Below are 46,360 nucleotides of genomic sequence, written 5' to 3'. Positions count from 1 at the left end.
CCGTACCGTTGGGCAAAGGCGCGGGAAGCGTGACGCTCCACGTTCCGTTTTCACCCGCAACGGCAGTGGCGTCGGGGATACCGTCACCGTCGGTATCGACACCGATCGTCGCGCCAGGTTCCGCCGTGCCCGAGATCGTCGTACCGTCGGTGGGATTGAGCGTCGGCGCTTCCGGCGGACTGGTGTCCACCGTAAAGGCGAAGGGCGCCGAGGCCGTGCCCTGATTGCCGGCAGCGTCCGTCGCGGTGAAAGTCAGGCTATGCGGGCCATCGGCCAGCGGCGGCGCAGGGGTAAACGTCCAGTCGCCGTTGGCAGCCACCGTCGCGGTGCCGATCTGGGTGCCGTTGTCGAACACCGCCACCACCGAGCCCGGCTCGGTCGTCCCGCTGAACGTCGGCGTCGTGTCGTTGGTCGCGCCGCCTGCGGTGATCGCACCGATGCCCGGTTCGGCATCGTCGGTCGCACCCGTCACCACGGGAGCGGCCGGGGGCGTCGTGTCGATGTTGCTGTCAACGGTGGTGCTGCCCGGAGTGGACACATTGCCCGCCGCATCCGTCGCCGTGGCACTGATCGCCGTACCGTTGGGCAAAGGCGCGGGAAGCGTGACGCTCCACGTTCCGTTTTCACCTGCAACGGCAGTGGCGTCGGGGATACCGTCACCATCGGTATCGACACCGATCGTCGCGCCCGCTTCCGCCGTGCCCGAGATCGTCGTACCGTCGGTTGGGTTGAGTGTCGGCGCCGCAGGCGCGGCAGTATCGACCGTGAAGTCGAACGGCGCACTGGCGGTGCTCTGGTTTCCTGCAGCATCGGTCGTCTGGAACGTCAGGCTATGCGGGCCATCGGCCAGCGGGGTCGGCGGCGTGAACGTCCAGTTGCCGTCGGGACCCACCGTTGCGGTGCCGATCTGCGTGGTGCCGTCGAACACGGCCACCACCGAGCCGGGTTCTGCCGTTCCGCTGAATGTTGGCGTCGAGTCGTTGGTCAAGGCGCCCGCGGTGATCGCCCCCGTTACAGGTGCCGCATCGTCGGTCGCACCGATCAAGAGGGGAGCCTCCGGAGGCACCGTATCGACCGTGAACGTGAAGGGAGCCGATGCCGCGCCTTTGTTCCCGGCAGAATCGGTCGCCTGGAACGTCACGCTATGCGGACCGTCTCCCAGCGGCGTTGTCGGCGTGAATGTCCAGCTGCCGCTGGTCCCCACCGTCACAGTGCCGATCTGTGTGCCGTTATCGAAAACAGCTACGACCGAGCCTGCCTCGGCCGTCCCGCTGAAAGTCGGCGTGGAATCGTTGGTCGAACCACCTGCCGCAATCGCACCTGTTACCGGCGCCGCATCGTCGGTCGCACCCGTCACGACCGGAGCAGGAGGAGGAGTGGTGTCGGGAGGGGTGCTGGAACCTCCGCGTCTGCCGCCACCGCCGCCGCCGCTTGCGGCCGCGGCAATTCCGCCTCCGAGACCCAGCGCGCCAAGGCCGATCAGCAACCCGTTGCTGATACCGCCGCCGGCCGCACCTGCCGCTGCGGTTCCGGCAGAGGCCGACGCGGCATCAAGCGGCGCAAAATCGTAACTGAGTGCCTCGCTCGATACATCGCCGGGCGCGACGCAGGCCGTGTCGCTCAGATTGACAAGCCATTGCGCGCCGCTCGACGGATCGTCCAGGCTCAGCTGGCCGAGATCCTCGGGTTGGCAGGCGAAGTAGCCTTCCAGACGGATGCTCGATCCGTCCGCGAACTTCAGGATCAGGTCGTCGCCTTCGCGAACCATCGATGCGACCGAACTGGGAGGCGCGTCGATCCGGATATTCGAGTCAATCGGAACCGGTATCCGGGTTTCCCCACTGCCTGCAACCGAAGCCTTGGCAGCCTTGCTTCCGCGATCCACGATCTCGACCCGCTTGTCCATCTCGTAACTCCCAACATGGACGTCGCCATAGGCGACGCATCCGTTCGTCGGCGTATCGAGGAAGACTGCGATCGGGGAAATAAAGTAGCGTCGTTATTTTACAGAACTAACAGTCAAACGCCATGCTCGACGGGAGACAAGGGATTTCTCCACCGAACATCAATGCCCCGGTAGCTTCATCGATACGTCTACACACCATCATATAAGGCGAATAACTTTTGCGTTTCCACCCAGTTACGAGGTGCAACGAGACGTCAGCGCCGATGTTTCCCGCGTGATTGGAACGGTTGGTCGCGGATATCGCCCACTTGGTCGGAGGATGGAGGTTTCTGCGCTGTGAAACATCGCGCTCAAGAGCGCAGAAAATGAAGCCACCGGCTTTCAAAAAAGTGATGATTATCGTTTAATTTCAACAGATAAATCGGTGATAAAATCGACCCGCAAAGAATTTGACGGGGATTGTCATAGGTTCATTTCGGACCCAAAATAAACCTTCAAAACGGATGCAGTTCTCGCGACTTCCACAGTCAATTTAGAGATTTAAGAACTGCCTTTTTCGATGCAATCGAATGCGGATTAACATGCATCTATCGCGCAACCACAATCGCCTCAGGCGATGTCCTGAGGGGATTCGCGATATCGTTTTATTACAGAAAGATGCGTTATCGGCACCGGGTGGCCCCACCCCCGGCATCGTGCAGAATGCCGGGGGTGGGTAAAGTTAATCGGAGACTACCAACTGACGCGTGCGCCGGTAGAGAGCATGGACGAGTACGAAGAACAGCACCGTGCCACCTACCAGCGCGGGAACGGCGAAACCGTCGCCGACCACGGCCAGCGGCGCATCGCTGCCTGATGCGGCAACAATAGCCGCGAACGTCACGCCCCAGAGGCTTTCACCGACGATCAGGCCGGTAGCAGTCAACACACCCATGCGCTCGGCGAATTCCGGATCGCGCTGCTTCGATGCCCAGCGGTCGTAGAAGAACCCGAGCACCGCGCCGATCACCGTCGGCAGGATCACGCTCATCGGCAGGTAGATGCCGATACCGATGCCGAGCGGGGGCAGGCGCAGTCGGCCCATCAGCCCCAGCACTTCGTCGAGCACGATGAAGCCGACGCCGGCAGCGGCGCCCCAGCCGATCATCGTCCAGTTGAGATTGCCGCCCAGCACGCCCTTGGCCAAGGTTGAGATCAACGCGGCCTGCGGTGCAGGAAGGGCATTCGGCCCGGCATTGGCCGCTCCGGCAAAGCCGAAGGCGGTATTCAGCAGGTCGAGCACCGGCGGGATCACCAGTGAGCCAAAGACCACGCCGATCACCAGCGCCACCTGCTGCTTCCACGGCGTCGCGCCGATGAGCTGGCCGGTCTTGAGGTCCTGAAGGTTGTCGTTGGAGATCGTTGCCACGCCGAAGACGATGCCGGTGACGATCAGGGCATAGGCGACCAGCGCATCGGTCGTTCCCGGCGGCTGGTCGCGGCCGAACAGGCCGACCAGCATGAGCGAGGCGGCAACCACGGAAAGGATGCCGATGCCCGAAACCGGGGAATTGGAGGCGCCGATCAGGCCTGCCATGTAGCCGCAGACGGCAGCGATCAGCAGGCCGATCACCAGAATGAACAGCAGCGCGCCGGAGATCAGCAGCATTTCCGATCCGGCCAGCGGGCCGCTGCCGACGACGCTCCAGAGCAGGATCGCGATCGGCACGAGCATGGCCAGGGTGCCGATGAAGACGATCGAGATCGGCAGGTCCTGCTCCTCGACGGCGAGCGTCGCGCCGGACTGCCGCGCGCGGCTTGCCGCCATGGCGGAACGCACGCCGCCGATCACCGGCCCGGCGATGCGCAGCAGGGTCCAGACCGCCGCCACGCCGATCACGCCCGCGCCGAAGAAGCGAACATTGTCGGAGAACACCGTCGTCGCCCAGACTTCCGCGCCGCCCGGCAGCGGGTTCTGCGCGGTCAGGATCGGCAGAAGCACCCACCAGCCGACGACGAGTCCGAGGAACATTGCCATGCCCACGGAAATGCCCACGAGATGACCGACGCCCATCAGTGCAAAGGACAGACCCCCGGAAATGCCGGTCGCGCCCGGCCCTGCCCGGAACCAGACAGAGGCTTCCGCCACGGCCAGCCGCGTCTGCGTGAGAATGGCGAACCCGGCCGAGGCCAGCGCGTTCCACAGGAGCACCGACAGACCCTTGGCGCTCTCCACCGCGCCTTCGCGCGATTCCGAGCCGACGCGCAGGACTTCGGCGGCAGCGTGACCCTCGGGATAGGGCAGCGGGGTGTCGAGCACGAGCGCGCGGCGCAGCGGCACGGAGAACAGTACGCCGAGGATACCGCCGGTGCCGGTAATCGCCGCCGTGGTCCAATAGGGGAAGCCTTGCCACCAGCCGATCATCACGAGGCCCGGCAGCACGAAGATGATCGCGGCCAGGGTCCCCGCCGCGCTGGCGACGGTCTGGACGATATTGTTCTCGAAGATCGTCGAGTCCTTGAACCCGCGCAGGATCGCCATCGAGATCACCGCCGCCGGGATCGAGGTCGCGAACGTCAGGCCGACCTTGAGGCCGAGATAGACGTTTGCCGCCGTGAACAGCAGCGTGATCACGCCGCCGAGCAGCACCCCGCGCAAGGTCAGTTCGAGCGGAGAGCCCGCACGCGCACTGCCATTTTCCTTCGCCATGAAACCCCGTTCAGAAATGTGCGGATGCATTCTCCTGCCCCGTACCGAGGACGGCGGCGGAAAAATCGCATCGGTTATCGCGGCTCGCTGCCATATCGAAGGCCCGCCGTCCACCGCCCGATATCGTTTCAGGAACCGTTAAGCCCGCAACTCGTTGAGAAGACCTGCTCGCAGCGGGAACCCGCTCGCTCATTCATTTCCCAACCTCATCGGAAGGTCCATCAAGATGTTCAAACGTGCAATCGGTCTCGGCGCCCTCATCGCCGTCGCTTCGGCAACCGTCACCCTGTCCGCCGAAGCGCGTCCGGGCGACCGCAACGACCGCTCGGCCCATGCCTGGCGCGACAACGACCGCAGCTGGGAACCCTCGCGCAGCTATCACAAGGGCAACTACAAGGATCGCCGCCTGAGCCGCAACGACCGCATCTATCGTGGCAAGGACGGCCGCGCCTATTGCCGCCGTTCGGACGGCACCACCGGCCTCGTGGTCGGCGCGGTGGGCGGTGCCCTGCTCGCCAAGCTTGTCGGCGGCAACACCCTCGGCACCCTGGCCGGCGGTGCGGGCGGTGCCCTGCTGGGTCGTTCGATCGACCGCGGCAACGTGAAGTGCCGCTGATCCAGCCTCTATAAAAAAGCACGCGGCGGGACCGGAGTCTCGCCGCGTGCAGTATTCAGGCAGGAACCTGCCGGCGGGCCTCAAGGGAAGGACACCGCCGGAAATCGCGATCAGAAGTGAACAACACCTTCCACGCCGAAAGTACGCGGCGGGTTGAAGTTGCCATAGGCACCCAGCGTGCTCGCATTGGCGTTCGAGAGACGATAGATATGCGTCTCGTTGAGCAGGTTGCGGCTCCACAGCGAAACAGTCAGCGTCGTGCCGGCATCCGACATCGGGATATCGGCCAGTGCGATGCGGCCATTGACGATGAAGCTGCTCTGCGCCTTCACGTTCTCGTCCTCGAAGCTGTACTGGCGGTCGGCATAGGCCGCGTCGAGGTGGAACTGCACGCTTTCGTCGCCGCTGCCCACCGGCACCGAGTAATCGATGAAGGCCGAGGCCGCATGCGGCGGCGTGTAGACGATGAAGACGTTCTGGTAGACCGGATTGGCAGCCGTGCTGAGGAACGGGTTCAGCGTCTTGGGGACGCGGGTGTAAGTATAGGCGTAAGAAGCGCCGAAGGTCAGGTTGTTCGTCGGGTGGACGTTCAGTTCCGCCTCGATGCCGCGGATCTTGGTAGTGCCCGGCGCGTTCAGCGTCTCCTGCGTGTGCAGGTTGAAGTAGGGGCTGTTCGGATCGGTGTTGACGTTGTCGAAATCGACCTGTGTCCCGTCACGATCCATGATGTAGCCGGCCAGGTTCAGGCGAACCTTGCGGTCGAGGAACATCATCTTCGCACCGACTTCGTACGACTTGACCGTTTCCGGACCGAAGGCGTCGAAGGTCTGCGAACGATCGTTGGCGCCGCCGGCGCGGTATCCGGTCGCATACTTGGCATAGAGGTTCACGTCGTCCGTGGCATCCCAGGCCAGGGTGACCATCGGGTCGAAGCGGTCCTTGCGATAGTGGAAGCCGTAGTTGACCGTAGCGCCGTTCACGATGTCCAGCACGCCGTCGCGCTTATCGTGGGTGTAACGGCCACCGGCGGTCAGGTGGACCTGGTCGAGACCGGCAGGCGTATAGGTCGCCTGGGCGAAGGCGGCGATGCTCTGCGCCTTGGCGTGGCTATCACGCTGGAGGAACAGCGAGTCGTCGGCCCAGCCCTGGTTGCCGGAGGTCACCGCGCCCGTCACGTTGGGGCTGAGTGTGGTGTAGCCGGTGCCGTCCGAGTTCCAGATATTGGAACTGGGCGTCGCGGCGTTTTCGCTGGCATGCTCGTTGTAGTAGTAGGCACCCGCCACGAAATCGAGGTGGGGCAGGCTGCCGACGAGCTGGAGTTCCTGGCTGAACTGGTGCTGGTCGAGGAACGACAGCGAGTAGCGGCTGAACTTGGTATTCGGCAGGAACACGGTGCGGTGGGCGCCGCCCGAGTTGTCGTACTGATCGGTGTCGACCTGGCGCCAGGCGGTGATCGAGCGGATCGTGAGATCCGGGCTTACGTCATAGCTGAGGTTGCCCATGATGCCCTGCGTGCGGTCCACGCTCGGCTGCTGCGGCACGCCGATGTCGGCGGTCTTCATGCGCTTGTCGCCGCTCACATGCACCAGCGGGGAAAGCGGCGCGATCGTGCCGCTCGGCAGTTTGCCGCCGTTCGCAGCGATCTGCGCGAGGGTCGCGACCGGCAGGCCCTTGGGGTTGTAGTTGATGAGCTGGCTGTACATCGGCGTATTGTCATCGCGCGACTTGTCGAACGAGATGTTCGCCGTGAAGCCTTCCACCGGCTTCCACTGGGCCTGGATGCGCCCGCCGACGCGGTCGTAATAGTTGAAGCCGGTCTGGCCCGCGAGCGGGTTCTTCGTCGTCGCGTCCTGGTGCTGGTAGACGCCGTCGACCTTGATCGAGATGTTGTGGAACTCGGGCAGGTCGATGTGGGCTTCGCCGGTGCGCTGGCCGTAGTTGCCGATGCCCGCTTCCACGCGGCCGCCGAACTGGCCGGTCGGCGCCTTGGTGACGATCGAGAGCGCGCCGCCTTCGGTGTTACGGCCGAACAGCGTGCCCTGCGGGCCGCGCAGGACTTCGATGCGCTGCACGTCGAACAGCGCGGCGTTCAGGCCCTGCTGGCGGCCGAGGTAGACGCCGTCGAGATAGACGCCGACGCCCTGGTCGCGTGCGGTCTGGTTGGCGTCGAACGGCACGATGCCGCGAATGCCGACCGTGAGGGCAGACTGGCGCGCCTCGAACGTCGCCACGCGCAGCGAGGGAACGGTGCCGCTGGCAAGGTCGATCAGGCTCTGGACGTGCTGCTTCTCGATATCCGCGCTGCCGATGACGGCGATGGCGATCGGGGTCTTCTGCAGATCGGTCTCGCGCTTGGTGGCGGTGACGATGATCGGAGCGGATTCCCCGCTGTCGGCAGTTGCTGCATTTGTTGCTGCTTCGTCAGCAAAGGCGGCAACCGGGGCCTGGCTCAATGCGACGATGCTGCAAGTGGCCGCCAGACGGATGGCGTGGCGAATCATGCGAAAACTCCCTGAAATGCTAAGCTTTCCTCCTTGCAGTCGCAGCAAGGGGATCGCCCGTCGGGGGCGACAGGGAGGCTCACTAGGCGGGGGCTGCGTCACATCCGTGTTGCTTTTTTGTAATTTTCTTGACGCAATTGTGGCAACGCGAACATGACAAATTTGACATGTGCATGGCAATGAAAGGGGTACTATGTGACCCGATCATTCGTGCCGAAATGGTGGAGACAATGATCAAATCCGGAGACATCGTGCTGACGTCGGGCGAACTCGCCCACATCAGCGCCGTTCGCGACGCCTTCCTCTCCTTCGAGGTGGAAGTGATGAATGCGACCGACCTCTGCATGCGCGCCGCGAAAGCGCCGACCTGGGTCTTCGTGGACTGGATTCTTCCCGAAATGTCGGGACTTCAGCTCTGCGGCTTGTTGCAGGATCGCATCAACGACCACCCCTTGCACGTCACGATGGTGCTGCCCGAAGCCGATCCGCGATCGCAGGCGCGTGCGCTGGACGCCGGGGCGGATGATTACCTGATCGGCCCCCTCACCCCGACCGCGCTGGTGCAGCGCCTGCGAATCTACCAGCCGACCGCCGCCGCGCGCAAGGAAGCGCCGGCGATCCAGATCGGCGAACTCACGATCCAGCCGGACTCTCACCTGACGCGCTACAAGGGGCTGGTGGTGCCGCTGCAATCGAACGAGCAGCGGCTGCTCAATCACTTCGCCCGCAATCCCAACCGCGTGTTCACGCGCGGGGAACTGATCGGCGTGCTCGGGAAGAGCGTGGAAGTCTGCGACGAACGGACCGTGGACTCCTGGGTAAGCCGCCTTCGCCGCAAGCTGCGCTCGATGCAGGTTCCCCACCTGCCCCGCACAGTGCGCTCCTTCGGCTACGTCTTCGACCACGCCGAGGCTTGAGGGCGCGTTGACATTATCATAGCTCTATTAGGCCGTTAGCTTGCGATATCCGCGAATTTCGCGTCGAGGGCCTGCCGTGCATCCTCTCCGGCCAGCCTGACCTGCAAGCCGCGCTGGCCGCCGTTGATGTAGATCGCATCCCAGAGGATCGCCGTTTCATCGATGACGACCGGGACCTGGCGCATCTGGCCGAAAGGGCTGATGCCGCCGATCTTGTAGCCGGTCAGTCGCTCGGCATCGGCAGGCTTCATCATCGCCGCGCTTTTGGCTCCGAGCGCAGCGGCGGCTTTCTTCATCGAGACTTCGCCGCTGCTGGGGGCAATGACGCATGCGGACCTGCCGTCGGCAAGGACCATCAGGGTCTTGAACACCTGCCCCGGATCAGCTCCGATCGCTGCTGCTGCGGCAAGCCCGATGCTCTCGGCCGAAGGGTCGTAGTCGTAGGCATGAAGGTCGAAAGTCACGCCGACTTTTTCGAGCATCTTCGTTGCGCGGGTGGATAGCGCCATTCCTGTTCTCCTGAGAAGCGCCTAGAGCATTTTCTAATCAGGTGGAAACCTGATGACTCGGAAAATGCGACAAACCAGAAGCTTAGAGCGGCTGATCCGGTGCAGCCGGATCAGCCGCTCTAGCCCATGATGCATCCGGGGCCAAGGCCCCGCCGCACTTCACGATCGCCTCATCGCCGGGGACAGGGAACGCCATACTTTGGTCTAGCTGGGTTGGACGCCGCACCGTGACTACCTGATGAAGCGTGGCGGCATCGGGTCGCCGCTATCCTCCCGGAGCCAATCGATGTCCGACCGATCCATCATCTCGCCCGCCCAGCGCCAGCTCGGCACTCCCACCGATCTCGGCGCCGACGCCACCCGCGACATTTCCGGTGGCCTCAAGGCCCTGCTCGCCGACGTCTTCGCGCTCTACCTGAAGACCAAGAACTTCCACTGGCACATGAGCGGCCCGAATTTCCGCGACTATCACCTGCTGCTCGACGAGCAGGGCGACCAGATCTTCGCGATGACCGATCCCATCGCCGAACGCGCGCGCAAGATTGGCGGCACCACGATCCGCTCGATCTCGGACATTTCCAGCCATCAGCGCCTGCTCGACAACAATGCCGATTATGTCGATCCGCAGGGCATGCTCGCCGAACTGCATGGCGACAACAAGCAGCTCGTGGCGGAAATGCGCTCTGTCCATGCGCTCTGCGACGAATATGGCGATATCGCCACCGCCAGCCTGATCGAGGTCTGGATCGACGAGACCGAGCGCCGCGCCTGGTTCCTCTACGAAAGCTGCCGCACCGGCCACATGTGATGGCACCGACCTGCCAGGGGAGACCTTCGAAAGGTATCCCCTGGCAGAATCTACAACGCTCAGTTCACCTTTTCGAAGGCAGCGGTGATACGAATCTGCACTTCGTCGCTCACCGCCGGAACATACTTGGACACGCCGAACTCAGAGCGCTTGAGCGAACCCGTGGCGCTGAAGCCCACGGTATAGGCCTTGTCCATCGGGTTCACGCCCGCGCCGCCGAAGGTCGCGTCCAGCACCAGCGGCTTGCTGACGCCGTGCATCGTCACCGTGCCGGAAATGCGCGCGGTGCGCGGGCCGGTCTGCTCCACCTTCTGCGAAACGAAGCGGATCGTCGGGTAGGTCGCGGCGTCGAACCAGTCGGCGCTGACCAGTTCGCTGTCGAGCGTCGCATTGGTAGTGAAGATACGCGCGACGGGCAGCGAGACGTCGAGGCTGGACTTGTTCAGGGCCTTCGGGTTCAGCACCAGCGAACCGGTGGCACCGGGGATCGTGCCGAAGAAATCGTTGAAGCCGAAGTGGTTGACGCCGAACTGCGCAAGCGTGTGGTTGCTCTCGACTTTGTAGGTTCCGGCCTGGACGGCCTCCGGCGCGACGGAGGCCTGAGCAACGACGAGCGAGGGAACGCCTACCAGCGTGGAGGCGGCAAGGGCGATGGCGGCAATTGAGAAGGTCTTCTTCATGGAGCGCTCCGGGACAAATGGGGTGTAATTCCAGGGCCCTATGCAGCTTGCTCCGCTTTTCGATAATCCGCCATTCAGGCGAATGTCTTTCAACCCAGAGTTGAAAATGATTCTCGATCCCAGCAGGCTGCGCTCTTGTCGGCGCCTGAAATCGCGCTCACCCGCCTTGCGCTTGAACAGGGCGGTGCTTTCCGTGACAATAGATTGCTGCCCCCTTTGGAGGATGGAACCGCTCCGGCGAATGGCCCATTATCCTTTTGAAAATGCAGCCGACGCGAACAAAATTCGCCGAGACCGTCGCCCGAGGCCTGCTCCAAAGGCGAGGCGAACCGGGGTATAGGCTTCGGCCAAAAGGTATGCTTGCCGCCCTGCAATTACATATTTAATGTCAACAAAATCGATTGAGTTTAGGCGTGAGCCATCACGATGGGAGACATGACACGATGAATGCCGGAATCCTCAATCGCCGCCTGTTCCTGTCGATGGCCGCTGCCGGCGCGCTGGCCGTCTCGCTTGCAGGATGCTCCGGCGGGAAGTCCGGCAATTCGGTCGAGATCACCAACGTTTCCTACGATCCGACGCGCGAACTCTATCAGGCCGTGAACCCGGCCTTTGCCGCCTACTGGAAGAAGAAGACCGGGCAGGACGTGACCTTCCGCATGAGCCATGGCGGCTCAGGCAAGCAGAGCCGCGCGATCATCGACGGTCTCGAAGCCGATGTCGCCACTCTCGCGCTGGCCTATGATATCGACGTGATCTCCAACAAGGCCAAGCTGCTCCCGGCCGACTGGCAGAAGGCGCTGCCCGACAACAGCTCGCCTTATACCTCGACGATCGTGTTCCTTGTCCGCAAGGGCAACCCCAAGGGCATTCATGACTGGAACGACTTGGTGAAGCCGGGCGTGCAGGTCATCACCCCGAACCCCAAGACCAGCGGCGGCGCGCGCTGGAACTTCCTCGCCGCCTGGGCCTATGGCCGCAAGGCGGGCGGGTCGGACGCAGCGGCCGAGACTTACGTGAAGCGCCTCTTCGCGCAAGTTCCCGTACTCGACAGCGGCGCGCGCGGCGCCACCACGACTTTCGTGGAACGCGGCATCGGCGACGTCCTGCTCGCCTGGGAAAACGAGGCGCTGCTGGCCGAGAAGAAGCTGGGCGCGGGCAAGTTCGAGATCGTCGTGCCTTCCATCTCGATCCTCGCCGAACCGCCGGTGGCCGTCGTCAGCGCCAACGCGAAGAAGCACGGTACCGAGGAAGTCTCGAAGGCCTACCTCGAATATCTCTATACCCCCGAAGCCCAGGTCGCGATCGCCCGCAACTTCTACCGCCCGAGCGATCCCAAGATCGCCGAGCAGTTCGCCAACCAGTTCCCCAAGCTGAATCTCACCACCATCGATGAGGATTTCGGCGGCTGGACCAAGGCGCAGAAGACCTACTTCGACGACGGCGGCGTGTTCGACCGCATCTACACCAAGAAATAAACCGCGCCCCGCGCCAAGATCGAGCAGGCCACTGCAGATGCCATCCATGACGACGCGCAAGACCACATGGCGTGCGCCCTCCGTGCTGCCGGGCTTCGGACTGACCTTCGGGTTCAGCCTGGCCTGGCTTTCCCTGATCGTGCTGATCCCGCTCTCCATGCTGTTCATCAAGTCGGCGGGAATGGGCTGGCAGGCCTTCGTCGACGTCGGCTTTTCGGAGCGCGCCCTCACCGCCTATCGCCTGAGCTTCGGCACGGCGCTGGCCGCTGCCTTCGTGAACGCGGTGTTCGGCCTGCTCGTCGCCTGGGTGCTGGTCCGCTACGAATTCCCCGGCAAGCGGGTGATTTCTGCGCTGGTGGACCTGCCCTTCGCGCTGCCCACCGCCGTTGCCGGCATCGCGCTGACGGCGCTCTACGCGCCGAGCGGCTGGGTGGGTCAGTACCTCGACCCGCTCGGCATCAAGGTCGCCTTCACCTCGCTCGGCATTACGGTGGCGCTCGTCTTCATCGGCCTGCCTTTCGTAGTGCGCTCGGTGGAGCCGGTCCTTGCCGATCTCGGCAAGGACGTGGAGGAAGCCGCCGCGACGCTCGGCGCGGGCCGCGCCCAGACTTTCGCGCGGGTGATCTTCCCGGCGATCCTGCCCGCGCTGTTCACCGGGTTCGCGCTGGCCTTCGCGCGCGGCGTGGGTGAATACGGTTCGGTGATCTTCATCTCGGGCAACATGCCCGGCAAGACCGAGATCGCGCCGCTGCTGATCGTCACCCAGCTCGAACAGTACAACTACGACGGCGCCACCGCGATCGCGATGGTCATGATGCTGGTGTCCTTCGCGGTGCTGTTCACGCTCAATGCGCTCCAGTCCATTCGTCGCAGGAGGCTCGGCGCATGACCCGGAAAACCCGCAGGATAACGCCCGGTACGGAAAGCCGGACGGCTCAGATCCTGCTCATCACTCTGGCGCTCGCCTTCCTGGCATTCTTCCTGATGCTGCCGCTGATCGCGGTGTTCAGCGAAGCCTTGAAGCAGGGGATCGGCCCGTTCCTCGATGCCGTTTCCAATCCCGATGCCTTCTCGGCGATCCGCCTGACGCTTATCATCGCGGCGATCAGCGTGCCGCTCAACATGGTCTTCGGCCTTGCCGCAAGCTGGGCGATCACCAAGTTCGCCTTCCCCGGCAAGAACCTGCTGCTGACGCTGATCGACCTGCCGTTCTCGGTTTCGCCGGTGGTCTCGGGCCTGATCTTCGTGCTGCTGTTCGGCGCGCAGGGCCTGCTGGGACCATGGCTTTCCGCGCACGGGCTGAAGATCATCTTCGCGGTGCCGGGCATCATCCTCGCCACCGTCTTCATCACTTTCCCCTTCGTCGCCCGCGAGCTGATCCCGCTGATGATGGAGCAGGGCAAGGAGGACGAGGAAGCCGCGGTATCGCTGGGTGCCAACGGCTGGCAGACGTTCTGGCACGTTACCCTGCCGAACATCCGCTGGGGCCTGCTTTACGGCGTGCTGCTCTGCAATGCGCGGGCCATGGGCGAGTTCGGCGCAGTCTCGGTCGTCTCGGGCCACATTCGCGGCGAGACCAACACGATGCCGCTGCATGTCGAGATCCTCTACAACGAATACGACTTCGTCGGCGCTTTCGCGGTGGCTTCGCTGCTGGCCGCCCTCGCTCTCGTCACCCTCGTCCTCAAGACCGTGCTCGAATGGCGCTTCGACCTTCACTCGGGAGCAAAGCATTGATCCGCGTAGAAAACATCACCAAGCGTTTCGGCAACTACCCGGCGCTCCACGGCATCGACCTGGAGATCCAGCCCGGCGAGTTCATCGCCCTGCTCGGCCCTTCCGGCTCCGGCAAGACGACGCTGCTGCGCATCATCGCCGGCCTTGAATTCCAGGACGAAGGCCACGTCTACTTCAACGGTGACGACGTTTCCGACATTCCCGTCGGCAAGCGCAACGTCGGCTTCGTTTTCCAGCAATATGCGCTGTTCCGCCACATGACCGTGGCCGACAACATCGCCTTCGGCCTCACCGTGCGCAAGGCCCGCAACCGTCCCGCCAAGGCCGAGATCAAGGCGCGCGCGCAGGAACTGCTGCGGGTGGTCCAGCTCGAAGGCCTCGGAGATCGCTACCCCGGCCAGCTCTCGGGCGGCCAGCGCCAGCGCGTCGCCCTCGCCCGCGCACTCGCCATCGAACCGAGCCTGCTCCTGCTCGACGAACCCTTCGGCGCGCTCGACGCCAAAGTTCGCAAAGACCTGCGCCGCTGGCTGCGCGACCTGCACAAGCAAATGGGCCTGACCTCGATCTTCGTCACCCACGACCAGGAAGAGGCGCTCGAACTTGCCGACCGGGTGGTGGTGATGGACCACGGCCGTATCGACCAGATCGGCACGCCCGAACAGGTCTACATGGAACCCGCCACGGCCTTCGTCTCGCACTTCGTGGGCGAGACCAACCGCCTGCCAGACGGTCGCCACATCCGCCCCCATGACATCGAGATCGTCGCAGAAGGCAGCGACCGGGTCGTCGTCGATAACGTGTTCCGCAAGGCCGGCTCCTGGCGCGTCGAAGGACGACTCCAGGAAAACGGAACGATCGTCGAGATCGACGTCGACTCCCACGATACCCCGCCAGCCATCGGCGATACGGTCGCCATTGCCGCGAAACGGGCCAGAACCTTCTCCACTGCGGGAGACCGATGATGACCGACGATACCCAGGCGCTCCGCAATCTCGAGGAAAGCCTCGCCAAAGTGCGCGAGGCGCTTCAGGAACTGCGCTATGGCCAGATTGCCCTGACCGTGCATGACGGCCGCGTCGTACAGATCGACGTAACGGAAAAGAAGCGCTTCTGATTTGCCTGCACAAAGGAAGGTCTACCGACAAATCTCCAACAAATTCAGATGTTGATCCCGGTCTCCCGTTGGTCCTAGAATTGGCTTCGACGGTGATGTCCTCTGCGCATCACGCTCGACCAACGGGGGACGTACCATGAAGACTTCGATGATTTTCGGCTCGGTCGTGGCTATGGGGCTGCTTCTTGCAATGCCCGCGTCTGCGCAAGATGCAGTGCAAGTTCCCGCAGCGGCTGCCGTAACGACCTCCGGAGAAATTCCCGAGGGCTTCACGCTCGCGCCGGACGGCACGACGCTGATCCACACGGCCAGTGGCCTGCACTTTCCCGCCGAGTTCGACGGTTTTCAGCGCCTGAGCGAAAAGACTTACGATCCGAGCGGCGAATATATCGCCATCGGCTACGATCGTCCGCTCGACTCCGGCAAGGACCACCTCGTGGTCCGCATGGCGATCGTCCATATCGACCAGATGTCGGCCCGCGATCACTACATGATCATGCGGCAGGCCGCGATGTCGCACTTCGCCGCCCCTTCGATCGCATCGGAAGGACCCGCGAAGATCCCGACCAACCGGCGCCTAGAAGCCTATCGCGGCACGTTCAGCGGCTATCGCGATAACCAGCCCTGGCTGTTCAGCCTGACCACGGTGAACTACGGTTACTGGAGCGGCCGCATGACCGCCGCTTTCCCGCAGAAGGACGCAGCGGAAGCGGAAAAGCATCTCGGCATTCTGCTGGGAGAAGTGCGCGCGCAAAAGCCCAAGGCGCCGAAACGCTGACCCTTCGCTTCCGACAATTAGTTGATAAACGTCAACAATTCCAGCATAGGCCGGCCATGATCCGAAAGATTGCCCTTATCGCCGCCGCCATGGCGTCAGGCAGCGCACCGGCCATGGCCGCCGATGCTGCCCCCGATTTCTTCGCCGCCGCGCTGTGCCAGCCGCCTTACACGACCGCCAACGCGACGGAACTTTACGAGGCCGCCGAGAAACTCGCCCAGCCGGATACCTCCACGCTCGGCGCCGCGATCTATCGCCTGCCGGAACCCATCGAGAAGGACGGGTTCACCACGCAGGACGTGGTCTTCGCGGGCATGTCGGTAGGCGTGTTGCTCGACGGCCCCGTCGCGGCCGAACTCGCCCGCCGCTATGGTCTGTCGCCGGAAAAGAGCCACTTGCTCGGCGCCTCCACCCTGGGCTTCTCGCGCGTACTTCCAGACGACCAGCAAGCCCTGAAAGACCTCGGCCTGATTTCCATCGTCGCCCGTGAAGGACCGGCCATGGAGGGCAAGACCTTGCTCGCATGCGAATTCGTCTCGGATGAGGACCGCAAGGCTTTGGAATCCTACGAAAACGCCGATCACTGATACAGCGACCTGACCGGAAAGCGTGCAGACTTTCCGGTCAGGTCCGGCCTTCGATCAGCCTCGCGAGACGCCCGGGCGCGTGACCTGCGCGGCCCAGCCTTCGATGTCGAGGCGCTTGGGAAGGTCCTTCAGCACACCGTCCAGAGCCTGACCGGGACCACCGGAACAACCGCGCTGGTGCGTAGCGGTCGTCGTGCGACCCGCCGCGTCGCTCCAGGTGATGGTGTAGGAGGACGTATCGCTGATGGCCGCGTCGCATTCGACACGGGCGGTCGTTCCGTCCGCGGGCCGAAAAGGCGCCAGAGCCTCGGCCAGTGCGCGGTAGGTTTTCTCTCCCGCCTCCCGCTCCTTGACGCCCAGCGTCGCCGTGTGGCGCTGACCTTCGAACGTCACGCTCCCGGATGGAGCCACCCGCACCTCGTAGACCGGACAGAAACCGAAACACGGCCCAACCGCGATCGCGATCGTTTCCGGCACGGCAGCAGGCGGCGGTGCGGAGACAGGTCCGGCTGACTGCGCGGAGCAGGCTGCAAGCGCGAAAACGCCCGCAACCGCCAGCAAGCTCGATGTAAATGGATTCGATTTAAGCACGTGAAAGGCTCCCGCTCGTTCCGACTGCCGCCAATAGCATCGTGAAGCTGAACACAGGACGGAGCGGATTGCCGGGAACCTCAAAAATTTTTCGCCCTTCCGGCGCATGCCCGACAGCACGTCAAATTGGATACAGTTTGGACCCATCATTCGAGAGATTCCTCTCCGCTGAAATCGCTATCTTGTAGTAAACCTGCAAAGGCGTTACGCCCTGCCGATAATACCACTATGATACCGGGGATTTGGGATGACGCGACTTAAGGGCCGATCCGGCACCTTCCTTTCGATACTGCTGGCAAGCGCCGGAATGAGCGGCGTGCTGGCCGACTGCGCATCCGCGCAAGTGCCCACCCTGCCCGCGATCTATCCGGCCCCTGCATCGATGGCCTTGGGCCGGGGCACTATCGCGCTCGGAACCTCGGTCGTGCTGGTCGCCGCCCCCGGCACCGAGCCTGAGACCGTTTCCCTGATCCGCGACATCCTGAAATCGTCAGGCGTCGACACTATCGAGACCGCGCGCAACCTGCCCGCCACGCTCCGGCAGACCTACATCGTGATCGGCACCGGCACTGCGGCGCCCGTGCGCGAGGCTCTGAAGCGCAGCAAGACCACCCTCGACACCCACGCCGAAGGCTACACCATTGCCGCGGCCGCCATGGATAGCGGCGCCCTCGTCATTCTGGCCGGTCAGGACGATGACGGCCTGTTCCACGCCGCGCAGACCTTCCGCCAGCTCGCGCGCCGCCCGCAATTCCCGGCCCTGATCATCCAGGATCACCCGGCGATGCCGATCCGGGGTACGATCGAAGGCTTCTACGGCGCGCCGTGGACGATGGCCGACCGCACCAAGCACCTGGACTTCCTCGCCACCGTAAAAGCGAATACTTACGTCTACAGCCCCAAGGACGATCCCTACGCCCGCGACCGCTGGCGCGAGGCCTACCCCGCCGCCACTCTCTCGCAGCTCGGCACGCTGGCGGCGACCGCACGGCGCAACCACGTCGATTTCGTCTACGCGGTCTCGCCCGGCCCCTCGATCTGCTTCTCCGATCCTGCCGACCGCAAGGCGCTGGAAGCCAAGCTGGATGCCGTGCGGGCGATCGGCGTCCACAGCTTCTATGTCGCGCTCGACGACATCGAATATACCAAGTGGAACTGCGAGGGTGACAAGACCGCTTTCGGCCCCTCGGGTGCGGAAGCCGCAGGTGTCGCGCAGGCCAAGTTGCTGAACGCGGTACAGGCGGACCTGCTGCGCAAGGATCCGAAGTCGCGCCCGCTCATCATGGTGCCGACCGAATATTACGACGCGAAGGAAACCCCCTACAAGGCGGCCCTGCGCGAACATCTCGACCCGCGCGTCGTCGTGCAGTGGACCGGCACCGACGTGGTGCCGCCCGCGATCTCGATCCCCGACGGCAAGCAGGCGACCAAGGCTTTCGGACGCAAGACCCTGCTCTGGGACAACTATCCGGTCAACGACTATGCCCAGACCACCGGCCGCCTGCTGCTCGCGCCTTACGCCCGCCGCGAAGCCGGACTTTCCTCGGAACTGAGCGGAATCCTGTCGAACCCGATGAACCAGGAAGCGCCGAGCCGCGTTGCCGTGACCGGCCTCGCCGCCTTCGCCTGGAACGACAAGGCCTATGACGCCGACCTGACCTGGCGCGCCGCCGCCAGCGACCTTGCGGGCGGCGACGACAAGGCGACGCAGGCGCTGCTGACCTTCTTCGACACCCAGCATATGGCCCCCACTTTCGGCAGCCAGCCCTGGCAGGAACAAGCACCGAAGCTGAAGGCCGCACTCGACCGCGTGCGCGAAGCCCTTGCCGATGGCGACAATGCTGCGCGCAAGGCAGCGATCGCCGATCTCAGCCGCCGCGCCGACGAACTGGCGAGCGCATCCGACGTGATCCGTTCGGGAACCGTCGATCCGGCCTTCGCGCAGCAGTCGCGTCCCTGGCTCGATGCCATGCAGATCTGGGGCCGCGCGCTCCAGTTGTCGGCAGCCGGACTCGATGCTGCCGATCGCGGCAACGCCGCCGCCCCGCGCTACTTCGCGGAGGCCGGAAAGCTCGCCGCGGAAGCCTCGGCAGTGCAGTCGATCCCCGGCGCGACCCGCTTCGACGGGCCGATCAAGATCGCCGACGGCGTGCTGGACCGCTTCATCGCCGACGCCCCGACGCTGATCGGCACGGTTCGCTGAACCGATATCACTTGCGGAGACGAGCGCTATGCCTAGTCTCCGCAAGTGATGGAAATCGAAAGGATTGGACTCTCTCTGGCGCGGCGGATCGCCCTCGCCGCACAGGGCTTTGGCCGTAGCAGGCCGGAAGCACCGGACATCGGCCATTTGCGCCGCACAATCGAACGGGTGCAGCTGCATCAGATCGACAGCGTCAACGTCCTCTCCCGCGCCCATTACCTCCCCGCCTTCTCGCGCCTGGGCGCCTATGACCGGGCAGACCTGGACAGTCTGTCCTGGGGTCCGAAACGTCAGCGCAAGCTGTTCGAGTACTGGGCACACGAAGCCTCATTGCTACCCTTCGCCGTCCACCCGCTGCTCCGCTGGCGCATGGCGAGCGCCGATCGCGGCGAGAGCGGCTGGGGCCGGATGCGCGTCTATGCCACCGAACGCCGCACGGAAGCCATGGCGCTGCTGGAACGCCTCCGCGAGGAAGGTCCTCTGGCCGCCTCGGACTTCGAGACCCACAAGGGCCAATCCGGCTGGTGGGAATGGAGCGACACCAAACGCGCTCTCGAATGGCTGTTCTGGGCCGGACATATAACCACGGCCTCCCGGCGGCGCGGCTTCGAGCGGGTCTACGATCTGACCGAACGCGTGCTTCCAGAAGCGGTACTCGCGGTTCCTACCCCCTCGGATGCCGATGCCCACCGCGCCCTGATCGAGCGCGCCGCCCGCGCCCACGGCATCGCGACCGACAGGGAACTGCGCGACTACTTCCGCCAGTCGCCCGAACAGGCGCGCCCCGCCATTGCCGCCCTGGCCGAGGAAGGCGTGCTGGTGCCGGTCTCCATCGAAGGCAAGCGTCACGCCTGGCTCCACCGTGAAGCACGCCGTCCCCGCCGCATCGAGGCGCGCGCCCTGCTCGCCCCGTTCGATCCGCTGATCTGGGAGCGGGATCGCACCGAGCGGCTGTTCGGCTTCCACTACCGGATCGAGATCTACGTGCCCGCAGAAAAGCGCAGGCACGGTTACTATGTCCTGCCCTTCCTGCTCGGAGACCGGCTGGCGGCGCGGGTCGATCTCAAGACCGACCGGGCGGCATCCCGGCTGATCGTCCAGTCGGTCCATCTGGAAGCCGATGCTCCACTCCACACCCGCGAAGCCCTGAGCGCGGAACTGGAAGAGATGGCGCGCTGGCTCGGGCTGGACGGCGTTCATCTTGCCGTCAGCCCCGCTCTCCGAACATGACCGTTCAAATGTGATCTCGATCATGGACGGAGCCGAAACCGTTCTCGATAGTTCATGCCCTGTCCCGGCATTCGTCCCGGAATTGATACCGCAAGGAACCGACCCATGAACCGCTTGCACACCCTTTCGTTCGTCACCGCGGCCCTGGCGCTGAGCCCCCTGCCCGCCATCGCGCAGGATGCAGCGCAGCCGAACCGGCCGGAAGCCGGAAATCCGGAGCAGCAGCGCAAGACGCTCAACGAGGAACAGGCCCGCGCGGCCCGCGCGCAAGTCGAAGACAATGTCGCCCGCGAACAGGCCCGTGAAGCGACCATCGCCACCGAAGCCGCACGCCGCCAGCGCGAGGAAACCGCCTATAACGAAGCCGTGCGCAGCCACGACGCCGCCGTGCGCGACTACGAAGCGGCCCATGCGAAATGGGAAGCCAGCAACCCCTACTGCAAGCGCAACGATCCGGTGAAATGCCCGCGCTGATCGCCACTTGTAAACCGTTGCGTAGAGAAAGAAGGGGCGTCTTGGGCGCCCCTTTTTCGCAGTTCGGCCCGCCGGACGAGGACTGCGTCGATCCCGCCGAATTCCAGCTCTGCCGCGTCAAACAAGGCCGCTTCACCGTCGGTATAGGCCCAGCGCCTGCTTTGGCGGCGTTCCGAACGATCAGGCCGCTAAATTTGTTACAAAAGAACCTGCGTAAGCCTTTCTGGCGTAACATCATCTTGAGCAGATGGCGGTTCTCACGCTAGGTGGCGCCATGAGCGACCTAGAAACCATGCCCGGGCACCTGATCCGCCGCCTGCAACAGATTTCCGTTGCCCGTTTTGCGGCGCGCAGGGCCGAGGCGGGTCTGGACCTCACATCGGTCCAATACGCGGCGCTCCTGACGCTGTTCGATCATCCTGGGCTGGACCAGCAAACCCTCGCAGGCATGATCGCCTACGATCGCGTGACCATCGGTGGGGTGATCGACAGGCTCGTACAGAAGCGCCTCGTCGACCGCGAAGTCAGCCCGACCGACCGGCGCGCCCGTGTGTTGATGCTGAGCGACTTGGGCCGGGAGGCGCTGGATAGCGCGACGCCCTTAGTGGACAAAGTTCAGGCCGACCTTATTTCGCATCTTACGGCAGAAGAAGGCGATATATTCCTGAAACTTCTCCAGAAAACCACACAGGCGGGCAACGAGCTAAGCCGCGCGCCGCTGCGCCGCACGGTGAAAGTACAAGGCTCCTGAACATTTGGAGCCTTGTACTACAGCTTATCGAACCCGCTTGAGAACCCGCTCAGCCCAAAGGCCGAAGACCAGTCCGATCGTCGCCCAGAGGACAAGCTGCGTGCCGATCGAGGCGACGCGGAAATTCCACAGCAGGACGGCGGGGAAATCGCCGGGGACTTCGTTGATCGTCGGCAGCAGGAACTGGCCGAGACCGACGATCCCCAGATAGACGAAGAAACCGAGCAGGGTCGCGTCAAACCCGCGTCCGGGACGGGCCAGAGCCCCCCGGATGCGCGCCGCGACAACCGCCGCACCGAGCGAAAGCGCGATCATCCCGAAATAGGCGGCGGTGCGCAAGGCCACCGTCTCGTGCTTGCCGACGGCGGGCGGAGTCTGCGGATACTTGATCGCGGGCACCACCACGACAAGCACGAACGTCAGCGCCGCCAGCAGCAGCGCAAAGCTGCGCGGGCCGAGGTGCCCCATGCGGCCGTAGCCATAAGCGAAGACGAGCGAGAATATCCCCCCGACCGCCGCACCGTAAAGCGCCAGCGCCGTCACCAGCCCCGCGCCCTTCTGGGTATCGCGGCTCACGAGTTCCTCTTCCTGCGGCTCCGCGTGGGCCATTCCGGCGTGTTCGGGAGCCGCATGGGCCGAGTGGCTTTCCTCATAGCCGATCGCGAGGTCGATCTGCGGTTCGGCGAAACCGCGTGCGAAAAGCGTGGCAAGCAGCGCGCCCAGGATGCCGGCAAGCATCCCGCGCCAGAGCAGGTCTTTTGTCATCGCTGGATCAGTGGCAGGGGAAGCCGAGGAGATGGCGTCCGTCGTGCACGAATTCATGCACGTACATGCCCTGGAACAGCGAGAAGGCGCCCTGCTCGGTGCTGACGAAATAGAGGAAGATCATCGCCAGCAACGTGCCGAGCACGGCCCAGGGAGCGATATCCTCGATCGGAATGGCATGGCCGCCCTCGACCGGGATGAAGGCGTCATCGAAAACTGCGGCGGAAACAGCCATTGTCATGCTCCTTGGCGGGATTGCGCGTCCCCGGAAAACCTGTTGCCGAGAAGGAAGGTCTGGCTCTCGACGGGACTGTTCCCGTGCGATTACAGTGGCGCGACCGCGCCGGATTCACACCGGCTTCTTCGATACTCGACGCCGCATCCTTAGGACCGCGCGGACCGCGGCGTCAACGACTTCACGGAATTTACGCTTGGCGACGACCCTCCTACTGATCTGCATCGCCGCCACGGCATCGAGCCGTGAGGGCCGTTTTCCAGACCCGGCGGAACCGCTCGATGCCGCCGGTGCCCGCGCCGCCGCGCAAGCGGTTCTCTCGGATCGCTTCCGCACATCCGCGTACCGCAGCCCTTCTCGCGCCGCTGCCGAGACCGCCTCGGCGATGGCGCTGTCAGCCAGCGAGGAAGCCCTGCTTTCGGACCTCTCCTATGGCGACTGGACCGGCCGCTCCTTCGCCGAGATCGCGGGCGCGCAGCCGGGAGCGTTGGACCTCTGGCTCTCGGACCCGACGCAGGGCACTCCCGGAGGCGAATCCATGGATCAGGCCCTGAAGCGCATCGGCGCATGGATGGACCGGATCGCCGCCCTCGACGCGCCGGTCTGCGCCATCACCCACCCCATGATCGTCCGCGCCGCGCTTGCCCATGCGCTGGACCTGCCGCTGCGTTCGACACTCGCCATCGACGTGGCCCCGCTCTCGCACACCGTGCTCTCGTTCAACCGCTCGTGGCGATTGCAGTCGCTGGGGCTTGCGAGCGGGCACGCGCCCGGCTAATCGCCTCGAAGTTCGGGGCGCAAATCGTGCCCCGGCAAAGATCGCGCCGGTGCCCCGCAAGGGGCTTAATATGGGAACTACGGTAGAGCCTGACTCGAAAGAGTTTGCTCGATTCCGGGGCTGTCCCTGCAACTGTAAGCGGCGAGCGCGATGCACATTCGCGGCGGGACAAGCGCTCCCGACGCAGCCACTGGGCCGGACGCTAAATCCTGCGGGGCCTGGGAAGGCCGTGCATCGCGTGATGACCCGCGAGCCAGGAAACCTGCCGGCGTCGATGTCGCTCTTGCCCGCGTCCAGGGGATGGCCGAGGCACGGTAACTCTTCCGTCTGAGCGACGTGATGCATGCGGCCGGGGCCGCAGCGGCATGCCGTGTCGGGCGCCCGTGCGCCGGTCCGACCCGGCGCGCCGCCTTCGTCGCGCCTGCGACGGGAAGCCCCGCCGTTTCAGGTCGCTGGCGCGCGGGAGACGATTTATGAGCAAAGTTCCCACCACCGTCATCACCGGCTTCCTCGGCGCAGGCAAGACGACGCTGATCCGCCACCTCCTCCAGAACGCCAAGGGCCGCCGTCTCGCGCTCGTCATCAACGAATTCGGCGATGTCGGCGTGGACGGCGAACTGGTGAAGGGCTGCAATGACGAAGCCTGCCCGGAAGACGATATCGTCGAACTGGCCAACGGCTGCATCTGCTGCACCGTCGCCGACGACTTCCTGCCGACCATGCAGAAGCTGCTCGACCGCGAGAACAAGCCCGATCACATCATCATCGAAACCAGCGGGCTTGCCCTGCCCAAGCCGCTGGTGAAGGCTTTCCAGTGGCCCGACATCCGCACCCGCGCCACGGTTGACGGCGTGGTCGCCCTGATCGACGCCGATGCCGTCGCGGCAGGCCGTTTCGCCACCGACGAAGCCGCCCTGGCCGCCGCGCGCGCCGCCGATCCGATGCTCGATCATGAAAGCCCGCTGGAGGAACTGTTCGAGGAACAGCTGGGCTGCGCGGACATGGTCGTGCTCAACAAGACCGACCTCGTCGACGCCGATGCCCTCGCTCATGTCGAGACGCTGGTGCTGGCCGAAACGCGCCCCGGCGTGAAGATCGTGCGTGCCGATCACGGCGCCGTCGATATCGCCGCGCTGCTGGGCATCACCGCCGCTGCCGAGGACGACCTCGATTCCCGTCCCTCGCACATCGACGGACTGGACGAGGATCACGATCATGACGACTTCGACAGCTTCGTGGTCTCCGGCGGCGACGTGGCCGATCTCGACGCCCTGCTCGCTCGTCTGAACGACCTGATCGCGGAACACGACATTCTGCGTGTGAAGGGCATGGTCGCCGTTGGCGGCAAGCCAAGCCGTCTGGTCGTGCAGGCCGTCGGCCCGCGCATCCAGCACTTCTACGACCGCGCCTGGCTGCCACAGGAAGCGCGGCGCACTCAGCTTGTCGTCATCGGCCAGAAGGGACTGGACCGCGCCGCCATCGAGGCGGGGCTTGCCGGAGTTCTCGGCGCTGTAGACGCCTGATGCACCTGCTGTCCGCCACGCCGGGAACGATCTCCAACGGCGAGGAGGCGATCGACCTCGACCAGTCTCCCGGCGACATGGTGATCCTCACCGTGGCGGACAGCGAACTCGCCTGCTTTGCGGGCGCAGCGGCGCGCATGCCGGAAGGCGCTCCCAGCGTTCGCCTCGCCAACCTGCTGCAACTGCGCCACCCCTATTCGATCGACCTCTATGTCGAGAAAGTGATCGCGCACGCCAAATTCGTCTGCGTGGTCCTGCTCGGCGGCAAGAGCTACTGGGGCTACGGCATCGACGAAATCGCCCGCGTCGCGCGGGAGAACGGCATTGCCTTTGCCGCCATTGCCGACGGGCGAGAGGCCGATCCCGCACTCGACCGCGCCTCCACCCTGCCCGCCGATCTGCGCGAGAAATTACGCGACTATCTGCGGCAGGGCGGCACCGCCAATGCCCTGTCGTTCCTGCGCACCGCCGCGCGAACCATCGGCCATGACGCGGGCGAGCCGGACGATCCGGTGCCCGTGGCCGATGCCGGGCTCTACCTTTCGGGCACCGAGCGCGCCGGGCTTTCCGAAGTGCAGGCGGGCTGGGTCGAAGGTCGTCCGCTTGTGCTGCTGGTGTTCTACCGCGCGCTGATGATCGCGGGAACGCTGGACGCCGTGGATGCGATGATCGCAGCGCTACGGGAACGCGGCTTCAACGTCGCCGCCGTCCATGTTCGCGCCTTGCGGGAGCCTTTCGCAGTGGATTGGCTGGGCGGGTTGCTGGGCGAGATCACGCCCGATGTGATCGTCAATGCTACCAGTTTCGCCTCCTCCTCCGCCGGTGACGATCGCAAGCCCGGCATTCTGGAAAAGGCGGACTGCCCGATCCTGCAAGTCGCTTTCGCGGGCGTCGAGGAAAGCGAGTGGCAAAGCGCCGCGCGCGGACTTGGCCCGCGCGATCTGGCGATGAACGTGGCGCTGCCCGAAGTGGACGGCCGCCTGTTCACTCGCGCCGTCGCCTTCAAGGCAGCCGAGCGCTTCGACGAGGTGACCCAGTGCGGCATCGTCGTCCCGCGCGTCGCTCCTGACCGGGTGGCGTTCGTCGCCGATCTCGCCGCCAACTGGGCAAGCCTGCGCCGCACCGCATCGCCCGAGCGCCGCGTCGCGCTGGTGCTGGCGAACTATCCCAACCGCGACGGTCGCATCGGCAACGGCGTCGGCCTCGACACCCCCGCCAGCACCGTCGCGATCATCGCCGCTCTGGCCGACGCGGGCTATGACATAGGCGAAGCGCCAAGGGACGGCGCCGCGCTGATGCGCCTGATGACCGGCGGCGTGACCAACGACCTGACATCGCTGGACCGCCCAGGTGAAGTTTCGCTACCGCTTGCAGCTTACCAAGCCGCCTTCGCAGCGGTGCCCGAAAGCGCGCGCAAGGCCATGGTCGAGCGCTGGGGCGAACCTGCGGCCGATCCCTTCGTGCGGGACGGCGCATTCCGTTTGCCGGTGCACCGCTTCGGCAATCTCGCCGTCGCCGTGCAGCCCGCGCGCGGCTACAATATCGATCCCAAAGCCAGCTATCACGACCCGGCCCTGCCGCCGCCCCACGCCTACCTCGCCTTCCACATCTGGCTGGCGCAGGACTTCGGCGCGCAGGCCGTGGTCCATGTCGGCAAGCATGGCAATCTGGAATGGCTGCCGGGCAAAGCCATCTCGCTCTCGCGCGAGTGCTTCCCGGAGATCTGCGCCGGACCGCTGCCGCAACTCTACCCCTTCATCGTCAACGACCCCGGCGAAGGCACGCAGGCCAAGCGTCGCATCGGCGCGCTGGTGATCGATCACCTCACCCCGCCGCTGACCCGCGCCGAGACCTACGGCCCGCTGAAGCAGCTCGAAGCGCTGGTGGACGAATACTACCTCGCCGCGGGCATGGACCCGCGCCGTCTCGACCGGCTGCGCCGCGATATCCTCGACCTCGCCCGCAGCCACGGTCTCGATCGCGATGCCGGGGCCAGCGGTGACGACGACGACGCGCTTTCCGCGATCGACAACTACCTCTGCGAACTGAAGGAACTGCAGATCCGCGACGGTCTGCATGTCTTCACGCAGTCGCCCGAAGGCCGCTTGCGGCGCGACCTGCTGGTCGCGCTGGCCCGCACGCCGCGTGGCTATGACCATGCCGGGCAAGCCTCGCTGCTGCGGGCGATGGCGGAGGACTTCGGCTTGGACTTCGACCCGCTCGACTGCCGGATGGGGGACCGCTGGGACGGCGCGCGGCCTAAAGCACTGGCAGCGATTTCGGATGAGCCTTGGCGCACGCACGGCGATGCCGTGGAGCGGCTCGAACTGCTGGCGGCGGAGTTGGTCGACACCCTCCTCCCTCATCGTCACCCTGAACTTGTTTCAGGGTCCATCTCGCCGATGGACCCGCCGGTCGAGGCCGAGGAATGGATGCTGAGCCGCAAGGCCAGCGCAGCTAAACAAGTTCAGCATGACGGTGGAGTAGGCGGTAAGGGCATGGGGCTGAACACCGCAGCCGTCCTCGACGCCATCGCAACCGACCTCGCTCCTCGCATCGACCTCTGCGGCCCGCGCGAGGCCGAGGCCCTGCTCGCCGGCCTCGATGGCCGCTTTGTCCTACCCGGCCCCTCCGGCGCGCCCACGCGCGGGCGGCCTGACGTTCTTCCCACAGGGCGCAACTTCTACTCGGTCGACACCCGCGCCGTGCCCACCGCCGTCGCCTGGGAACTCGGGCGCAAGTCCGCCGATCTGCTGGTGGAGGACTACCTCCAACGCGAGGGCGAGTACCCCAAGGCCATCGCGCTTTCCGCATGGGGCACCGCCAACATGCGCACCGGCGGCGACGATATCGCGCAGGCCCTTGCACTGATGGGCGCGCGCCCGCGCTGGGACTGGACTTCGGGCCGCGTGGTCGGGTTCGAGGTGATGACCGTGGCCGAACTCGGCCGCCCGCGCGTGGACGTGACCTTGCGCGTCTCCGGCTTCTTCCGCGATGCCTTCCCCGAACAGATCGACCTGATCGACAGCGCCGCGCGCGCGGTGATGGCGCTGGACGAACCGCTGGGCGACAACCCCGCCGCCGAGCGCCACCGCGCCGAAGCCGCCGCGCTGGTCGAAAGCGGCGAGGCCGAAACGCAGGCCGCCCGCCGCGCCGGTGCGCGCGTATTCGGATCGAAACCGGGTGCTTACGGGGCCGGACTTCAGGCCATGATCGACGAGAAGATCTGGCACGAACGCAGCGATCTGGCCGATGTCTACCTCGACTGGGGCAGCTACGCCTATGGCGGCGGCGTCGAAGGCGATGCCGAACGCGGTCTCTTCGCCGCCCGCCTCGCCTCGGTCGATGCCGTGGTCCAGAACCAGGACAACCGCGAGCACGACCTGCTCGACAGCGACGATTACTATCAGTTCGAAGGCGGCATCGCTGCTGCCGTCGAGCATCTGAAAGGCCGCGCGCCGATCAGCTATCACAACGACCACAGCCGCCCGGAGCGCCCGGTCGTCCGCACGCTGGAGGACGAGATCGGCCGCATCGTGCGCGGGCGCGTCACCAATCCCAAGTGGATCGCGGGCGTCATGCGGCATGGCTACAAGGGTGCGTTCGAGATCGCCGCCTCGGTCGATTACCTCTTCGCCTTTGCCGCCACGACGCACGCGGTGAAGGACCATCATTTCGACGCCGTCCATGCCGCCTTCATCGAGGACGAGGCGGTGCGAAACTTCATGACCGAGGCGAACCCGGCTGCCTTGCGCGAAACTGCCGCGCGCCTTGCCGAGGCGCTGGAGCGCGGCCTCTGGAAACCCCGATCGAACAGCGCGGGCCTGACGCTCGCGGCCCTCTCAGGAGCATGACCATGGTGCAGCGTACCGACGAACAGCACGCCGAGAAAATGAAAAAGAAGCAGGCCGCGCATGACAAGATCATGGCCGGAAAGACGGTCGAAAAGGGCCTGCTGATCGTCCACACCGGCAAGGGCAAGGGCAAGACCACCGCCGCTCTCGGCATGGTGGTACGCGCCATCGGCCACGGCAAGAAAGTGGGCGTCGTCCAGTTCGTGAAGGGCGCGATGACCACTGGCGAGAAGGTCGTCTTCGATGCCTTTCCCGATTCTGTCGAGTTCAAGCCGATGGGCGAAGGCTTCACCTGGAACACGCAGGACCGCGCCCGCGACATCGAACTCTCGCGCGAGGCGTGGGAAGAAGTGAAGCGCATGGTGGCCGATCCCGCCTACGACATGGTCTTGGCGGACGAACTCAACATCGTGCTGCGCTACGACTATCTGCCGCTCGACGAAGTGCTGGAAGTGCTCACCACGCGCGGCGAGATGAAGCATGTCCTCGTGACCGGCCGCAACGCGCCGGAAGCCCTGATGGAAGCCGCCGATCTCGTCACCGAAATGACCCTGGTGAAGCATCCGTTCCGCTCCGGCGTGAAGGCGCAGGCGGGCATCGAATTCTAACGATGACGCCGCAGTTCGGCCCCGAGTTCCAGCGTGACCTGGCCGAACTGCTGGCGTGGCGACGCGACGTGCGCCACTTCCGCAGCGATCCGCTGGAGGAAGGTGTCGTGGCGGAACTACTGGAGACGGCGCAGCTTGCTCCCTCGGTCGGCAATTCACAGCCCTGGCGTTTCGTGCGGATACGCTCGGCGCAGCAGCGCGAGGCGCTGGCCGCCCATGCCGATGCAGAAATCGCGCGCGCCGGAGCGGTCATGGCCGAGGATCGCCGCTCGGCCTATGCCGCGCTCAAACTCCACGGCATGCGTGAGGCTCCTGAACTCATCGCCGTGTTCTGCGATGATGAGACGCCGATCGGCGGCCGTCTCGGGGCGGCGACAATGCCGGAAACCCGCGGGTTTTCGGTCGTGCTGGCGATCCACACGCTCTGGCTGGCCGCTCGCGCCAGAGGGTTGGGTCTCGGCTGGGTCTCGGTCGTCGAGCCCGGCTATGTGAGCACCCTTCTTGACGTGCCGCAGGACTGGCGCCTGATCGCCCTGCTGTGCCTAGGCCATCCGCTCGAACCGGACCATGTACCCGAACTCGAACGGCGCGGCTGGCAAGCCCGGCTCGATTGGCGCGCGCAGGTCAGCGAGCGCTGATCTGCGCCGCCAGCGCCTTCGCCGCCTTGACGTAGGCCGGACCGCCGCAGACGGTCCAGGCCTGCGGGATCGCCACGCGCGGAATGTCCCGCAGGATCGGGTGATGGATCATCTCGGTGCCCTGATCGGAAACCCGCTGCGTGGCGCTGTCGATCACGATGTAATCGGGATGCGCCATCGCCATTTCCTCAAGGCTCATCTGCGAGAGCGACGGCTTGCCGAGCTTGCCCGCCAGATTGACGAGACCCACCCGTGTCATCAGATCGTCCACCAGCGTACCCGTGCCGGTAAGATAACCGCGCCGCTGGTAATAGGCGGCAACCCTGCCGCGCCCGGCGCTGTGCAGACCGGCAAGCTGCGCGTTCATGCGCGCGATCATCGCCTCCCCGCGCTCCGGATGACCGACGGCGCGGGCCACGTCGCGGATCGAGGCCAGAATCTCCTCGTAATTCTGCGCCGACTTGAGATCGAGCGAGGCATAGTGCTGGTTCTTCAGCACGGCGATCGCAGGGTTGCGCCGGGCAGGCATGCCGATCACAAGATCGGGATCGGCGGCCAGTACTTCCTCCGCCGAACCGCCGAAGACCGGCAGCCCCTTCGCGGCGGCGGCTACGTCCGACATTGCCGGGTCGGAGGCATAGCGTGTCAGCCCGGCGATCTGGTCGCGATCGGCCAGAGCGACCAGCAACTGGTCCGCACAGAGATTGAGCGAGACGATCCGATGCGGATAGACCCTGATGCCGTCGCTCCGTTCGCCGGAAGATGCCATCGGCGAGGCCCCCAACAGCACGAGGCAGGGGACAAGCCGAAGATAGCGATGGATTTTTCCGAGGCCCATGGCATGGGTCCTTACCAACACGGACCCGGGACACAAGCGTGACGGGCAGCCGATCGCATGCGAGGATATTCGTGCAGAGCCGCAGTTCATCCCGTTCGCGCCACCCGGCCCTGATCCCGCTGCTGACAATCGCGCTCGTCGTGGTGGCTCTCACTTCGCTGGCCGTGGGGCCGGTATCGCTAGGCTGGGGCCGGATCTTCGCAGCGCTCACCGATCCCGCGCACGATCGCGTCGCCCGCGCGATCCTGTTCGAACTGCGCCTGCCGCGCAGCCTGATCGGCCTGATGGTCGGCGCCATGCTGGGCCTCGCCGGGGCCGTCCTGCAAGGCTACTTGCGCAATCCGCTGGCCGAACCCTCGGTGCTGGGCGCGTCGAACGCTTCCGCACTGGGAGCGGTGATCGCGCTCTATTTCGGTCTTTCCGAATGGCATCCGGCGATGCTGCCCATGCTCGCCATCGCCACCGGACTGGTCGCCATCGCCCTGCTCTTCGCCCTTGCCGGACGTTCGGAAAGCCCGCTGAGCCTGATCCTTGCCGGGATCGCCGTCTCGACGCTGGCAGGCGCCGGGATCAGCCTGGCGCTCAACCTCTCGCCCAATCCCTTCGCGGCGATGGAGATCATGTCCTGGCTGCTCGGCTCGATCGAGAACCGGTCGATGGAGCACGTGTGGATCGCCCTGCCCTGCGTGGCCGTCGGTGCCGCACTGCTGCTCGCCAATCCCCGCGCGCTTGACGCCCTCTCGCTGGGCGAAGACGGCGCCCGTTCGCTGGGCGTCGATCTGCGCCGTACCCGCCACCGCCTGATGCTGGGCGTGGCGATCGGCGTGGGCGGAGCCGTCGCCGTATCGGGCGCGATCGGCTTCGTGGGCCTGATCGTGCCTCACCTCGTCCGCCCGCTCACCGACCGCAGCCCTTCCGCCCTGCTCATCCCCTCGATGCTGGGCGGCGCGGTGCTGCTGACCGCCGCCGACATTCTCGTGCGGCTGATCCCCACCCAGGCGGAACTCAAACTGGGCGTGGTGACCGCCTTCCTCGGGGTTCCGGTCTTCCTCTTCCACCTGCTTCGGGAGCGCCGCCTGTGGTGACCATCGCTATCGAGGGCCTGCATGTCCGCCTCGGCCGCCGCGAAGTGCTGCGCGGCCTTTCCGCCACGCTCCGCCCCGGCGCACTGGTCGGGGTGATCGGCCCCAACGGCGCGGGCAAGTCCACGCTGGTCCGCGCCATGCTCGGTCTCGTCCCCCCGGCCAGCGGCGCGATCTCGGTGGACGGCGAGCCTCTTGCGCGGCTCCAGCCCCGCGACCTCGCCCGCCGCGTCGCCTACCTCCCGCAAGGTCAGACCCTGCACTGGCCGCTCACGGTGGAGCGCCTCGTCGCACTCGGCCGCCTGCCGCATCTCGGCCCGATGTCGCGGATTTCGGCCGACGACGAACGCGCCGTGCAGGATGCCATGGCCCGCGCCGACGTCACCGATCTCGCAGGCAGGGTAGCGACCGAACTCTCCGGCGGCGAGCGCGCCCGCGCCATGCTGGCCCGCGCCCTTGCGGTCGGCGCCCCGGCGCTGGTGGTGGACGAGCCGCTCGCCTCGCTCGATCCCGGCCATCAGATCGACGTCATGGATTTGCTCGCGCGCGAGGCGCAAGGCGGCAAGCTCGTCGTGGCCGTGCTGCACGACCTGACGATGGCAGCACGCTATTGCGACCGACTGCTGCTGGTGAACGGAGGCGAACTTGTCGCCGACGGAACGCCGCAGGAGGTTCTGACGGCAGAGCGTCTACGCGCGGTCTACGGCGTGACCAGCCATGTCGACATGGCCGGGCCGCTGCCCTTCGTCGTGCCGCTCGAACGGGCACACTACTGAAAACAGGGAGAAGGCTCGCAAGCCTTCCCCCTGCTCCGTATCAGGTCACCTGGAAACCGGCCCAGAAGGGGTCGGCCTGATCGATCCAGATCGTGTTGAAGCCGGTGGCGACGGCCGAGCCTTCGATCGAAGGGATAATCGCCGGCTTGTCGCCAAGCATGACTTCCTGCTCCACCACGCCGATGAAGCGGCTGCAGATATAGCTCTCGTGCACGAACCGCTCGCCTTGCTTGAGGCGTCCGGTTGCGTGGAGATGTGCGATGCGCGCCGAGGTTCCGGTGCCGCAGGGGCTGCGGTCGATCGCCTTGTCGCCGTAGAACACGGCGTTGCGGCCGTCCGCGCCCTCATGCTTGGGCTTGTCAGCCCAGAGGACGTGGCTGACGCCGCGGATCGTGGAATCGAGTGGGTGGACCGGCTCGTACTTCGCGCGCACGGCTTCGCGGATACGGCCCGAAAGCTCGATAATGCGCGAGGCGCCGAGATCGTCGAGGCCGGTATAGTTGCCCTGCGGTTCGACGATGGCATAGTAATTGCCGCCATAGGACACGTCGATGGAGAGCGGGCCGATGCCTTCCACGTCCACTTCGATGCCGCGCTCGGCAACATAGGCGGGGACATTGGTGATGCGCACCGAAGTGACCTTCGGACCTTCGGTCTCGTAGGCGATCTCGATCACGCCTGCTGGAACCTCGACGCGCAGCTTGCCCGGCGTCGCAGGCTGGATCAGCCCGTGTTCGAGGCCGAAGGTGACCATGCCGATGGTGCCGTGTCCGCACATCGGCAGGCAGCCGGAGGTCTCGATGAACAGGATACCGATGTCGTTGGCGGCATCGGTCGGCGGATAGAGGAAGCCGCCCGACATCATGTCGTGCCCGCGCGGTTCGAAGCACAGGCCGGTGCGTATCCAGTCGAAGCGCGACAGGAAATCCTGCCGCCGTTCGGACATGGAGGCGCCCTTCAACAGCGGAGCCCCGCCCGCCACAAGGCGAACGGGGTTACCGGCTGTGTGGCCGTCGATGCAGAAGAAAGTGTGCCGCATCGACGCTCCTTCAGGCTGCTGCTGCGATCGTGAGATCGGGGCGGGTGGCGGCGGCCTTCTCGACCATCGCGATCACCTGCGCACGGCGTTCGCCCTCAAGGACGTAGCGCGGAGGCAGGACGCGCTCCGAACCGCGGCCCATGACCTGTTCGGCCAGCTTGATCGACTGGACCAGATCGTGGTCGGCATCGAGGTGGAGAAGCGGCATGAACCAGCGATAGATTTCCATGGCCTTGGCGTGATCGCCGCGCTCGAAAGCCTTGACCAGCTCGACCGATTCCTTCGGGAAGGCGTTGGTGAGACCCGAAACCCAGCCCTGGGCACCGAGGTAGAGACCTTCGAGAGCCACGTCGTCGAGGCCTGCGAACAGCGTATAGCGATCGCCGAACTCGTTCCGGAAGTCGGTGAAGCGGCGGGTATCGGGAGCCGATTCCTTGACTGCGACGATGTTCTTCACATCGACCAGAGCGGCAAGGACTTCCTTGTCGATCACGGTGCGGTAGGCGGGCGGGTTGTTGTAGAGCATGATCGGCAGGCCGGTCTGGTCGGCCACGCCCTTGAAGTGGGCTACGAGTTCATGCGGCTTGGTCACATAGACCATCGGCGGCAGCAGCATGAGGCCATCGGCGCCGGCCTTTTCAGCAGCCTGAGCATACCGCACGGCACGGCGCGTGTCGAATTCGGAAGTGCCGGTCACGACCGGAACGCGGCCGTTCACCGCCTCGACGATGGCCGAGAGAACCTGAACCTTTTCTTCGAATTCGAGCGAGTTGTTCTCACCCACGGTGCCGAGCGCGATCACGCCGGTCACGCCGTCGTTGATCAGATCGTCGACGACGCGCTGGGTGTCGGCGAGATCGATCGACAGATCCTCACGGAGCTGCGTCGTGACTGCCGGGAACACACCCTTCCAACCAATTGCCATGTAAGTTCTTCCTACTCTCTCTGAATTGAAATATCGTATACGATATTACGAAGCATACGACAATTGCAAAATTCTCACCAACATCGAAATTTTGTGCATCGTTCTGCAACCGGCAGGAATCCAAGAAAAAGAGCCGCCCCGGTTTCCCGAAGCGGCTCCCTTTTCAGATTGCATGCGATACGCGCTGCATCAGAAGCGGAAGCGAACGCTTCCCTGCACCGTCCGCGCCAGCGTGCGAACGCCGAGTGGCAAGAGTTCCTCGCTACCGTGATAGCGATAAACATCGTTTCCGAGAATGTTCGACGCTTCCAGGGAGAGGGTCATGAAGCTAACCGGAGTATAGTTTATGGCCGCATCCAACTTGTAAGTATCCGCTTGATAAGGCGAATATTCCGGATTGTTCGTCCAAATATTTATGCGATATGACGAGCGATAATTGTACGCCACGCGCGCACTGAATTTCGGGGTATCATAGAAAAGAGTGGCGTTTGCAGTCCATTTCGAAGTGTTCGGAGAGTCAAATGCACCAGGAAAATCTTCCGGATAGGGGTATTCCACCCGTGCCTTGAAGATATGGCTAGCATTCAAGCTTGCACCAAAGTTGCTCAGGATGCCCGGCAAGAAGTCGAAGAACGACTGTACCGTGCCTTCCACACCGATAAACGTACCATCTCCTGCATTACGCTGCTGCTCTACGTACCCGAAAGTCGCGCCATAGTCAGCCACATTGATACCGTAGGCCTGCATCGCTGCTGCACTGACTTGCTCGCGGCTATAGTACAGGAAACCAGTCGCCTTCTTGTAATAGCCTGCCAATGAGACCTGACCGCCGCGACCGAAATAATATTCGGCACTAACGTCATACGCATGTTCACGCTGAGCTTTCAGTTCAGGATTGCCGGCATAGACCACCGGTTGTGCACCGCCCGTATCGACCGAATAGAAGGGACGCATATCAGCGAAAGTAGGCCGTTGCACGTTAGTCGTATAAGACATCCGCAACTGCATCTTAGGCGTAAAATGAACGAGAGCTGTAAAGCTTGGCAGCAGATCGGTGTAGTTCCCACGACCTGGCGCCGTTTCGATAATCGTACCGTTCGCCCCCGGCCGGTAGCTGTAACTTTCGGAGGTACCCCAAGTGTTCGTGTAGCGTACACCGGCAATGCCGTCGATTGGAATGCTTCCGACATCGAAGCCATAGTTGATCTGGGCGTAAGCGGCAAAATTCTTTTCGTTGGAGCGGAACGTCGATCCCCGGTCACTCGGCGGATTCACGGTCGAGAAGATATCCGCGTTGGCAGGATTGGTTCGCTGAATATATTCTCGAATTGCCGCGATGTTATCCATCACGACAGAGCCGGGAATACGATACCATTCGGCTGAGGAACCACCGATATCCGGGCCGATCATAGCAGCCGCATCATAACCGGGGAAAGTGCTGAGCGATGCGCGTGTGCCGTTCACAGTGGGATAACCATCACGGTAGCCATAGTATCTGCTGGCCCGGCGCTGGTTGTAGCGAGCACCAATCTGAAGATTGCGCAGAAGACCATCTGGCATAATGTCCAGAGTCAGGTCAGCCTGAGTAGAGAATTCCTTATTCTTAGAGCCGCCTTTATTATCCTGAAAGCGATCAACTACGTACTTCGAGAGATCAGAAAGATCCACTCCGTTGAAGGAAATCGACGGGGCGCCCTTGCTGTAGATATCAGATGCGAAATCGATATCAGCAGAAGTTAAAGTGCCTGGACGCAGCACCGATTCGACAAAGTAATAGCCTTCATTCGACCAATTATACTGCGCCCCGAAATTCAGGTGCATGATTCCAGAATTATAATGACCTTCGAAATTCGTTGTATACAAATTCGAGTGCAGGCGATTGTACAAGCTATCGATGCCTGCTGCGATTCCGTTTGGATTACTGTAAGTGGCGGACTTCACCGTCCGTCCATCGGGCATAAGAACGATGTTACTCAGTTCCCCGGCAAAGGGCAGATCCTGTACATACAATCGCTCGGCTGACCGATTCTCACGCGATCCAAGATAACCGCCTTCAAGTACGAAATCGAGCTTATCATTCGCGCGCCATTGCAACACCGCGTTAATCGACGGGCGCTTCACACTTCCCTGTTCAATTCCGTAATATGCGCGATACGGAATGACGACTTGCGATCCGTCGTCGAGATCCATTTCGAAAGGCGATTCACTTTCGATGTAATTTTCGCGGTAGTTGGTCTTAGTCCATGAGGCATTGACCAGAAAACCAATTTCCCCGATTCCGGTATCGAAGCGGTTGGCAACCAAAAGACTGCCATAGGGGCTGACCTTTTCAGAAATGTCATCATAAGAGCCGCGAACGCTACCCGCAACGGTCCAGCCCTTTTTCATGTCGAAAGGGCGCCGCAGTTCGACGTTTACAGTACCAGCGATCCCCCCTTCGACCTGATCAGCGGTACGAGTCTTGTAGACATCGACCTGCTTGAGCAGTTCTGCCGGTATATCGGCAAGGTTCAGCGACCGGCCGTCGCCTAGGTTGGTGTTGTTGCCATTAACCGTGGTCTGAACTTCAGCAAGGCCGCGGATGGTCAGACTCTGCCCCTGCCCTCGCGCACGGTCGATCTGCACGCCGGTAACGCGCGCCAGGGCATCGACGACATTGTTATCCGGAAGTTTGCCGACGTCCTCTGCAACAACGGAATCGACGATCTGCTTCGAGTTCTTTTTCTTGGTTGCGGCTGCCTCCACGCTACCACGAACACCGGTCACGACAATGTCGGCCTTCGGGCTGTCATTCTGGTCAGACAATTCGGACGAAACAGCGGCCTGATCCTGCGCCCATGCAGGAGCGGCAACACCGATGACCAAGACCGAACCCAGCGCGGTAGAAAGCTTCAGGACTTTTAATGATGTCATAGCAAAACCCCCTGTTTTGATCCCCGGCGCCCTTGCTACGGCACCATTGCTTATATCGTATACGTCCTACGATATAGGGTTTCTGTCAAGCCGATTGTGACGGTTTGGAAACATTTTTGTCTGAGTAATCCTGCTTCTTGAAATATCCGAAAAGCACATGCGTTTAGGGGCGCAGGTTGATGACCTGCGCCCCTGATCGTTGTGCGAAACTGTAGTTAGGTGAGGTTACCCGCAGGCTCTCGGAGCTGGTAGATCGCCGCGATCAACCGATTGCGCGCTGGTCGGCGCCAGCACTTCCCACTCTTGCGCGGCAAGCGCTGCGTGGGTCTTGCCGTCGGTCGATGCCTCCATCACCGCGCGCAAACAGCGCGTGGTGATTTTCGGGAAGGTCACTTGCTGGAAGGCATCGGTTCCGGTGCCGTAGCCGCTCGCGCCCGGCACCGGCTTCCATCCCTTCGCGGCCCAGTATTCCAGATGCCACTTCGCCGGGGGCGCGACGCCTACGCCCGAGCCGGCGGGTTGGTCGTTCCAGAAGCGTATGCGCGAACCGTCGATCGTCACCGGCTTGTCCCAGCGGTACTCGATCCACTGGCGCGGCGGGTTGTTCGGCGACCAGCTTCCCCACATGTCGGGCGGAAGCGGAGCGTCCTTTACTACCCCGTTGTTGAGCGCCTTGATCCAGAACTGGACCGGCACCGGGTCGTTCGAGGCCGTAGCCCAGGCCGAGCGCGCGATGTTGCGGCTGGGCGGGAGCGGCGGCTGCGGGCGGCGCGTCGGCACGACCGTGCGGATGCGCGCGGGACTGACGCTGTCGTCCCACTGCATCCGGTCGACCGCGACGCTGCGGCGGAAGTGGCCGCCGCCTTTCGCGTCCGCCGTGTGATAGACCATGTACCACTGGCCCTTGAACTCGACCGCGCCCGGATGCGAGGTGGTGGACGATACAGGTTTCAGCGCCACGCCCTGGTAGGTCCACGGCCCCATCGGCGAAGGCGCGGTGCCGTAGGCGATGCAGGCATGATAGACGGCAGGCGTGCAGTCCGAGGTCGGACTTGCCTTGTTACCCGCATAGAGCATGTAATACGTGCCCTTGCGCTTCATGATCCATGGCGCTTCGAAGAATCCGGTAAGGCCGGTGATGGTCTGTTCCGGCCCTTTGGGCGTGATCATGTCGCGCGCCAGTTCCATGCCGCGCATCTGGCCGAACGTGCCCCAGTACAGGTAGACCCGGCCATCGTCGTCGATCAGGATCGTCGGGTCGATGTTCTGGATGTCGTTGGCGACCGGCACTTTCTGCGAGACGATCGGCCCCGAGGGGTGCGCGTCGCGCCACGGGCCGACCGGGCTATCCGCCACGGCGACGCCGATGGCGAAACGGTCCTTGGCGTCGCTGTTCTTCTCCATCACCGGGGCGTAGAGATAGAAACGCTTGTCCGGCCCCTGGATGATCTGTCCGGCATAGGCCCTTGCCGGTTCCGCCCAGGTGAAGACGTTCTCGGGCTTGAGGAATGCGGGATAGTGCGTCCACTTCGCCCCGTTCGAACCGGGCGTGGGATCGTCGGTCCTCAGCAGTTGCCAGTCGGGCATGATGAAGTCGTTGACGTCGGGCGCGGCCATATCGTGCCCGGTCAGGATCCAGAACTGCCCGTCGGCGACGAACGGCGCGGGGTCGGCCGAGTAATAGTCGCCGTCCGCAAGGATCGGGTTGCCCGGCACGGTGATGTCCCGTCCGGCCGGAGCAGCGGACTGCTGCGCCGAGGCGGCCGACGCCAATGCGCCGGCCACCAGGATCACTGCAAGCTTATTCCTCATCGGGGTATGGCCCCTTGCCGCCATCCTTGATGAGCTGATCGACCCGCTGGTCGAGCACTGTCAGCGGCACGCCGCCCAGTTCGAGCACCGCATCGTGGAAGGCGCGGATGTTGAACTTGGGGCCTAGCGCGGCCTCCGCCTTCTTGCGCCCATCAACGAAGGCCAGCTGGCCCATGTAGTAGGACAGCGCCTGCCCCGGCCAGGAGATGTAGCGATCGACTTCGGTCTCGATCTCGTGGTCCGAGAGCGCGGTGTTGTCGCGGAAGTACTGCTGCGCCTGTTCGCGGCTCCAGCCCATCGCGTGGATGCCGGTATCGACGACGAGGCGCGAGGCGCGCCAGGCCTGGTAGCTCAGCATCCCGAAGCGGTCGTAGGGCGTTTCGTACATGCCCATGTCCTCGCCCAGCGCCTCGCAATAGAGCGCCCAGCCTTCGCCATAGGCCGAAAGGTAGGTGTCGCGGCGGAAGGCGGGCAAGTCCTTGTTCTCCATCGCCAGCGGCATCTGCATCGCGTGGCCGGGCGCGGATTCGTGCAGGGTCAGCGCGATCTGCGAATAGAACGGACGGCTCGGCAGGTCGTAAGTGTTGACCAGATAGATGCCCGGACCGCCGCGACCGCCGGTATAGAACGGCGCGATGTCGTCCGGCACCGGCTTGATGGCGAAGCGGCTGCGCGGCATGTGACCGAAGAACTGGTCCGCCTTGCCGTCGAACTGCTTGGCGATCCAGGCCGCGCGGTAGAGCAGCTCGTTCGGGGTCTTGGGATAGAACTGCGGATCGGTGCGCAGGAAGTGCAGGAAGGCCTTGAGGTCGCCCTTGAACTCGACCTGCTGCATCACCTCGTTCATCTGCGAACGGATGCGCGCCATTTCGCTAAGGCCGATCTGGTGGATCTGCTCGGGCGTCTTGTCGAGGGTGACGAACTCGGCGATCTTCGACTGATAGTAGGCCTTGCCGTCCGGCAGGTCGTACGCCGCCAGCGTCTTGCGCGCGCCGGTTTCGTACTCGCTGCGCATGAAGGCCAGCAGCTTGACGTGCGCGGGTACGACGCCCTCGGTGATGAGCTTGCGAGCCTCGGCACGCAGCTTCTCCTGATCGGCGGCGGGGATCGTCGAGGGCAGCTTGCGGAAGGGTTCGTAGAACGGCGAAGCCTCGACCGACTTGGCCTGCGTCACCAGTTCGATACCCTTGTCGCGCCCGGTAAGCGTGACCTGCGGGCCGGTGAAGCCGCGCTTGAGGCCTGCGCGCATGTTCTCGATCTGCTGATCGTAGTAGCGCGGGATTTCGCGCAGCATTTCGAGATAGTTGTCGGCCGCCGCCTTGTCCTTGAGCGGATTGCGCGCCCAGTCGGCAAGGTCGCCCCAGAAGCTGGTATCGGCGTTGAAGGGCTTTTCGTAGTCCTTGAACCGCTGCGAAGCCAGCAGCGCATCGACCTGCCCCTTGTAGACCGCGAAGTTGATGCGGTTGGCAGGCGAAAGCTGCTTCTGGTCGAGGGCCGCAAGCTGGCCTTCCACCTTGGTCCAGCAGGCGAGACGATCGGCCTGCGCCTTGGGGCCAAGGTCGGGGAGAACGATCTTGCTGTCCTTGGGGGTATCCTCGCAGGGACCGATCTGCTTCTGGCGCCATTCGTATTCGGCGGTATAGATCGCCTCGAAAGCCTGATCCGCGGTCTGCTTCTTGGAGACCTGCGCGGCGGACGCGGCGAAAGCCGTGACCGCAGGCGTGGCGACCAGAGCGGCGCCGGCCAGCATCATGGCGCGGCCAACCGAATTCTTCACGTCATTTCCCCTTTCGAGAACCTCGAGAATGTCCTGGTGGAGCTTGGCGGGAATGCGCAGCCCCTCCTTGTCGGAGCGCGCGCGCGCGATCAGGCGGCGCGATCCCGGCAGGCGAGCGCCCTGCCCTTCGATCATGTCGAACATGGCCTCTGCACGGCGCAGGTGCTCTTCCACGCCCGCGCCGAGGAAGCCCGCCGGATCGATGGCGATGATGAACTCGCCGCCGATGGGCGAACCGCCGCGATCCTGATCGGCGGCCATCGATTCCGCGCTGGTCATGTCGCCGATCAGCGGTCCGGCCAGGAGTTCGACCATCGCCGCGAGCGCCGAGCCCTTGTGGCCGCCGAACGTGCGCATGGCACCGTCGAGCACGGCCTTGGCATCGCTCGACGGGTTTCCGTCGGCGTCATAGCCCCAGTCGAGCGGGATTTCCTTCCCCGCGCGGCGATGCAGTTCGATCTCGCCGCGCGCGACGGCGCTGGTGGCGAAGTCGAACACGAAAGGCGCCCGATCGGGTCGCGGCCAGCCGAAGGCGATCGGGTTGGTGCCGAACACCGGCTTGGTGCCGCCAGCAGGCGCCACCCAGGAATGGCTCGGCGTGAAGGCAAAGGCGACAAGACCCTGCTCCGCCAGTGCCTCGACCTCGGGCCAGAGCGCGGCGAAGTGAACCACGTTGTTAAGCGCCATCGCGGCGATGCCGAACTTGCGAGCTTTCTCTACCAACAGCGGCATGCCGCGCTCGAAGGGAAGCTGGGCGAAGCCGCCCTTGCCGTCCACGCGCACCAGCGCCTGCGCCGGTTCGCTCACTTCGGGCACGGCGTCCGGCACCACCACCCCGCGCTCGACCGAATTGGCGGCGACGAGGAGGCGGTAAAGCCCGTGCGAGGTGCAACCGTCCCGCTCGCCCGACACCATGGTGTGGGCGACGGCGGCGGCATGGTCGGGCGCGAGGCCCCAGGCTTCGAGCACCGTGCGGGCGAGTTCGTCCGCTTCGGCGATCGTCAGGGCAACGTCTTCACTCACGTTTTCAGTCACTTCTTCTCGGTAAACAGGCGCACGCCGAAGACCGGCCCCGCCGAGCTGCGGTCATGCGGCACGAAGCGCACCTTTACGCTGTTCTTGCCCTTGGTGAGAGCCTCGGGCAGCGGATAGTCCACATCGAAGAACTTGCCGGCGGCATCGTTGTCGAGCTTCTGGGTGGCGATCTTCACGTTGTCGATCAGGATATCGAACACGCGCGAACGCTCGCTGCCCCAGTAGCTGGCCTGAAGCAGCAGCGGACCCGACTTCACCTTCATCTTGAACTCGAAGTAGCCGCCCGAGCGGGCATCGCGTCCGTTGCGGCCGCGATAGGAGACCGGGTAGGAGATTTCCGAGGTCAGTTCGTGGTCGCGTTCGGGCTGCATTTCGCCGAGGTGCATGACGTCGATCGAGCGGGCGGCGATGTCCTTCTGGCGGGCCTGCTCTGCCAGGAATGCGGCCTCCTCGCTCTTCCAGCCGCTCTCGGTGAAGCGCTTGAAGTAGACGGCGCTGCGGCGGTCGTACTGGCTATAGAACGGCACGAACATGCGGTCGCCGGGGCGCACGATGCCGGTGGTCTGGAAGCGCGGGCGGTCCGAGACGATCGGCTTGAACGCGGCCAGCGGGTTGTCGCCGACCATGGCCGGTTCGACGCCGGTGAACTCCATCTCGGCCGGACCGAGGTCTGCCGCCATGACCATCGGGCCGCGCACAACGGCCACCACGTCCTGCGAACCCTGTGCGGTTTCAAGGCGCAGTTCGAGCGGCAGGTTGAGCGCGATCACGTCGCCCTTCTTCCAGCGGCGGTCGATCACGGCATAGCCGCCGACCGGCGTGGCAGGCACCGCAGCGCCGTTGACCGTGATGGTCGCCTTGCCGTTCGACCAGCCCGGAATACGCAGCGCCACGGCGAACTTGCCCTGCTTCACCGCGTCCAGCGTGATCTTCACGTCCGACTTGAAGGGATATTCGGTGGCGATGGTGAAGGCCGCGCCCTTGGCCTTCCACTGCCCGGTCGAAGGGATGTAGAGATTGACGAAGAGCGTATCGTCGCCTTCCCAGAAGATGGAATCGCCGTGCTTCGAATGGCTCTCCATGCCCGAGCCGACGCAGCACCAGAAGGCTTCCTCGCCGGGCCCCGAATAGCCGCGCGGGGCGCCGCTCATCATCGGGGTCATGTACGTGAAGCCCCCGGTTTCCGGGTTCTGCGCCGACATGACGTGGTTGAGGTGGGCACGCTCGTAATAGTCGAACAGCGCGGCGTCCGGCTGCCACGAATAAAGCTGACGGGTCAGCTTGAGCATGTTGTAGGTGTTGCAATGCTCGCAGGTGGATTCCGTGAGGTGCAGCGCCACGGTGTCCGGCTCGAAGAAGTATTCGCGGTCGGCATTGCCGCCGATCACGTAGCTGTGGTGCTGGGTCACGCGCTCCCAGAAGAAGCGGGCTGCACGGCCCGGCTCGTCCTTGCCGGTCAGCTCGTGAATGCGCGCCAGGCCGATCAGCTTGGGCACCTGGGTATTGGCGTGGAAGTTGCTGAGCTTGTCTTCCTGCGCGACCAGCGGGTCGAGCACCTTCCTGTCGTAGATGCGCTCGGCCACCTTCAGCCAGCGGAGGTCGCCGGTCTGGGCGTAGAGATCGGCATAGCTCTCGTTGAGGCCGCCATATTCGCAGCCGAGGAGTTCCTGCATCTGCTTGTCATCGAGCGCGGCGAAGACCTTCTCGAAATAGCCGCCGAGGCCGATGACGACCTGAAGCGCCTTGGCATTGCCCCAGGCGGCATTGATGTCGAGCAGGCCCTGGAAGTACTTGTGCACGGTATAGAGCGGCGACCACGAGCCGTTGAGGTCAAACCCGCCCGACTTGATCTCGCCGCGCATGACTTCGGGGAAGATCTCCTGCCCGTCGACGACCTTGCCGTCCTTGGTCTTGCGGCCGAGGGCGCCGATGTAGCCGTCGGTGCGCTGCGCCTGGCACTCTGCCAGCTGATCGACGATGTAGTCGGCGCGGCGGCGGCATTCGGGATTGCCGGTCTGCTGCCAGGCCAGCACCAGCGCGGTCATGTAGTGGCCGAGCGTATGGCCGGCGATCGTGTCGGATTCCCAGCCGCCGTAGATCGGCGCCTTGGGTTCGAGACCCGCGTACTTGCGGAAGTTATGCAGGAAGCGATCAGGACTGAGCGACATCAGGTAGTCGACATTGACTTCCACCGCGGTCGCGTAGTCCGACGGCGCAAGGCGCACGTCGGTCAGCGGCAGCGGCTTCGCCTTGATCGGCAGCTTGGGCGCAATGACGGCGGCGAAGCCCTTGAGGGGGACAGAGCAAATGGCAAGCGCCGCCACGCCAGCCATCCATTCGCGCCGATTGGCCTGCATTCCAATAACTCCTATCGAATATCGTATACGGTATTGATAGAAGTCAGGTCCCCGAAGTCAATCCCTTCTTTGTAACATTGTCTCCATAAAGCTCAGCGACGCAGCGCGACTTGGGTATCAGCATGGGCGAGTTCGATCAGCGTCACCATCGCCTTTCGCGCCTTCGCCGGGTTGCGATCCGCGATCTGCGTATAGAGCGCGTGATGTTCGGGCATCGGATCGCGCGGCGGACTGTCCTGCATGGCATGCTTGATCGCGGTGGTCGAAGCGATCGCCGTGGAGATGGAATTGGACAGCGCCAGCAACATCTCGTTGCGGGTCGCCTCCATCAGGAGTTCGTGGAAGCGGATATCGGCGGCACGCCCCTTGGGGCTGGTAAGGGTATAGCGCTCCATCGTGTCGAGCGCGTTGGCCATGTCCAGCAATTGCCCGTCATCCCGGCGCAGGGCCGCCATCTCGGCCGCCTGGGGTTCGACGACCATGCGCAGTTCGAACAAGTCGCGCAGGAACTCGTCGCTGGCTCCGCACTGGATCTGCCAGCCGAGCACATCGGGATCGAGCAGATTCCACTTGCGCCGCTCGTTCACCCGCGTCCCGGCCTTGGGCCTGCTGGAGACCAGCCCCTTGGCCGTGAGCATCCGGAACGCCTCGCGCAGGACCGAGCGAGATACTCCGAGTATTTCCGCATGCTCGACCTCGGCGGGAAAGACATGCCCCTCCAGATATTCCCCGCTCACGATCTGCGTCGCCAACCGCTGCGCCACCGCGTGGTGCAGGCGCCCACTCATCAGGGGCAGCATTTCAGAACCTTCACCCGATCCGTTTACGGCCATTGTGCTCTCTTTCGTCATCGCGTCTGGTCTGTAACAAGAATAACGCTCTGGCTAGCCCAGAAAAGCGCAGATCATATATCGTATATTCTTCTTGACGATAACGCCGGTGCGCGTCATGACAAGATTGTTCTCCCAAACAACTGATGGACCGCAGCCGTGAGCGCTTCGCATATCTCCCTGTCGAAATCCATCAGCCTGCTCGCACTCACCTGGGCCGTCACGGCAACAGCACTGCCATCCGCCGTGTTCGCGCGCGAAATCGCTCCCCGCACCGTCACCGCGCAGCCCAGCATCGACCAGCGCTATGCCGCGGCCGACAGCTATCTCGGCAGTGCACTCGGCGATCTCATCGACAATGCCGACATCGCCCCACGCTTCGTGGAAGGCGGATTGTTCTATCGCACCGGCAATCGCCTCGACCAGCGCTACCAGTTCCTCGATCTCGGCACGCAGCAGACCCGGCAGGTCACGACGACCTCGGCACTGCTTGCCGGACTGACCGCCGCCAAGGGCGCGCCGGTCATGCTCGACGATGCGCATCTTGCAGAAGTGGAATACGATCCGGCGAAGAACGAAGTCCGCTTCCACGCTTTCGACGGCGCGCTCTGGACCATGGATGCGGCGGGCAAGGCCGTGCAGGTCGAGGAAGCCGACCACCAGGAACTCGACCTCCCCTCGCCCGATGGCAAGACGAAGATCGTCGCGCGCGACTTCAATCTCTTCGCCGTAGACGTGGCGTCGGGCCGCGAAACGGCACTCACTACCGACGGCACGCGCGAGCAGCCCTATGGACGCTCCATCCCGCAGCTTTCGGATATCCTGCGCGAAGGCACCGAGGAACCGGCCATGCCGGTATCGGCGCAGTGGTCGCCGGACGGGCGCTATCTGCTGACCTGGCGCCTCGACACGCGCGAGGTGAAGAAGCTCTCGATCACCCAGCAGAACCCGCCGGGCAGCCTCTATCCGCGCAGCTTCAGCTATATCTACCCGCTGGCAGGCGCCG

Annotated in this window: 38 protein-coding genes and 1 riboswitch; of the genes, 22 read left to right on the top strand and 16 right to left on the bottom strand. The window is 64.2% G+C overall.

The genetic code is table 11. The features are described 5' to 3' along the window. Together V7066_RS23840 and V7066_RS23835 are read right to left on the bottom strand one after the other, a co-directional pair. On the bottom strand, positions 1-1,906 hold a 1,906-nt coding region (locus V7066_RS23840; RefSeq protein WP_334185455.1), incomplete at its 3' end, for an Ig-like domain-containing protein. Positions 1,907-2,627: 721 nt separating this feature from the next. After that, the gene (locus V7066_RS23835) at positions 2,628-4,595 is read right to left on the bottom strand and encodes an OPT family oligopeptide transporter (RefSeq protein ID WP_334185454.1); all 1,968 of its coding nucleotides are present in this window, start codon (positions 4,593-4,595) and stop codon (positions 2,628-2,630) included. 226 nt (positions 4,596-4,821) lie between these two features. Here V7066_RS23835 and V7066_RS23830 point away from each other — a divergent pair, with 226 nt between their 5' ends. Continuing rightward, on the top strand, positions 4,822-5,211 hold the full coding sequence (locus V7066_RS23830) for a glycine zipper 2TM domain-containing protein (RefSeq protein WP_334185453.1): 390 nt from the start codon (positions 4,822-4,824) through the stop codon (positions 5,209-5,211). A gap of 110 nt (positions 5,212-5,321) precedes the next feature. On the opposite strand, the gene V7066_RS23825 is transcribed toward V7066_RS23830, so the two are convergent. Beyond that, positions 5,322-7,712, bottom strand: a complete 2,391-nt coding sequence (locus V7066_RS23825) for a TonB-dependent receptor (protein WP_334185452.1) — start codon at positions 7,710-7,712, stop codon at positions 5,322-5,324. 230 nt (positions 7,713-7,942) lie between these two features. On the opposite strand from V7066_RS23825, the gene V7066_RS23820 reads away from it, so the two are divergent. Continuing rightward, positions 7,943-8,629, top strand: coding sequence for a response regulator transcription factor (locus V7066_RS23820; RefSeq protein ID WP_334185451.1), 687 nt, complete (start codon positions 7,943-7,945; stop codon positions 8,627-8,629). 35 nt (positions 8,630-8,664) lie between these two features. On the opposite strand, the gene ybaK is transcribed toward V7066_RS23820, so the two are convergent. Next, on the bottom strand, positions 8,665-9,138 hold the full coding sequence (gene ybaK / locus V7066_RS23815) for a Cys-tRNA(Pro) deacylase (protein WP_334185450.1): 474 nt from the start codon (positions 9,136-9,138) through the stop codon (positions 8,665-8,667). A 286-nt stretch (positions 9,139-9,424) separates the two neighbouring features. Here ybaK and V7066_RS23810 point away from each other — a divergent pair, with 286 nt between their 5' ends. Then, positions 9,425-9,946 carry a Dps family protein gene (locus V7066_RS23810; protein WP_334185449.1) on the top strand — a complete coding sequence of 174 codons (522 nt, stop codon included), beginning with the start codon at positions 9,425-9,427 and terminating at the stop codon, positions 9,944-9,946. A gap of 59 nt (positions 9,947-10,005) precedes the next feature. Here V7066_RS23810 and V7066_RS23805 read toward each other — a convergent pair whose 3' ends face one another. Continuing rightward, positions 10,006-10,626, bottom strand: coding sequence for a YceI family protein (locus V7066_RS23805; RefSeq protein ID WP_334185448.1), 621 nt, complete (start codon positions 10,624-10,626; stop codon positions 10,006-10,008). A 443-nt stretch (positions 10,627-11,069) separates the two neighbouring features. Here V7066_RS23805 and V7066_RS23800 point away from each other — a divergent pair, with 443 nt between their 5' ends. From V7066_RS23800 to V7066_RS23770, 7 genes are all read left to right on the top strand, one after another. After that, positions 11,070-12,104 carry a sulfate ABC transporter substrate-binding protein gene (locus V7066_RS23800; protein ID WP_334185447.1) on the top strand — a complete coding sequence of 345 codons (1,035 nt, stop codon included), beginning with the start codon at positions 11,070-11,072 and terminating at the stop codon, positions 12,102-12,104. A gap of 46 nt (positions 12,105-12,150) precedes the next feature. Beyond that, positions 12,151-12,993, top strand: coding sequence for a sulfate ABC transporter permease subunit CysT (cysT, locus tag V7066_RS23795; protein ID WP_442947370.1), 843 nt, complete (start codon positions 12,151-12,153; stop codon positions 12,991-12,993). Continuing rightward, positions 12,990-13,841, top strand: coding sequence for a sulfate ABC transporter permease subunit CysW (cysW, locus tag V7066_RS23790; RefSeq protein ID WP_334185445.1), 852 nt, complete (start codon positions 12,990-12,992; stop codon positions 13,839-13,841). The genes cysT and cysW overlap by 4 nt, the downstream gene beginning before the upstream one ends. Continuing rightward, on the top strand, positions 13,838-14,803 hold the full coding sequence (locus V7066_RS23785; protein ID WP_334185444.1) for a sulfate/molybdate ABC transporter ATP-binding protein: 966 nt from the start codon (positions 13,838-13,840) through the stop codon (positions 14,801-14,803). Before cysW ends, V7066_RS23785 begins: the two co-directional genes overlap by 4 nt. Further along, positions 14,803-14,955, top strand: coding sequence for a YezD family protein (locus V7066_RS23780; RefSeq protein ID WP_334185443.1), 153 nt, complete (start codon positions 14,803-14,805; stop codon positions 14,953-14,955). The genes V7066_RS23785 and V7066_RS23780 overlap by 1 nt, the downstream gene beginning before the upstream one ends. 136 nt (positions 14,956-15,091) lie before the next feature. After that, positions 15,092-15,733, top strand: a complete 642-nt coding sequence (locus V7066_RS23775; RefSeq protein WP_334185442.1) for a hypothetical protein — start codon at positions 15,092-15,094, stop codon at positions 15,731-15,733. A gap of 56 nt (positions 15,734-15,789) precedes the next feature. Then, entirely contained in the window at positions 15,790-16,320 is a 531-nt protein-coding gene (locus V7066_RS23770; protein WP_334185441.1) for a hypothetical protein, read from the top strand. 54 nt (positions 16,321-16,374) lie between these two features. Here V7066_RS23770 and V7066_RS23765 read toward each other — a convergent pair whose 3' ends face one another. Beyond that, entirely contained in the window at positions 16,375-16,911 is a 537-nt protein-coding gene (locus V7066_RS23765; RefSeq protein WP_334185440.1) for a DUF6438 domain-containing protein, read from the bottom strand. Between the two features lie 247 nt (positions 16,912-17,158). Between V7066_RS23765 and V7066_RS23760 the strand changes: the two genes are divergently transcribed. The 4 genes from V7066_RS23760 (at position 17,159) to V7066_RS23745 (ending at position 21,569) form a co-directional block, all read left to right on the top strand. Continuing rightward, positions 17,159-19,114: a beta-N-acetylhexosaminidase family protein gene (locus V7066_RS23760; RefSeq protein ID WP_334185439.1), complete on the top strand. Its 1,956-nt coding sequence runs from the start codon at positions 17,159-17,161 to the stop codon at positions 19,112-19,114. Between the two features lie 48 nt (positions 19,115-19,162). Next, positions 19,163-20,344, top strand: a complete 1,182-nt coding sequence (locus V7066_RS23755; RefSeq protein ID WP_334185438.1) for a winged helix-turn-helix domain-containing protein — start codon at positions 19,163-19,165, stop codon at positions 20,342-20,344. Positions 20,345-20,449: 105 nt separating this feature from the next. Next, entirely contained in the window at positions 20,450-20,818 is a 369-nt protein-coding gene (locus V7066_RS23750; protein ID WP_334185437.1) for a hypothetical protein, read from the top strand. A gap of 274 nt (positions 20,819-21,092) precedes the next feature. Continuing rightward, positions 21,093-21,569 carry a MarR family winged helix-turn-helix transcriptional regulator gene (locus tag V7066_RS23745; protein WP_334185436.1) on the top strand — a complete coding sequence of 159 codons (477 nt, stop codon included), beginning with the start codon at positions 21,093-21,095 and terminating at the stop codon, positions 21,567-21,569. 24 nt (positions 21,570-21,593) lie between these two features. On the opposite strand, the gene V7066_RS23740 is transcribed toward V7066_RS23745, so the two are convergent. Both V7066_RS23740 and V7066_RS23735 read right to left on the bottom strand, forming a co-directional pair. Further along, positions 21,594-22,334: a CbtA family protein gene (locus V7066_RS23740; protein WP_334185435.1), complete on the bottom strand. Its 741-nt coding sequence runs from the start codon at positions 22,332-22,334 to the stop codon at positions 21,594-21,596. A 7-nt stretch (positions 22,335-22,341) separates the two neighbouring features. Then, a complete protein-coding gene (locus tag V7066_RS23735; RefSeq protein ID WP_334185434.1) occupies positions 22,342-22,569 on the bottom strand; it encodes a CbtB domain-containing protein in 228 nt (75 codons plus the stop codon). 196 nt (positions 22,570-22,765) lie between these two features. Here V7066_RS23735 and V7066_RS23730 point away from each other — a divergent pair, with 196 nt between their 5' ends. From V7066_RS23730 to bluB, 5 genes are all read left to right on the top strand, one after another. Further along, positions 22,766-23,347, top strand: a complete 582-nt coding sequence (locus tag V7066_RS23730; RefSeq protein ID WP_334185433.1) for a histidine phosphatase family protein — start codon at positions 22,766-22,768, stop codon at positions 23,345-23,347. 31 nt (positions 23,348-23,378) lie between these two features. Beyond that, positions 23,379-23,631: riboswitch (cobalamin riboswitch) on the top strand. 189 nt (positions 23,632-23,820) lie between these two features. Then, positions 23,821-24,870 (top strand): cobalamin biosynthesis protein CobW, encoded by a 1,050-nt coding sequence (gene cobW, locus V7066_RS23725; protein WP_334185432.1) that lies wholly within the window; start codon positions 23,821-23,823, stop codon positions 24,868-24,870. Beyond that, positions 24,870-28,724 (top strand): cobaltochelatase subunit CobN, encoded by a 3,855-nt coding sequence (gene cobN / locus V7066_RS23720; protein ID WP_334185431.1) that lies wholly within the window; start codon positions 24,870-24,872, stop codon positions 28,722-28,724. The genes cobW and cobN overlap by 1 nt, the downstream gene beginning before the upstream one ends. A gap of 2 nt (positions 28,725-28,726) precedes the next feature. Continuing rightward, complete coding sequence (gene cobO, locus V7066_RS23715) at positions 28,727-29,332, top strand: cob(I)yrinic acid a,c-diamide adenosyltransferase (protein ID WP_334185430.1); 606 nt, start codon at positions 28,727-28,729, stop codon at positions 29,330-29,332. Between the two features lie 2 nt (positions 29,333-29,334). Next, a complete protein-coding gene (gene bluB / locus V7066_RS23710) occupies positions 29,335-29,970 on the top strand; it encodes a 5,6-dimethylbenzimidazole synthase (RefSeq protein ID WP_334185429.1) in 636 nt (211 codons plus the stop codon). Here the strand turns inward: bluB and V7066_RS23705 are convergent. Further along, on the bottom strand, positions 29,957-30,808 hold the full coding sequence (locus V7066_RS23705) for an ABC transporter substrate-binding protein (RefSeq protein WP_442947369.1): 852 nt from the start codon (positions 30,806-30,808) through the stop codon (positions 29,957-29,959). The genes bluB and V7066_RS23705 overlap by 14 nt on opposite strands. A 110-nt stretch (positions 30,809-30,918) precedes the next feature. Here V7066_RS23705 and V7066_RS23700 point away from each other — a divergent pair, with 110 nt between their 5' ends. Both V7066_RS23700 and V7066_RS23695 read left to right on the top strand, forming a co-directional pair. Then, the gene (locus tag V7066_RS23700) at positions 30,919-31,893 is read left to right on the top strand and encodes a FecCD family ABC transporter permease (RefSeq protein ID WP_334185457.1); all 975 of its coding nucleotides are present in this window, start codon (positions 30,919-30,921) and stop codon (positions 31,891-31,893) included. Beyond that, complete coding sequence (locus V7066_RS23695; RefSeq protein WP_334185428.1) at positions 31,887-32,666, top strand: ABC transporter ATP-binding protein; 780 nt, start codon at positions 31,887-31,889, stop codon at positions 32,664-32,666. Before V7066_RS23700 ends, V7066_RS23695 begins: the two co-directional genes overlap by 7 nt. 40 nt (positions 32,667-32,706) lie before the next feature. Here V7066_RS23695 and V7066_RS23690 read toward each other — a convergent pair whose 3' ends face one another. From V7066_RS23690 to V7066_RS23660, 7 genes are all read right to left on the bottom strand, one after another. Beyond that, positions 32,707-33,705, bottom strand: coding sequence for a 4-hydroxyproline epimerase (locus tag V7066_RS23690; RefSeq protein WP_334185427.1), 999 nt, complete (start codon positions 33,703-33,705; stop codon positions 32,707-32,709). Positions 33,706-33,715: 10 nt separating this feature from the next. Next, positions 33,716-34,630, bottom strand: a complete 915-nt coding sequence (locus V7066_RS23685) for a dihydrodipicolinate synthase family protein (protein WP_334185426.1) — start codon at positions 34,628-34,630, stop codon at positions 33,716-33,718. A gap of 189 nt (positions 34,631-34,819) precedes the next feature. Next, complete coding sequence (locus tag V7066_RS23680) at positions 34,820-37,543, bottom strand: TonB-dependent receptor (RefSeq protein WP_334185425.1); 2,724 nt, start codon at positions 37,541-37,543, stop codon at positions 34,820-34,822. A 225-nt stretch (positions 37,544-37,768) separates the two neighbouring features. Beyond that, positions 37,769-39,355, bottom strand: coding sequence for a family 43 glycosylhydrolase (locus V7066_RS23675; RefSeq protein WP_334185424.1), 1,587 nt, complete (start codon positions 39,353-39,355; stop codon positions 37,769-37,771). After that, positions 39,345-42,155: a DUF885 family protein gene (locus V7066_RS23670; RefSeq protein WP_334185423.1), complete on the bottom strand. Its 2,811-nt coding sequence runs from the start codon at positions 42,153-42,155 to the stop codon at positions 39,345-39,347. Before V7066_RS23670 ends, V7066_RS23675 begins: the two co-directional genes overlap by 11 nt. 8 nt (positions 42,156-42,163) lie before the next feature. Then, positions 42,164-44,524: a glycoside hydrolase family 127 protein gene (locus V7066_RS23665; protein ID WP_334185422.1), complete on the bottom strand. Its 2,361-nt coding sequence runs from the start codon at positions 44,522-44,524 to the stop codon at positions 42,164-42,166. A gap of 92 nt (positions 44,525-44,616) precedes the next feature. Further along, positions 44,617-45,357, bottom strand: a complete 741-nt coding sequence (locus V7066_RS23660) for a FadR/GntR family transcriptional regulator (RefSeq protein ID WP_334185421.1) — start codon at positions 45,355-45,357, stop codon at positions 44,617-44,619. Positions 45,358-45,513: 156 nt separating this feature from the next. Between V7066_RS23660 and V7066_RS23655 the strand changes: the two genes are divergently transcribed. Then, positions 45,514-46,360, top strand: an 847-nt coding sequence (locus V7066_RS23655) for a DPP IV N-terminal domain-containing protein (RefSeq protein ID WP_334185420.1), incomplete at its 3' end; no start/stop codon positions are given.

Source organism: Novosphingobium sp. (genome assembly GCF_036820275.1).
In the GTDB taxonomy this organism is placed as follows: domain Bacteria; phylum Pseudomonadota; class Alphaproteobacteria; order Sphingomonadales; family Sphingomonadaceae; genus Novosphingobium.
The sequence above is the reverse complement of the archived record's forward strand: the minus strand, read 5'-3'. Positions and strand labels throughout refer to the sequence as shown.

What these genes read in the sequence shown, in the direction of transcription:
- V7066_RS23835 (WP_334185454.1), bottom strand. Translation starts at nt 4,595, where the DNA reads ATGGCGAAGGAAAATGGCAGTGCGCGTGCGGGCTCTCCGCTCGAACTG.
- V7066_RS23830 (WP_334185453.1), top strand. Translation starts at nt 4,822, where the DNA reads ATGTTCAAACGTGCAATCGGTCTCGGCGCCCTCATCGCCGTCGCTTCG.
- V7066_RS23825 (WP_334185452.1), bottom strand. Translation starts at nt 7,712, where the DNA reads ATGATTCGCCACGCCATCCGTCTGGCGGCCACTTGCAGCATCGTCGCA.
- V7066_RS23820 (WP_334185451.1), top strand. Translation starts at nt 7,943, where the DNA reads ATGATCAAATCCGGAGACATCGTGCTGACGTCGGGCGAACTCGCCCAC.
- ybaK (WP_334185450.1), bottom strand. Translation starts at nt 9,138, where the DNA reads ATGGCGCTATCCACCCGCGCAACGAAGATGCTCGAAAAAGTCGGCGTG.
- V7066_RS23810 (WP_334185449.1), top strand. Translation starts at nt 9,425, where the DNA reads ATGTCCGACCGATCCATCATCTCGCCCGCCCAGCGCCAGCTCGGCACT.
- V7066_RS23805 (WP_334185448.1), bottom strand. Translation starts at nt 10,626, where the DNA reads ATGAAGAAGACCTTCTCAATTGCCGCCATCGCCCTTGCCGCCTCCACG.
- V7066_RS23800 (WP_334185447.1), top strand. Translation starts at nt 11,070, where the DNA reads ATGAATGCCGGAATCCTCAATCGCCGCCTGTTCCTGTCGATGGCCGCT.
- cysT (WP_442947370.1), top strand. Translation starts at nt 12,151, where the DNA reads ATGACGACGCGCAAGACCACATGGCGTGCGCCCTCCGTGCTGCCGGGC.
- cysW (WP_334185445.1), top strand. Translation starts at nt 12,990, where the DNA reads ATGACCCGGAAAACCCGCAGGATAACGCCCGGTACGGAAAGCCGGACG.
- V7066_RS23780 (WP_334185443.1), top strand. Translation starts at nt 14,803, where the DNA reads ATGACCGACGATACCCAGGCGCTCCGCAATCTCGAGGAAAGCCTCGCC.
- V7066_RS23775 (WP_334185442.1), top strand. Translation starts at nt 15,092, where the DNA reads ATGAAGACTTCGATGATTTTCGGCTCGGTCGTGGCTATGGGGCTGCTT.
- V7066_RS23770 (WP_334185441.1), top strand. Translation starts at nt 15,790, where the DNA reads ATGATCCGAAAGATTGCCCTTATCGCCGCCGCCATGGCGTCAGGCAGC.
- V7066_RS23760 (WP_334185439.1), top strand. Translation starts at nt 17,159, where the DNA reads ATGACGCGACTTAAGGGCCGATCCGGCACCTTCCTTTCGATACTGCTG.
- V7066_RS23755 (WP_334185438.1), top strand. Translation starts at nt 19,163, where the DNA reads ATGGAAATCGAAAGGATTGGACTCTCTCTGGCGCGGCGGATCGCCCTC.
- V7066_RS23750 (WP_334185437.1), top strand. Translation starts at nt 20,450, where the DNA reads ATGAACCGCTTGCACACCCTTTCGTTCGTCACCGCGGCCCTGGCGCTG.
- V7066_RS23745 (WP_334185436.1), top strand. Translation starts at nt 21,093, where the DNA reads ATGAGCGACCTAGAAACCATGCCCGGGCACCTGATCCGCCGCCTGCAA.
- V7066_RS23740 (WP_334185435.1), bottom strand. Translation starts at nt 22,334, where the DNA reads ATGACAAAAGACCTGCTCTGGCGCGGGATGCTTGCCGGCATCCTGGGC.
- V7066_RS23735 (WP_334185434.1), bottom strand. Translation starts at nt 22,569, where the DNA reads ATGGCTGTTTCCGCCGCAGTTTTCGATGACGCCTTCATCCCGGTCGAG.
- cobW (WP_334185432.1), top strand. Translation starts at nt 23,821, where the DNA reads ATGAGCAAAGTTCCCACCACCGTCATCACCGGCTTCCTCGGCGCAGGC.
- cobN (WP_334185431.1), top strand. Translation starts at nt 24,870, where the DNA reads ATGCACCTGCTGTCCGCCACGCCGGGAACGATCTCCAACGGCGAGGAG.
- cobO (WP_334185430.1), top strand. Translation starts at nt 28,727, where the DNA reads ATGGTGCAGCGTACCGACGAACAGCACGCCGAGAAAATGAAAAAGAAG.
- bluB (WP_334185429.1), top strand. Translation starts at nt 29,335, where the DNA reads ATGACGCCGCAGTTCGGCCCCGAGTTCCAGCGTGACCTGGCCGAACTG.
- V7066_RS23705 (WP_442947369.1), bottom strand. Translation starts at nt 30,808, where the DNA reads ATGGGCCTCGGAAAAATCCATCGCTATCTTCGGCTTGTCCCCTGCCTC.
- V7066_RS23690 (WP_334185427.1), bottom strand. Translation starts at nt 33,705, where the DNA reads ATGCGGCACACTTTCTTCTGCATCGACGGCCACACAGCCGGTAACCCC.
- V7066_RS23685 (WP_334185426.1), bottom strand. Translation starts at nt 34,630, where the DNA reads ATGGCAATTGGTTGGAAGGGTGTGTTCCCGGCAGTCACGACGCAGCTC.
- V7066_RS23680 (WP_334185425.1), bottom strand. Translation starts at nt 37,543, where the DNA reads ATGACATCATTAAAAGTCCTGAAGCTTTCTACCGCGCTGGGTTCGGTC.
- V7066_RS23675 (WP_334185424.1), bottom strand. Translation starts at nt 39,355, where the DNA reads ATGAGGAATAAGCTTGCAGTGATCCTGGTGGCCGGCGCATTGGCGTCG.
- V7066_RS23665 (WP_334185422.1), bottom strand. Translation starts at nt 44,524, where the DNA reads ATGCAGGCCAATCGGCGCGAATGGATGGCTGGCGTGGCGGCGCTTGCC.
- V7066_RS23660 (WP_334185421.1), bottom strand. Translation starts at nt 45,357, where the DNA reads ATGGCCGTAAACGGATCGGGTGAAGGTTCTGAAATGCTGCCCCTGATG.